The organism is Gammaproteobacteria bacterium (assembly GCA_034522055.1).
GTDB lineage: Bacteria > Pseudomonadota > Gammaproteobacteria > JAABTG01 > JAABTG01 > JAABTG01.
Genome location: JAXHLS010000002.1, coordinates 3,534,654 through 3,591,410, shown reverse-complemented (window position 1 = coordinate 3,591,410; position 56,757 = coordinate 3,534,654). Strand labels below are relative to the sequence as shown.

The following is a 56,757-nucleotide window of genomic DNA, read 5'->3' as shown; positions in this document are numbered from 1 at the left end:
GTGCAGGTTGATGGGCTCGGCGTAACGAGTGAGACCGTGGTGCTTGGCCCAGTTGAGGTAACCGGCGTTCCAGTTGCGCATGTACTGGAAGGACTTGGGCATCCCGTAGTGGAAGAAGCAGTTGTTGTTGGCGTACATCTCCCACTGGCGCGGATTCGGCTCGCCCTTCATGAACTTCTCGCCGCCCGTGCCCCGCCAGCCGGCGAGGAAACCGATACCGGAACCCGGTTCGGTCTCGTAGCGGGTGATGAAATCCGGGTAGTCCCGGTACTTGCGCTTGCCCTCGGCGTCCACGAAGGCCGGCAGGCCGAGGCGCGATCCCAGCTCGATGAGCACCTCCTGGAAGGGCTTGCACTCCCCCTTGGGCTCCTTTACCGGAATGCGCACGGAGTCCACCGGGCCGTCGAACTCGGAGATAGGCCGGTCCAGCATGGACATGACGTCGTGGCGTTCAAGATAGGTGGTGTCCGGCAGCACCAGATCGGCGAAGGCCACGGTCTCCGACTGGAAGGCGTCGCTCACCACCAGGAAGGGGATGCGGTACTCGCCGTTCTCGTCCTTGTCCCGCAGCATGTCCTGGACCTCCATGGTATTCATGGTGGAATTCCAGGCCATGTTGGACATGAACAGCAACAGGGTGTCCAGGGAATAGGGGTCGCCCCGCCAGGCGTTGGTGATGACATTGTGCATGAGGCCGTGCACCGACAGGGGGTACTCCCAGGAGAAGCCCTTGTCGATGCGCACCGGCCTGCCGTCGTCGTCCACGAACAGGTCGTCCGGATCGGCCGGCCAGCCCAGGGGCATGCCGTTCAGGATCTCGCCGGGACGCACGTCCTGCGGCCCCTTCGGGGGCTTGGCGCAGGGCGGGATGGGGCGCGGGAAGGGGGCCTTGTGGCGAAAGCCGCCGGGACGGTCGATGGTACCCAGCAGGGTCATGAGGATGGACAGGGCACGAATGGTATGAAAGCCGTTGGAATGGGCCGCCAGGCCGCGCATGGCGTGGAAGGCCACGGGACGGCCGGTGACGGACTCGTGCTCGCGCCCCCACACGTCGGTCCACTGGATGGGCAGCTCGATCTGCTGGTCGCGGGCGGTGACGCCCATCTCGTGGGCCAGACGGTGGATGTCGCCGGCTTTGATCCCGGTGATGCCGGCGGCCCATTCCGGAGTGTACTTGGCCACCCGTTCCTTGAGCAGCTGGAAAGCGGGCTTCACGGGCGTGCCATCGTCCAGCTGGAAGCTTCCCAGGAGGAAGGGATCGGCGCCCTCGGCCCGGTTCAGCACCGGACGGTTGGTATGGCGGTCCCACCACAGCTTGTTCTGGGGGTCGAAGCAGCCCTCCTCCTCCGGCACCTCGGTGCGTAGGAACATGCCGTGCTCGGTGGAGGCCTGGTCCAGATTCACCAGCTCCGGCGCGTTGGTGTAATCGATGAGGAAATCCCGATCGTAGAGCCCCAGACGAATGATCTCGTGCACCAGGGCCAACAGCAGGGCACCGTCGGTGCCGGGACGGATGGGCATCCATTCATCGGCGATGGCGGAATAGCCCGTGCGCACCGGGTTGATGGTGATGAAGCGCCCGCCGTCGCGCTTGAACTTCGAGATGGCCATCTTGAGGGGGTTGGAGTGATGGTCCTCGGCGGTACCCATCATCACGAACAGCTTGGCCCGTTCCAGATCGGGGCCGCCGAACTCCCAGAAGGAACCGCCGATGGTGTAGATCATGCCGGCGGCCATGTTCACCGAACAGAAGCCACCGTGGGCCGCATAGTTTGGCGTGCCGAACTGCTTGGCGAACATGCCCGTCAGGGCCTGCATCTGGTCGCGGCCGGTGAAAATGGCGAATTTCTTCGGATCGTCCCCGCGGATGCCGGCGAGGCGCCGTTCCAGGATCTCGAAGGCACGGTCCCAGGAGATGGCCTCGAAATTGCTCTCCCCGCGCTCCGCCCCGCGCTTGCGCAGGAGCGGCCGGGTGAGGCGGGCCGGGGACTCCTGCTTCATGATCCCCGAGGCCCCCTTGGCACAGATCACCCCCTGGTTCAGGGGATGGTCGGGATTGCCCTCGATGTAGCGTATCTGCCCGTCCCGCAGGGTCACCCGGATGCCGCAACGGCAGGCACACATGTAGCAGGTGGTGTTCTTGACCTCCTCCCGATGGGCGGGCGTTTGCTTGGCCGTGTAGTCCACGGGGTCTCTCTCCGCTGTATGGGGCCGATAGCCGTCCCCGGTGTTGGCCCCACAGTGTGGGGGTTCACCGCGTGTCGCGCCAACGAAGATTACTGCTCCGTATATTAGAAAATTCTATTGAACCAATATACAGGGCCGTGGGTTGGGTGTCCGGCCTGCGCACTCTCCCATGTGCCTTGGGGTGGGTGTCCGGCCTACGCTTGGGGTGTCCGGCCTACGCACCTCACCTTGGGGTGGGTGTCCAGCCTACGTACGCTCCCATGTGCCTTGGGGTGGGTGTCCGGCCTACGCTTGGGGTGTCCGGCCTACGCACCTCACCTTGGGGTGGGTGTCCAGCCTACGTACGGCCTACGCTCCGGTCCAGCCTACGCACTTGGAGTGGGTGTCCGGCCTACGCTCCGGCCTACGCTCTCGCACTCTTGGAGTGGGTGTCCGGCCTACGCTCTCGCACTCTTGGAGTGGGTGTCCGGCCTACGCAGGGATGGGTGTCCGGGTTAGAGGTTGGCCCGCTGCCGGCTCAGTTGCTCGTAGATGAAACCGCTCAGCATCATGCGCTCCATGCGTTCCATGTCCTTGAAGGCGAGGCCATAGTGCATCAGCAATTGGTTGCCCTCCTCGTGCAGGTTGGTGTTCCTCACCACGCAATCGAGCCTGATGTCCTCGCGGGTACCCGCAAACTCCACCGCCAGGTGCAACTCCACTTCGGCATCCACCGCCAGATCGTCCCGGGTGCTCTGGACGCGCGCACCACTGTCGCTGAGGTCGAGGATGGTCACGGCCTCGTCCTGGCCGTCCACCACCAGGCTCCCCTCCAGCTCCGTAACCACCCGCTGGGCCGCGCGCACCCGGTGGTCGGCGATGGCCTTGGGATACTCCAGGTGTATGTGGGGATAGGGATTGCGGCTGTACACCAGCACCTGGCTCTTGAAACCGTGGATGTGGTTGTCGCGGATATAGCGAATGGCGATGGGGTCGTTGACGTATACCGGCACCAGGGTGCCGGCGGCCCGTGGCGCGGTGACCATGACGCTGTGCTCGAACAGGAACCCCAGCCACGTCACCTCGTAGCGGTGCTCGGCGCCTTCGATGCCGAGGGAGATGGTATCCCCCACCTGGGGCAGGTTGAGACCCGCGTTTTTCGTGCTCTTGTCACTCATGGCTTCGTCAACAGGCTACGCAGTTCACCCACATGGGGACCACAATACTCCAGCAGATCGTCCACGTCCGCGGTGCTGATGCCGAGGGCCGACACCGCCCCCACGGCGCCCCAGTCCATCTGGGCCCATGGATGTGCCGTGCCCTGATAGCTCACCAGGATGGCGGCCTGGACGATATCGACGTAATCCACCATGCCGTGGTTTACCCGCGCCAGGTCCTCGTGCTCGCGCACCACGGTGATCATCTCCTCGGGGAAATCCCAGCCCTTCAGCAATTCCACTCCCACCTGGACATGGAGCCCGCCGATGATGTGCTCGCGGATCGCCGCGTCCGCCACCATGCGGGGCTGGCGCTCCGCCAGGGTGAGCAGCGGCAGCACGCCGATGCGGTGGATCAGCCCCGCCAGCATGGCCCCATCCACCGTGAGATGTCCCCACTCCCGTGCCAGCAGCTCACTGATGCTGGCCACCAGGGTGCCGTGCATCCACTCGTGATGAAGCAACGGCTTGACCGCAGGACTCGTCCCCACCTGGTAGAGGCGGGCCACGCCGAGCATCGCCACCGTGTGCCTGACGATGGTGTCGCCCAGCACCACCACCGCCTGATGAACGTCCGTCACCGCCCGGGCACGGCGGTAGAAGGCGCTGTTGGCGATGGCTATGAGGCGGGCGCTCATCACCGGGTCCCGCCGCATGGCCCGCGCCAGCTCGTCACCGCTAGTCTTGGGATTACGCAACAGCTCCCACACGTCCATCACCACGTCGGGCAGGGAGGGCAAACGCAACTCCCCCGTCGCCAACTCGTGACGGACGATACGCAGGATCTGAGTATTGAGCTTATCCACTGGTCGGGCGAAACATGTCCATGCTGGAACATAGATAGCGGCCGCCCCGGGACCGGGTTGAGGCCCCGAACGCGGACGCTTCCGCAATGACCGGGTGCGACCGCAGCGGACGTCGCCAGGGCGACCTCGAATACAGGCCTCTCTATCGCACTATCCAGCCTGTTGACCACATCAGGCCCGCTCGTGCCGCCGCCGTGGAAACTCGACGCGCATCGAAACGTCTCATAAGACCTGGATAAAAGGATCACCACCATGGAACCCACCCGTCATCGTGACCTCAAGGCCCTGGCCGTCTTCCTGGGCATCTGTCTTGTCGTCTACGCCGCCAACGGCCTGGTTACCGCCGCCAGCGTGGGCGGCTGGTATCAGGCCCTGGAGAAGCCCCCCTTCAATCCACCGGACTGGCTTTTCGGCCCGATATGGACCCTGTTGTTTGTTTTCATGGCAGTGGCCGGGTGGCGGGTCTGGCGTAGCGCTCCGTGGCCGACGACCCGCCCGGCCCTGGTGGCCTGGGCCCTGCAACTCGGCCTCAACTTCACCTGGTCCTGCCTGTTCTTCGGCCTCCAGGCAATCGCTGCGGCGCTGGTGGAGATCATCATCCTCCTCGTGGCCATCATCACCACCATGGGGCTGTTATGGCGTCATGACAGGGTGGCGGGTCTGCTGTTCCTGCCCTACATCGCGTGGGTGGGATTCGCCACGGTGCTGAACGCCGCGCTCTACACCTTGAACTGACGGGAGCCGACCATGAACCACCGAACCATTGCGCCCTTCACACCGGGCCGCCGGCGCTTCCTGGGCGGACTGGCGGCCCTGGGGGCCGCCGGCGCCTTCGGCATGGCCCCGGCGGCCGCCGGAAAGCCCCGCCATATGCGCCCCATTCCGCGCACCGGAGAGAAGATCCCGGTCATCGGCATGGGCAGCTACGTCACCTTCAACGTGGGCGGCGATGCCGGATTGCTGGCCGACCGGGTGGAGGTGCTGAGGGCCTTCTTCGCGGCGGGTGGGGGCATGATCGATTCATCCCCCATGTACGGCTCCTCGGAAGCCGCCATCGGCCACTGCCTGGAGCGACTGGGCCACCCCGGGAGCCTGTTCTCGGCCACCAAGGTATGGACCTGGCTGGCCAGCGCGGCGGACGGGCAGATGGCCGAGTCCCGCGAACTGTGGGGGGTGCCGCGATTCGATCTCATGCAGGTGCATAATCTCCTGAACCGGGAGGACCACCTCGAGACCATCCGCCGGGAGCGCGAGGCCGGCCGGGTGCGCTACGTGGGCGTCACCACCTCCCACGGCAGCCGCCACCGGGAACTGGAGACGGTGATGAGAAACGAGCCGCTGGACTTTGTTCAGCTCACCTACAACATCCTCGACCGCGAGGCGGAGGAGCGGCTGCTGCCCCTGGCGGCGGAACGGGGGATCGCCGTCATCGCCAATCGGCCCTTCCGGCGCAAGGCCCTCATCCATCGCTTCGAACCCCATCCCCTGCCCGGATTCGCCGCCGATCTGGAGGCCCGCAGCTGGGCCCAGTTCCTGCTGAAGTTCATCGTCTCCCACCCCGCCATCACCTGCGCCATCCCCGCCACCTCCAGGGTGGACCACATGAAGGAGAACATGGCGGTGGTCACGGGCCCCCTGCCCGACGCCGCCCAGCGGCGGCGCATGGTGGACTACGTGGCGGGCCTGTAGTGCCCTACACCGCCGAGGTGCTATACGCCCTCCATGCCCGCCACCTGCGCGAGCTGTGGCCCCTGGCGGTGCCCCTGTTTCTGCTGACCCTGGCGGTCCTCGTGCCGGTCATGCGCGGCGCCACCCGGTATGGTCGCCCGGTGGCCACCGTCGTGGCCGTCGTTCTGGCCGCCGGCTGGTTGTGGACGGGGATGGTGTTCCATTTCCACTACTTCGCCACCATCAACTTCGCCGCCCCCGCCTATGCCGGGCTGTTCGTGCTGCAGGCTGCCTTGCTGCTGTGGCAGGGCGTGGCGCGCAGACGCCCGACCATGGCCTTCCGGGGCGACGGCGCCGGCTGGACCGGCGTGGCTCTGCTGATTTACGGCGTGGTGGGCTACCCCCTGGTGGACTACCTGGCCGCAGCCGAAGGCCTGCGGCTGGTGGGCCTGGCGCCGGGCCCCACCACCGCCTTCACCCTCGGCCTGCTGCTCCAGGCCACCGGGCGCATCCCCCTGCACCTGCTGCTAGTGCCCGTGGCCTGGTGCGTGGTGGCGGGCGCGAGCGGCCTCCCGCTGGGGATCCCCGCAGACGTGTTATTGCTACCCGCAGCTCTGGCGACGGTGGTGGCCGCACCGTGGCACAACCGCCGCATAGCGTTCCCCGCGGGGCGGCGCTGATGCTGGCGCGGCTGGCCGCGGACGGCGTCCTGGTCCTTCACCTCGTCTTCGTGGCCTTCGTGGTGCTGGGAGGCCTGCTGGTGGCGTATCGGAGCTGGATCGCCCTGGTCCATCTGCCGGCGGTAGTGTGGGTGGTGCTGCTGGAGTTTCGCGGCTGGCCCTGCCCCCTTACGCCCCTGGAGCAATGGCTGCGGGGGATGGCCGGTCAGGCCGGCTACGAGGGTGACTTCGTGGAGCACTATCTCATGCCCCTGCTCTATCCCCCGGGCCTCACGCCCTCCATGCAGTGGTTGCTGGGGGGCGGGGTATTGGCGGTGAACCTGGTCATCTATGGGGTGCTGCTGGGGCGGCGGGTCGCCGCCGCGAGAAGAGAACGGGGAACGGTGTAGTAAGCCCCTGGACGCAGAAAGGCCGCCCCGGCGACCGCATCATTGCGGTTCCGGTGGCGGCCCATGGGCTTTCCTGAGAGCATCGAGCGACTCAGATTATAGTTCGACTACCTGCCGCGTGGCCGGGAACCCAGGCCCTCAGCACACGCAGTCCTCGTAGCCCGAATCGATACCGAGGCCGAAGTCGAGCCGGTTGCCACCGGAATCCCGCTCATCGGTGACCAGTACCTCCTCAGCCGGATAGTCCCGCTGGCTGGCATAGCCCTCATCGATGCCGAGACCGAAGTCCAGTACATGGCCGTCCCTGACATCGGGCCCGCTGGACCGGAGCACAGTCGAGGTCGTGGCGAAGCTACTGTCGCCGCCCTTATACCCCTCATCGATACCGATGCCGAAGTCGACGACATCGCCGGCGAAGGCGGGTGTGGAGAAGGCAGCGGCGAGCAACAGGGTGGTGAGTTTTTTCATGGCATAACTCCTTACGTCTCTGTGTTTGGGTCGATGTAAAGGGCGTCTTTACCGCCCTTGCCCAAGTTGTATCAAGACGCGTGCCAACCTGCTCGAAAAAACTTTTTCCCTTTTAAACCATTAAGTTGAGATCGCCCCGCCGACCGGGGACGACGAGGCGCGAGGGTGGACCTTAACGAAACGTTGTGAACGAAAATGGAGCCACGAAACGATACGTGGAATATTCACATACCAATTGACAGGGTATCCCCCCTGACCATCCCTCAAAGCAAAATCTTAAAGCATCTCGAGGTCCATGATCACGGCGTCCAGCCCCGCCTGGGCACACTCTTCGTCCACCATGCCGTCCGGCGCACCGCTCACCCCCACGGCACCGTAGATCTTGCCACCCGCCGCGATGGTCACGGATCCCGCCATGAAGGCCAGGCCTTCACCCAGGTTGGTGAGCTGACTGCCGGCCCGGCTTTCCAGATCCGAGCCCTTGGCGTTGAACATGATGGCGGTGTAGGCCTTCTTGCGGCTGATATTCAGGGTGATAGGGGGCGCGGTGGTATCCCGCATCTGGACCTGGATGATGCCGTTGCGATCCACCACCGAAACCCCGATGGGGATCCCCTTGTCGCGGCACGCGGACACCGCCGCCGTGGCGATGGTGCTGGCCACGTCCATGGAGATGCGGGACTGGGCGATGGTCATGGGATCCGCCGCCAGGGCCGTAGGCGACACCGTTGCCGCCATGACGGCAGGAATGAACACTCTTTTCAATATGTGCATGGGTATCCTCTGCATGTGGTTGGTGATGGTCCACCTCCTGTCGCGTGGGCAAGGGAGCTGGCCAAACCTATAATAGGCGGTCACGCAAGGGCCATGGTAGCCATCGGCGCCAACCCCCGCCCCACCCGCAGAAACTGACGAGGACGACACCCTATGATGGACGACCGCTGGCTCAGCCTCCTCTCCTATCCCCTCGCCGGCAACACCCTGCGGGAATGGCTGAGTGCCGTGGCTGTGGCAATCTTGGTGTATCTGCTCATGCGGATCTTCATCCGCGTCGGCATGGCGCGCCTCGCTCTCCTCGCCCGTGACACCACCACCCAGTGGGACAACGCCGCCACCGAGGCCCTGTCTCGCACCCGCGGTCTGTTTCTCATCATCATTGCCCTGTTCGCGGGTTCCCTGGTGCTGGTGCTGCCGGACCGCGTGCGCCATATCATGTACAGCGCCGCCTCCATCGCCCTCATCATCCAGAGCGGCCTGTGGCTGAACTCGGTAGTGCTCCACTGGCTCGAACACGAAGGCCAGCGCCGCCGCCGCAGCGATCCGGCCACGGTGACCACCGTGAGCGCGGTGGCCTTCGTGGGCCGCCTGGTGCTGTGGTCCCTGGTGGTGATCCTGCTGCTCGACAATCTGGGGCTGGACGTGACGGCCCTGGTGGCCGGCCTCGGCGTGGGCGGCATCGCCGTGGCCCTGGCGATGCAGAACATCCTCGGCGACCTCTTCGCCTCCCTGTCCATCGTCCTCGACAAGCCCTTCGCGGTGGGGGACTTCCTCATCATCGACGAGCACATGGGCGCGGTGGAGAACGTCGGCCTCAAGACCACCCGGGTGCGCAGCCTGTCCGGCGAACAACTGGTGTTCTCCAATGCCGACCTGCTGAAAAGCCGTATCCGCAACTTCGGGCGCATGTTCGAGCGCCGCGTGGTGTTCAAGATAGGCGTCACCTACCAGACCCCCCGCGACAAGCTGAAGCGCATCCCCGCCATGATCCGCGAGGCTATCGAACGCCAGGACAAGGTGCGCTTCGACCGCTCCCACTTCCAGGCCTACGGCGACTATGCCCTGACCTTCGAGACGGTCTACTACGTCCTCTCCGCGGACTACAACCAGTACATGGACATCCAGCAGGCCATCAACCTGGAGATCCACGAGGCCTTCGAGGCCGAAAGCATCGAGTTCGCCTATCCCACCCAGACCCTGTTCCTGCAGCGCTGAGCCATGGCCGGGGACCGCTGGGTGCGTACGGAGGAAGCCGAAACAAGGGGCATCAATTCTGCCCATAGATGGGCAGGGACGTGGCAGGGGGAGCCATGGTAGACGAGCTCATGGAGCTCTACCCGGAGCCAGGCGCCCGGCGCCGCCTCGAGGGTACCTACCTGGCGGAGGACATCCACACCCTGGGCTCCCCGGAGCGCCCCTTCGTCTACGCCAACTTCGTCACCAGCCTGGACGGGCGCATCGCCCTGGCGGATGAGCCCGGGGACAGATCCCACGTGCCCAAGTATCTCACCAGCGCCCGCGACTTTCGCCTGTTCCAGGAACTCCAGGCCCACGCCGACTGCCTCGTGACCCACAGCGGCTACCTGCGGGCCCTGGCCGAGGGCAGGCTGGGGGACATCCTCCAGGTGGGGATCTCCTCCCGGGCCCGGGACATCGGCGAATGGCGCCAGGCCCGCGGCCTCACCCACCAGCCCGCCGTGGCCATCGTCAGCCGCAGCCTCGACTTTCCCCTGCCGCCGTCCCTGGCCCACCACGGCCAGGCCGTAATCATCATCACCGGTGGCGACGCCCCGCCCCGGCGGGTGGACTACTGGCGCGGGCAGGGCTACCCCGTCATCGCCAGCGCCCCGGGGGCCCTGGTGGACGGCGCCTTCATGGCCCGCACCCTGGGAGAAATGGGCTATCGCCGCCTCTACCTCCTCACCGGCCCCCGCATGCTGGCCTCCACCCTGGCCGACGGCGTGCTGGCCCGCCTCTACCTCACCCTCAACCACCGCATCCTCGGCGGCGAGGCCTTCCACACCCCCGCCTTCGGCCCCGAACTCGGCGACACCGGCCGCCTCCGCATGCGCTCCCTCCACTACGACCCCGGCCCACCCCAGGCCACCGGCCAGTGGTTCGCCGCCTTCGAGACCAATGCCCGGAACGATTGGTGAATGGGGAATGGTGAATGGTGAATGGTGAATGGTGAATGGTGAATGGTGAATCAATTGTAGGGTGGAACAAGCGCAGCGATTCCACCATTGGGCGCCGGGTCATTGCCCCCCTCCTGACCGGTGGGTCCGCTACGCTTGACCCACCCTACGTCATTGCGAACACCTATGACTGAAGATCCAAACCTCGAAAACTTGAAGCCGGCCGAGTGGCGCTTCGCGTTTTGTAGCCCCTCGTTCAGGGCGATGCAAAGCGCCGGCCCCTGGGCCGTTGGGCCATGTTGACTTGGTGGCGCCGCCGGCGCCGGCAACGGCGCCTGGAGCGACTCGACACCTCTCCACTGGCCTGGGCCGAGGCCTGGTCGGACCTGCCGGTGCTCGAGGGCCTCGATGAGGACGCCGGCGCCAGGCTGCGCCGCATCGCGGCCCTGCTGCTCGACGAGAAGACCTGGTCCCCTGCCGCGGGATCCGCGATGCCCCCGGGCGCCGCCCGGACCATCGCCCTGCTCGCCGCGCTACCGGTGCTCGAGTTGGGGGTGGAATGGCTGGACGACTTCGCGACCATCATCGTCTACCCGGACAGCTTCATCGCCGAATTCGACGACCACGACGAGGCGACCGGCGTCGTCCACCGCATCCGCGAGGCCCGTAGCGGCGAGTCCTGGCACCGGGGCCCGCTGGTCCTGTCGTGGGCCGACGTGCAGGCGAGCCGTGAACTCGACGGCTTCAATGTCGTGCTCCACGAGGTGGCCCACAAGCTCGACGGCGCCGACGGCGACATCAACGGCAAGCCGCCGCTGCACCGCGACATGGGAGTACGGGCCTGGAGCGAGGCCTTCCTCGCGGCCTATGAGCTACTGCTCGACGACGTCGAAGCGGATCGGCCGACGGCCATCGACCCCTATGCCGCCCAGGCCCCGGAGGAGTTCTTCGCGGTGGCGACCGAGGCCTTCTTCGAGACGCCCCATGACCTGCTGGATGCCTATCCCGAAGTCTACAGCCAGCTCGCCGCCTTCTACCGCCAGGACCCGGTGCGCCGGCTGCGCGCCCCTTACCCGACCGGCCAGCCCGCTCCCTGACCCGCGGCAGGCCTACGACCGCGAGGCGCGCGCCGAAACGCTATAGCCGCAGCGCTCGGCCAGAAAAACGTCCCAATCTTACCGCTCCATGATGTCGCCGCTGTCATAGTCAGCCAGCACCTCTACAGTGTCGGGATCAATCGCCGCCCGAGATATTCAGCGAGCCTTTCGTCATACAGCCTCTGGGCTGCTTCCCTGTTACGGAGGGACACCGGAGTGACCGCGGCCACCGCAGCCAAGCCCCGTGAGGGCCTGAACTACGATCTGGCGTATCCGCCAGTTCCAGCAGTACGGTAGGCCGCCTGTAGGCCTCTGGAGGGAATTGCGACGCGTCGCGGGCACCGTAACCCGATGACACCCTTCGCCGCCGCAGACGCAGCGGACAAGGGCGACTGGGCGGGATTCATCCTGACATTTAAAGCCCGCACGGATACCACAGGCCGGGCCGAAATCATCCGCAGGCTGTCGGGCTGAAGCCCGACCTTGTATGTTGGAGTTATCTGGCATGTTAGGTTTTTTGCCAGACACCGGGGAAGCCGTCCCGACCTGGAGGCAGGAAGTTTCTGACCTCGCGCGTAGATGGGCTCCCCGCCTCATTGCCGATTTCGAGGAGTATCGGGAAGCCAGCCTGGCTGGACTTCGTATCACAAGGTCGAACCGGCAAGAAATGCGAGGTCGGGGAACCGGTGATCAGTGTGACGCAACCGACCCCAGAAGGGAAAGGAGGAACAACGATGAGCGTTTATATCGGCATTGATGTCGCCGCACGCTCCTTCGACTTGCTCTGCCGTCGTGACGGCAAGAACAGTAAGGTCTACACCTTCCCACAGACTGCCCAAGGTCACGCCCAGGCGATCCGCAAGCTGCAGGCGCTGCAACCGGCGGGCATCGTGCTGGAGGCCACTGGCATCTACTACCTGGACCTCGCGCTGGCCCTGCACGAGGCCGGGCTGCCGGTGTCCGTGATCAACCCGCGCAGCTTCCGGCATTTCGCCGAAATTACGCTGCGCGGCAGTAAGACCGACCCGCTCGACACCGCCCTGTTGGCCGAATACGCCGAACGCATGACGCCTAGGCGCTGGACCCCGCCGCCATCGACCTATCGGGCCCTACGCGACTTCGGCCGGCATCTCAACCGCCTAATGGACGCGCGGACCCAGGCCAAGAACCACCTGCACGCCCTGAAGGCGCAACGGGGCACGCCAGCCCTGCTGATCGAGGATGCCGAGGAAAGCATCGCTCAACTGGACCAACGCATCGAACGGGTGCAACAAGCGGCCCAGGACTTGATCCAGCAGACCCCCGAGCTGGCGCAACATCAGGCCCATCTCTGTGCCGCCACCGGCCTCGCGGCAGCCAGCAGCCTGGCTCTGCTGGCCGAGCTATCCACACTGCCCAGGGACCTGAAGGCCAAACAAGTCGCTCGTCATGCTGGGCTGGACGTGCGCCTGCATGAGTCGGGCTCTAGCGTCCATCGACCCGGGCGCCTAGCCAAGACCGGCAATGCCTACCTGCGTAGCGCCCTGTACATGCCAGCGATGGTGGCGATCGTGCATGACCCGTATGCCAAGGCGTTCTATAACGCTCTGGTGGCCCGGGGCAAAAAGCGGATCCAAGCCTTGTGCGCCGTCATGCGCAAGTACCTCACCGGAATCTGGGCCTGCATGCAGCATGATCAGCCTTTCGACTCCTCCAAGCTGTTTAGCGATCAGCATCTCCAAACCGCTTGACAGGAAACGGAGTATCTACAGCCCGACCTACACATCACCCCCACCGCCCTTTCTTTGGCACGGATGTAGGTCGGGATTCATCCCGACATTCAAACCCGCCGCGCGTACCTCGCGACGGGTCGGTACCATCCGCCAGCGTTTGGTGTCGGGCTGAAGCCCGACAGCCCGACCTTGGTCTTAGCGAGAGGATATTCTCCTTTCTACACCCACAAATTCTGCGAAGGAGCCGGGAATAAGACTCGTAACTTATTGAAAATAATGGTGCCGGTGAGACGAATCGAACGCCCGACCTACTGATTACAAATAATTAGCCGAGGCCTTTCTTTGGGTAACACCCCCTAACACGATTCCAGAAGTACGCCTTTATTTCTCAACCTGTTACGCCATTTTTGCCTAACTAACTACATCGGCGTATAACAACAAAAAACAGCCCGTTTTGTTACCCACTTGTTACCCACTTGGGGCGACTGATTATGAAAAAACGGCTCACCGACAAGACTGTTACCCACTTGGCGCCGCCCTCCGCAGGGCGCGTTGACGTGTTCGACACTCTGCTTCCAGGGTTCGGCGTGCGGGTGAATACCAAGGGGCGAAAGACCTTCTTCGTGTTCTACCGGGTGAACGGCAGACAGTCCCGGCTCCTCCTGGGGGATTATTCCGAGACGGAAGGCCGGGGCGTGAAGCTTGCCGAGGCGCGCGCGGCGGCCCGCGCGGCCATGACCAAGGTTGCCGAGGGCGACGATCCGCGGCAGAGCCCTTCGGAGACCATCCCCGACGGCGCGCGGGAGAGCTTCGATGACGTGGTGGCCGACTATGTGACCTACCACTGCAAAGTGAAGTTGAAGCCCCGCACTGCCGCCAGCTACGAGCGCGAGTTGAATCGCATCAAGGCGAAGCTGGGCAGCAAGCCGATTACAAAACTGACTCGGCGCCACGTGTTGGATATCACCGAGGACCACCTAAGGAGCGGGCACCCCGCGCAGGCCGTATTGACTCACCGCATCCTGGCCGCGTTCTTTAACTGGACGGTTCAGCGCGGCATCCTGCCCGCCTCTCCTATTGCGGGGCTCAAGCTGCCGGCCAAGATCCCTTCCCGAGACCGGGTACTGACAGACGGCGAGCTGGCCGCCGTCTGGGAGGCTGCCGGAGAACTGGGCTATCCCTTCGGCCCGTTCGTGCGCCTGCTGGCCGCCACAGGGCAGCGGGAGAATGAGACCGCGCACATGCGCCACGAGGACCTGGACGGCGCCCTGTGGAGTATCCCGGACCCGAAGAACAGCACCCCCCACATGGTGACGCTGCCGGCCATGGCCCGCGCGGAACTGGATGCCCTCCCCCGCTTCAAGGGACCGTTTGTATTCAGCGGGCGCGCCGGCAAGACGCCGGTTAGCGGGTTCAGCAGGGCGAAGCGTGTCCTGGACGAGCGCCTGAAGGAGATGCACCAGAGCGATGCCGCCAGGTGGCCCGAGGTAGCGCCGTGGCGCTTCCATGACTTGCGCCGCACGGTTGCAAGCCGCTTGGCCGAGATGGGCACCCCACCCCACATCATCGAGGCCCTGTTGAACCACCGTAGCGGCCAGGTGTCTGGCGTCGCCCGCGTCTACAACCGTTACCGCTATGTGAAGGAGATCGCCGAGGCCCTGCGCCAGTGGAACGCGCAACTGGAGCGCATCACCGGCGCGGCTGAGCCGGCCGAGGTTGTGGAGCTTCGCCATGGTCGAACCGCTCTCCATCCCCGACTCGACCGACCCTAGCCAGTACCCCGGCTCCGATCTGCCGCGCTGGCGGCAAGAATATAGGAAGCAGCGAATCGGGATAGGGGCGGCCAGATCACTTGGCCAATACCTACCACACCACCCGGCATGGGGGTGAGTACATCGTAAGCGCCCTCAAACCGGCACCTATTTTCCCGAGCCACGCTGGCCAACACTGTGCGAAGTCATCACGCACAGGAGGCACACATGTTGGACCAGCAGACATCTTTGAGGCAGGAGGATTGGCGGCAGCACTTCGAAGCCTGGCGCAGCTCGGGGCAGTCGCAGCGCGCGTACTGCGAAAGTGCGGGGCTGAAGTACTCGCGGTTCTGCTACTGGCGGCGCAAGCTCGAGGGTGAGCCGGGACAGGGTGGGGCCGGTGCGGCGTCGCGCTTCGTGCCCGTGGCCTTGGGTGGCACGGGTGGGACTGCTGGTCTGAGGGTGGTGCTGCCCAATGGCGCCGAGCTGCAGGGGATAGACGCTGACAACCTGGCGCTGGTCGGGCAACTGCTGGCGCGCCTGTCATGAACCGCTATCTGCGCCCAGCCTACGACATGCCGGCCATCTATCTTTACCGGGATCCGGTGGATTTCCGCAAAGGCCCCCGCGGGCTGGCCGCCATCGTCGAGCAGGAACTCGAGCACAATCCCTTCGATGGCGGCCTGTATGCCTTCACCAACCGGCGGCGCAATGCGATCAAGTGCCTGTACTGGGAAGACAACGGTTTCGTGCTCTATTACAAGCGACTGGCCGAAGAGCGCTTCCGCTGGCCACGCCCCGAGGAGGCGGTGCTGCCATTGACTGGACAGCAGATCAACTGGCTCCTCGACGGCTACGATCTCGGGCTGATGAAAGGGCATAAAAAGCTGCATTACGAGTCACTTTTCTGACCCATAGGCCGCTGTTTCTGTTATACTTTCGCGCATGTTGGACGCGCAGAAAACGCAGCTGAAACCCGCTCCCGATACGCCCGTATCGATACCGGCTCTGCTCGACGTCATTGAGCAGAAAGACCACCTGATCGCCAAGCACGAGCGGCTCATTGCCGAGCAGCAGAAGCTGCTCAGGCTGCTGGAGGAGCAACTGCGCCTGGCCAAGCAAAAACGCTTCGGTGCCAGCAGCGAGAAGCTCGCCTTCCAGGGTGACTTCTTTGACGAGGCCGAATTGGAAGTCGCCCTCGGCGAGGTCGAGGCCGAGTTGGAAAAGGCCGACGCGCCGGTGCCGCGGCCGCCACGCAAGAAAGCCGAAGGGTTCTCCGACAGGCTGCCGCGCGTGCGGGTCGAGCTGGCGCTGCGCGATGAGGAGAAGGTTGGGGCCAGCAAGACCTTCTTCACCAAGGTTAAGGAAGAACTGGACATCGTGCCGGCGCAGGCGCGGGTCATCGAGTACTGGCAGGAGAAGGCCGTGTTCGATGACCACGACGATGAGGGCAAATCGCTCGTCAAGGCGGCGACCCGTCCCGTCCACCCGCTCGGCAAGTGCCTCGCCAGCGTCTCGCTGCTGGCCTACATCCTGGTGGCCAAGTATGCCGATGCCCTGCCGCTGTATCGCCTTGAGAAGATCCTGCAGCGCTATGGTGGCCCCATCAGCCGCACGGCGATGGCGAATTGGATCATCCGCCTGGATGATGTCTTCAAACCCCTGATCAACCTGCTACGCGAACAGCAGTTGTCCGGTGATTACCTGCAGGCCGACGAGACCCGCATCCAAGTCCTCAAGGAAGATGGCAAGGTCGCCACATCGGATAAATGGATGTGGCTGGTCCGCGGAGGACCACCCGAGCGACCGGTGGTGCTGTTTCACTACGACACCTCGCGCGGCGAGGAGGTCCCCTTGCGCCTGCTCGACGGCTTCGAAGGCGTGCTGCAGACCGACGGCTATGCCGGTTACAACCAGGTCTGTCGTGACAACCCGATCACCCGCATCGGCTGCTGGGACCATTATCCCGCGTCCCGTTTTATCCGGAGTCAGGTACTGGCTGCTGTGGCATGACAAGGCGGGGCGGGACATTTCCCTCCAGATAAAACGAAGGCATCACAGGGAGTCCAGGAAAGCGAGCAGGTCCGGTTTCGGTTGCCACGGCGTGACCCGTGCCGGAGCGATGCCGGCACGCTTCCAGAACGCCTCGAGTGCTTCGCGTTTCATCTTGAGGTTTGTCGTGACGTAGCGACTGGTGGTGGTAATGCTCGCGTGCCCCAGGTAATCGCGGATGACGGTGATGTCGTTGCCGGCCTGCAGCAAGGCGACGGCGCAACTATGGCGAAGGGCATGGGGGGTGATGCGCCGCCGGCGGAGGCTCGGGACATCGTTCGCCGCCAACGCCACGTACTTGCCCAGGATGTAGGCCACACCATCGCGCGAGAGCGGTTTCTTGCGGCTGCTGAGGAAAATCGTGTCACCTGGCCCGCCTTGTCGCACGGTTGGCAGATGCTGCAGAGCGGTGGCGGTTTCCGCCCAGAGCGGACAGATCCGATCTCTTCCCCCCTTGCCATGGAGGCGTACTTGGAAAGGCTTGGTCAGGTCGAGATCCCGGCCCTGCACGGCAAGCGCCTCGCTGACTCGCGCGCCGGTATTGTAGAGAAACAGCAAGAGGGCATGGTCACGAAGCCCGAAGGCCGTTCTGCGATCCGGCTTTTCCAGGATGACATGCACGTCCTCCGGCTCCAGGTAAGTGGCGAGCGGCACCCTGGCCTTCTTGGTCGGCAACGACAAGACACGCTGGTATTGCTCTGCGTTGGCCACGTCCTGGCGGAGCAGGTGTCGGAAAAAGCTGCGGATGGCGGCAAAGCGGCAATTACGCGTCACCGCCTTGTTTCCCCGCGCCGACTCCAGATGGGCGAGGAAATCGGCAATTGCCTCAACCTGCAGATCATCCAGTTGCAGATCGGCCACCGCGCAGTGCTTGGTATCGGCCAGGTGGAGGAGGAGCAGACGTAACGTGTCGCGGTAGGCGCGCACCGTGTGGGGGCTGGCACCCTGGGCACGTTGTAGATGGTCACGGAAGAACAGCTCAACCAGGTGCGGGAGCGGATTGTTCGCAGGCCGTGTCATGTTCGGCGAGCAGCGTCCCGGAAGCGCGCGGCGAAGCGCTCACTGGCCAAGTCCATCAGCTCCGCCGTGGCGGTGAGGTAGGCCTCGGTGCCGAGGACATTATCATGACCCATGTAGGCCGAGAGCCAAGGCAGGCGCGCGTGAATGTCCACACCCTGGTGGTACCAATCGGTCAGGCGATGGACGGCGAAGGCATGCCTCAAGTCATACGGACGGGGACCGATGCGACCGCGCGGCGGTTTCAGCCCCAGTTTGCGCAGGAGTTGGCGGATGGCCTCGGAGGCAACACCGACGGGCAGGCCATCACCGCTGTTGCGCACCAGCAGCGGTCCCTCATCGCCGTTGGGCACGATCGCCGCCCGCTCGGACAAGTACTCGTCAAGGACCTGAGCAAGATCGCCGTGGAATGGGACGAGCCGGGTCTTGCCCTTGCTCTCGCGCACGATGAACAGGTCCCGCTCCAGGTCCGCATCCTGCAGCATGAGGCGCACGGCCTCGCCAAGCCGCAGTCCGGTACAGTACAGGATCAGGAGCAAGGTGCGCAGCGTCCCGGGGGTGAGATTGCGGTGACGATGCCTGCCTGCAGCGTCGACGAGTGCCCGGACCTCCGCATGGGAGAAGACATAGGGCAGGAAGTGCGCCTCGGTGGATTGCGGTGCCCATTCGCGACCGGGCACGAAGCCTTGGGGATCGGACCGGCGCCGATACAGACAAAGCTGTCGGATCACCCCCAACTCCAGAGTGACAGTCACGGGCTTGCGCCCGCCGATACGCGAGAGCCAGCCGCCGATCATGGCCTCCAGCTCTATCTTCGCGTCTGCGCCGGCCTGCGCTTGCGCGAAGCGTTGGAAATTCCGCAGCATGGCTTCGCCGCGCCGATAGGGATAACCGAGGGCGCGCTTGAATGCCAGGAACTGGACGATGTCCTGGGCCAGCTGCGCTTGCATGACCCGGGTCATGTCGGCAGCGCCAGGGCCACTTCGCGTAAACGCTCAGTGGCAACGCGCAGGTACGCCGAGGTCGATTCCGGACGGCGGTGGCCAAGGATGTCGCCGATCACCTTGGGCGGCACCCCCTGCTCGAGCTCCCGGCAGGCATGGGTGTGGCGCAGCACATGGCTGCCGAGATAAACGGCCGAGACGCCAGCAGTCTGGGCGTGTTTGTGCAGGATGTGCCGCACGGCCGAGGAAGCGCCCAGCGGCCCATGGGGCGCCCGCAGGCTGATGAAGAGGCGGCGCGTGTGCGCATGTTGCGGGCGCCCGTGGCGCAGGTAGGCCACCAGCACCCGCGCCACGGCCGGCAACAGCGGCAGCTCCACCGCCACACCGGTCTTCGGTCGGATGACATGCAGAATGTCGGCGCGCCAGTCGATGTCTTCCAGGCGTAGGCCCAATACCTCGCCGGCCCCCAGCCCATAGACGCTCATGAGCAGCAACAAGGCATAATCGCGCCGCCCCGCGGCCGTGGAGCGGTCAATGGCGCCCAGTATCCGCTGTACCTTCTCCCACGGCAGTGCCCGCAATGGCCGCTCACCGCGGCGCACGATGGGGGCCATTACCGAGGGAGCCAGATCCGATGCCAGGCGGCCGATGGTGTGGAGAAAGCGCAGGAAACTCCGCACGCTGGAGGCCATGTCCGCCACGGTGGTGCGCGCATAATGCTCCCGGCATGAAACGATGAATGCATCGATGTCAGCAAGAGCCAATTCCGCGATGTCGCTCTGCCGGCCGCGCAGGAAGGCGAGGAAGGCCGTGATGTGAGCCAGCTTCTTTTTTCGCCTCGTCAGAAAAATTCGTGGGCGGTTTCCGGGACAGGTAATGCTCCAAGCGCATGATATAAAGCGATTTCTGCCGCATGATAAGTCCTGAAGCCATATGCTTTTCTGGTGGTCAGTTTCGCTTTGTTATTGAAACCTTCGACAATGCCGCTCGAAAACTGCTTTTTTGCCCGGAACCAGTTCAGCAGCAGGGGCCGATGGTTTCTCAGCATGCGGGCCACCTTCTTCATCGGCTCAATCTTGGAACGCATCGTTTTCGTACACCACTTATCCAGGAACTCACCGGCCCAATAGGGCGACTGATACGACCAGAAGAGATGTGGAACCGGTCCAGGATGTGGAGTGCACCTCCCGCCTTCTTGGCGATCACCCTCAGGTAGGGCTTCCACATATCGCTGCAGATATAGCGCAAATCGGCGGTTCGTTCCTTGCCAAGCCACCGGAAGAATCCCAACAAAGTTTTGACCTTCCGTTTCTTGCCGATCCACAGCAACCGTTTACAGCCAACGTCGATCTGGTAAACCAGCGTGAGGTACTTGTGGCCCCTCTGCCATTGGATCTCATCGATACCAATAGCTTTAATGCCCGACAGGTCTCTATGTTCCCGGCCCCAGGTGACAGCCATCTCGACCGAGCAGAACACATGGTCCCAACTGGTGCGAAAGGCTTCAGCGACTTCCTTCCAGCTCAGGCGTTTGGCCCAGCTCGCCAGAAACCAGGCATAGGCCTCGGTCAGGCGATGTTTGCCTTCGGCCCAAGGCATCCGCTCCACCACGATGCCACAGCTTGGACAGTCGACGCGGCGTGGCGCATAGAGAAAAAACACCTTAATACCCCACACCGGAATAAACTCAAATCTTCGAACCGGCAGTGTGTCGTAACCCGGCCTGCGCCGGCCGCACCTCGAGCACTCCGGCCGCCCATTACCGCGAGGGTGGAGTTCGGCCTCGATTGTCGGCACCTCCGTGCCATCTACCCAACGGATGGCGCCGTACACAAAATATTTGAATTTCTGGACTCGATTAAGGATAGTCTTGACTTGCATCCTCGCTCCTTTTTTCTGATTGACGGTTGGTCGTACTTCCATCATCTCAGAGTTAGTACCTTACCACTGAAATCTTGGACAAGAATGCCAAGAAATTCTCATGCCCTGTCAGCACAGAGTGCAGGGAGAACACAATATTCACGCATCTTGAGTGATGCAGCCAGGACGCGACGCCCAAACTTTGTAAGGTAATACTTGTAGCGACGTCCCACTTTCTTGATCAGTCCGTGGGTTCGTAACCGTTTGAGTAGATAGGATGATTGACTGGGTGATAGATCGGGCATAGAGGCCCGCAGATCGGCGGCACGGAAGCCACTGATTGACCATTCGCCCCGCCCGATGGCGAGGAAGAGATGATAGTCCTTTTTCTGGAACAGATTGAAGCCACGGAATGAACGGCCCTGGTCCCTGGCGGGGCTGGACATTTTATCGATGTCCTTGAGTCCGGCGTCAGGATTGTCGATTGCCGCCATATAGGCGAGATAGCGCTCATTGGCGGCGTTCATCAGCTTGCGCAGATCGCGCAGGCTGTAGATATTTTTGCGTAGCGGTGCCAGTTTCCACTGTTGCCAGCCGTCACGTTGTTCCACCCAGCGGTGGATTTTGAAGAATGAGGCATCGTTGGTGGTGCATTCCACACGCGCCATGATGCCGGCTTTATCGTAGAGTTTGATGCTGGCCGGCCCCATCTGGTGGCGGATGCGTGTACCCTGGATACGGGTGCTGAAATCGTTACCGACCTCCCCTTGATAGGTGCTGGCGAGTTTACGGCCAAGGAAGGTGGCCACATTGTCGGCTTTAATGGCCTGTACCGCCGTGCGGGTGATGGACTCGTAGAGCGGCTGGAATTCGGCCTGCTGGTGGAAGATGACATCGGTGGCGAACTCCACCTGCATCAAGCTCCAGTGGTAACCGGAGCGAAAGCGCTGAGCTACCGGGCAGAACTGTTTGGCCCATCGATTCAGTCGTCGGTGAAGCTGTTTGGCATCCAGCCGGTCGGCAAGCGTCTGAGCCTGCTCGGGATCGGCAATGGACAGAAAGGCATTGTCCGCCATCGCGAAGGGAATGCCGGCTTTTTCCAGTCTGCGCGCCAGCCAGTGATGGCCGTTGAAGTAGACTTGCAGGCGGAACGGCGCCCAGGTGGGCACCCGCACGTAACAGAGTCCAAAGGCCTCATCGATGAAGTAGAAGTAGTAATGCAGGCATTTCCCTGACGTGGGTTTGAGCAGGGTATGGCCTGTGTTCTTGTCATGCCAGGGGCGATAAGCGGTGCAGGATTCCATGGCGGAGAAGATGTGGACCAGCCCGGGATGACCGCCGCGTTCCGCAATGATGGCCTTGATACGGTCTTCTTTGCGAAAGGCCTTGTGGCGCCGGATGAACTCGATCTCAATGCCGGCCTCGATGGCGAGTTGCTCGGCATGGTGGCGCAACTCATCGCGCAGGGGTTCTGCCCACCGGGGGTAGTCGAACAGTCGGATCTTATGGTAACTGAGGTAGCTCGCCATAGCGCCGGCATAACCGATATCAGGAAGGGTTCCGGTGATGACAACCCGGTCAAAACAGGAGAGCACACCGGCGATCTTGTTCTGGTGACGTTCAACGAACGGATTCATGGCCTGTCCCTCTTGTCCTGGATGGTGCTGTGGATAAGGATAGGCGATCCGAGATATTTTGGTTCCGGCTATGCCGGGTTAGGGAGCAGGATGCGCTTCCCCTAATAAAATCTAAATTTGCATCCCTGGAGTGCTAGTTATCTACGTTTTTACCCACAAATTTTCCTGAAGAGCCCTTTTTTCGTGTTGCCGGCGGATTTCCCCGATGCCGGGCGAGATGCTCCTCGAATTCCTCCAGCAACGGGCAGAACGGTGATGCTGTTTTCGGCGCGGGCTCCCATGGCGGGGTCGGACAGTCCATTGCCTCCAAGGCGAGGGCCCAGGCCCGCAAGGCGCTGCGTGCGCCCTCGAAGGCCAGGCGGCGATCGATCCCGCGTTTGCTGGCATACCAGGTCGCAAAGGTGTCGACACCAGCCAAGGTGAGCTGCGAAACCTCCACGAGCTTCTGTGTGCGGCAGTAGGCTCTGAACCGTTGCGCCCAAAGCAGATACACACCGATCGTGCTCGATCGCAGACAGCGGTTCTGCCGCCAGATCCGCACCACCTGTGTACGTCGCGGCTGGGTGCTTGTCGGAATGGTCATGTGATCCGCTTCTCGCGCAACGCGTCAACAGACGCGATGATCGAAAAACTAACGGAGTCCGGGCGGCGGATCTGGCCCCTTATCGTGTTGGATTTGTCCGCCGTGATTGGCGCTTGCCTGAGGAGAGGCAAAACCAACCGGAGACGGCAGCACGCCGAGGTACATAGCGGCTATTTCCCGCACCTCGGGAAGGACCCATTCCACACCGAGCCACTGTCGAAGCGCGCTGACAGTGGGCTGACAACCGCAGAGGCATTCCGGGATGAGATCGAACAAGATCCGGAGCGCGGTATGTACCCGCTGGACGCGGCGCCGCGTCCAGCGAATTGCCGCTGGGAGCGAGATGTCGTCTGTGCGCAGGCTGTCGGCAGCCGCTTCCAGGCTCCTGGCTTGCTCGACTTCTATGACCACCCGCTCCAGGTCGCTGACCGATCCGGGCAGCCGCGAGGCCAAGCAATCCGCCAGCAGACTGAATGTGCGGTGACCTTCGGGGCAATACCAGCGAGGAATGCGGGTGCCAGGCGGTTCAACGCGCCCATAGGTGCCGTGCCGGGCAAAGGAGCACCCGCCATCTGGATGCAGCGGACAGCGTTCCAGAGCGGCATCCCGCCATGCTTGATGCGTGACGTATTCACGACTGCTGAGGGTGGTCTTGAATCGTAATTGCATCGCACAACGCAGGTCCCTTCAAACGTCACTTATTCTGACCACTCCCGGCAGCGGATATTCATCGGCGAGCAGCTGCTGGGGCTTTCCACAGCACCTTTTTTATCTGGAGCAAAAACCTCCCGCCGCGCTTTCACGCCACGGCTGCCAAGCACTGACTCCGGATAAAACGGGACGCGGGATAATGGTCCTTATCTCGAGATCCAGATAAGGACCATGCGCGGCGAAAGTTTGTCGAAGCCGCCAAGGCTGCGCCGGCGACCCGAAAAAGCGACAAGGTCAGCAAGGCGGACGTGGCCATTGGCAAGATCCGCAAGCTGTATCGTATCGAGGTCCGTATCAAGGATCTGCCCCCAGAGCAGAGGACCGCGCAACGGCAACAGCTCAGCCAGCCCGTGCTCGATGATCTGGAGACGTGGTTAAAGGCCAACATCAGTCGCGTGCCGAAAGACAGCCTGACGGCCAAGGCCATGGCGTACACCCTCAACCAGTGGGACCTGCTGGTCGGTTACTGCGCCGATGGCCGGCTGCATATCAGCAATGCCCTGGCGGAAAACGCCATCCGGCCGTTTGCGGTTGGCCGGCGTTATGTAAGCCTCTCGATTATGCAAGGTTCGCCGCGCGTTGCCACCTTAACGGCTTGATTTTACTAACCGGTCACCTTCCTTCGGTGCTGAGTTGTCGTGCATAAGCAGCGGTGCTTTCCTTCGAGGTTCATCCGTCATGAAGGAGTGCCGCCATGTCCCTCTCGTTCTCATCTCGGTTATCGCGCGCCACCCGAGGGTGGTTCGCCGGTACGGTTCTGGATTCTCATGCGGAGCCCTACGTGGCCTGGCTGGAGGCACGCGGCTACGCCCCAGGCACTATCGACCGCTATCTGCGGGCCGTTGCCCATTTCGCCCATTGGTCCGCACCGCGACTGAATGCCATCGGGGAGATCGACGAGGAGCTGGTCCGTCGCTTCGTTGACGACCATCTGCCCCAATGCCGATGCGCGCCGTGCTGCGTTCGGTCGAGAGCGGATGTCCGCGCAGCATTGGTCCAGCTGCTCGCCCAGCTCCGGACCGAAGGACTGAGCGCCGAGAGCGCCCTGGCCATCCCCGCAGCGATCGAGGCTGAGCTCCAAGCCTTCGACACCTATCTCGCCGATGTCCGAGGCCTGCAGGCGGTGACCCGATACCAGGGTCAGCTGAAGCACGTTTATCACTTCCTCCTCGCGCACTTCGTCCAGGGTGCCCTTCAGATGGCAACGCTCGCCCCGGACGACATTGCGCGGTTCGTGACGGAGCACACCGCGGGCTGGAAGCCCACCTCGGTCAAGCAGGTCTGCATCGCGCTGCGGAGCTACCTGCGCTTCAAGGCTGTCCAGGGTATGGACACTGCGTCCCTCGCCGGCGCAGTGCCCCACGTGGCGCAGTGGCGGCTGAGCCAGCTGCCACGGGGGCTCTCGCGGCAGGAGGTGGAGCAGCTCCTCGGGGCCTTCGATCGCCGCACCGCGAACGGGCGCCGGGACTATGCCATTGCCCGCTGCTACGTGGATCTCGGGCTGCGAACTGCCGAGATCGGGCGGCTGCAGCTCGACGACCTAGACTGGCAGCAGGGCCAGATCCGGATCCGCTCGAAGGGCAGACGCACCGACGTGTTGCCATTGCCGCCGACGACCGCTCGAGCCATCGTGGCCTACCTGCGTTCCGGGCGTCGCGCGACGCCACGCCGCGACCTGTTCCTGCGCCATCGCCCACCCCTCGAGAGACCGGTGACGCCCACCACCATCCGGGGGGCGATCCGCAACGCGGCCCGGCGATGTGGACTAGCCACGCGACTCCCCGGGCCCCATGTGCTGCGCCACACCATCGCCTGTCGGCTCGTCCAGAGCGGTGCCTCGTTCAAGGCCATCGCCGATCTGCTGCGCCATCGTAGCCTCGACACGACCATGATTTACGCCAAAGTCGACCTCGAAGGGTTGAAGAAGGTGGCGCTGCCCTGGCCGGGGAGACGGCCATGAACGCGCCCGTCACCATGCGGGCCAGAGTGGAGCGCTACCTGGCCGAGCGCCGCCACGCGGGCTACGCGCTCCGCATCGAAGGCCAGCAGCTGCTGCGCTTCGCCGAGTTCGCCGAGCAGTGCGGCCATCAGGGGCCGTTGACCCTGGACCTCGCCGTGCGCTGGGCCACGGCCTCACCCCGGCCAAGCCCCCTGACCGCACCCCGGCGTCTCGAGGTCCTGCGCGGGCTCGCGCGCTTCTGGCAGCATCTCGAGCCCGGCACTCAGGTGCCGCCACGGCGGCTTCTCGGCCGCGGCCACCGCCGCCTGACGCCACATATCTACACCGAGGGCGAGATCCGCGCGCTGCTCAATGCCACCAAGAAGTTGCACCCTCCGGGTAGCCTGCGGGCCCTGTGTTGCCGGGCAATCTTTGGGCTCATCGCCGCCACCGGCCTGCGGCTCTCGGAGGCCACAGGACTCACCCGTGAGGATGTGGATCTCGCGCAAGGGGTGCTGCTGATCCGGCACACCAAGTTCGGCAAGTCCCGCTGGGTACCCCTGCATCCCACCACGACCCGGGTTCTGCGGCGCTATGCGCAGATCCGGGACCGCGACCCGCGAGCCGCCCCCAGCGAGGCCTTCTTCGTCGGTGATGCCGGGCGTCCAGCCCGGCCCCGAAATATCGAGTACGCCTTCGCCCAGCTGCGCCGACGGCTCCAGTGGACCGCCCGCGGCGGTCATCCGGCACCGCGCATTCAGGACCTGCGGCATCATGCCGACAACCGGATTATGCCGAATCGCGCTGCTGGAAAGCGGCTGGCGGCGCTCGGGCGGTGCCTCGAGTCGGCATAATCACAGGCTCTCGAGGAATGCCAGCAGCTGGTCGTCGGGGCGGTAGCGAGCCGGTTCGATCCCTCGGGGCGTGGTGCGAGACAGCGCCTGCTCCTTCAGGCGGAGGTCTGCATGGAGATACATCTGTGTCGTTTCCACGGACTCATGTCCCAGCCAGAGGGCAATCACCGATCGATCGATACCGTGCTGCAAAAGGTCCATCGCGGCGCTGTGCCTCAGGACATGGGCGGTCACTTTTTTGCGGCGCAGGGAGGGACAGCTTTGCTCGGCTATCTTGGCATGTTTTGCGACCAGGCGTTCGATCGCATCCCGGCTGAGTGGCCCGCCGCGGCTGCTGGGAAAGACTGGCTCTTGAGGCAAGCCGTTACGCTCTTGCAGCCAACTGCCCAACATGGCCGCAACTTCCTCACTCAGTGGTGTTGCGCGTTGTTTTCTGCCTTTTCCTAGGCATGTCACATGGGCCCCGGTTTCCAGAACGACGTCCTGACAGCGAAGTCCGATCAGTTCAGAAACCCGCAGTCCTGTCTGAACGGCCACGGTCAGGAAGGTTCGATCCCGGCGGCCGATCCACGTGGAGGGGTCTGGAGCGGCGATCAATGCATCGATCTCATCGCGGTGGAGAAACTCGATCAGCCGGCGCTCATGGCGTTTGTTCGGCATGGCCAGGACGCGCTGGCAAAGCAGCGCATGGGCGGGCTCCTCCAAAGCGACATATTGAAAGAACGAATGGATTGCAGCCAGGCGGGCGTTGCGGGTGCGCGCGCTGTTTCCCCGCTCCTGTTCGAGATGATCGAGGAACTGCCCGATGAAGGACGCATCGAGATCCTCGAGCCGCAGTTTCGAGGGCGCTGTGCCGAGGCGTTCTGCTGCGTAACGCAGAAGAAGACGGAAGGCATCACGGTATCCAGCGATGGTGTGTCCGCTGGCGCAGCGTTGCCGAAATAGGCGCTCCGTGAAAAAGGATTGAAGCATGGCGGGAAAGCTGTTGGCGATCATGAGCGGACCTCCTCGGCCTTCTCCATCAGGCGCTTGGTGGCCAACTGGAGGAGTTCCGGGACGGCCTCGAGATACCAGTAGGTCTCATTCACGTGAACGTGGCCAAGATAGGTGGCAAGCTTGGGTAACTCGTGCTCGACATCGACCCCCGCGCGGTACCATTGCAGTAACGTGCGGGCCGCAAATCGGTGGCGCATGTCATGAATCCGCGGTCCGCGCCCGTGACCCTTCGCGGCGCCGCGCAGGCCGATCCGTTGGGAGAGTTTCGCGAAGGTGTAACGCGCGCTCCACTCCGTGATGCGTCGACCACGCTCGGAGAGAAAGAATGCCGGTGTTTCCGGGCGGGGAAACACACGCGTTCTTTGCGTGTCGTAGCTTTCCAGCGCATCGCGGGTTGAGCGATGGACTGGCACCAACCGTGACTTGCCGAACTTCGTGCGTCGTATGGTAAGGATTCCTTGCTCCAAATCGACATCCACACGATCGAGCATGAGTGCTTCGCTTACGCGCATGCCCGTGACGGAAAGCAGGCCGAACAGCGTCAAGTAGCTGCGGGCTTTCAGGCCATTGGCGGAAGGCAGCCCTGCGGCGGCGCCAAGGAGCCGCTCGATCTCCTCATCGGTGTAAATGTAAGGAGGGTTACGGTGGTAGCGGTAAGGCAAGAGGCCATCCGGTGGGATCTCGGTGCGCGGATCGGTCACGCTGCGCCAGCGGGCGAAGCGACGCACCACTCCCAGGCGCCCCGCCCATGTGGCTAGCTGCGCGTCGCGGGGTTGTTCGGCCCAGCGAATCGCCAACGCTCGGGTAATATAGGTCGCCTCGTTGGCTTCCAGAAAGGAGACAAAGTTATGTAGCAAGCTCGCCGGTATCCGCAGGCCAAATCCCAGGCTCCGGCGCACGGCAAGATACTCCTCCAAAGCGTCACGTAGCTGGTTCATTGCCCACCCCCTATGTCCGGCCACGGTGGGGCAAGGGAGCGGAGACCGGAGAGGTCGACTTTGGCGTAAATCTCCGTGGTGTTCGGGGAGCGATGTCGGAGCACTTGGCCGATCTCGCTCATGGATGCACCCCCTCGGAGCATCTCCGTCGCCAGGGTGTGGCGGAGTAGGTGGGCGCCCTTGGCAGGCGGTTGGAGACTGGCGCGTTCCAGAGCGCGCCGAACAATGGTCGAGACGGTTGATGGCCCGGCGAAGCCCGAATGGGGTGCCTTCATGCGAACGAAGACCCGGCGCGAGCGGGTCTCGGGACGATCCCGACGCAAGTAGGCAGCCATCGCCTCTCCCGGTTCGGTGAGCAACGGTAAGCGCTCATGCACGAAGCCTTTCCCGCGAATCATCACTTCGCCGGCTCGCCAATTGATGTCATCGATTTCGAGGGCGACGACCTCGCCGGCACGTAGTCCAAGGCGGGCGAGGAGGACCAGGACCGCATAGTCGCGTCTCCCTGTCGCTGTCGTGCGATCGCAGCCATCCAACAGGCGTTGGATCTCCTCCGCGGTCAGGAATTTGGGAACGGACGACAAGCGCCAATCCGCGACGGCCGGCACACAAGCGGCCAGATCGATCTGGGTCTTCGCCTCGCGCAACAAGAATCGAAAGAACGAGCGCAGTGCCGTGACTAGAAGCTGCGCTCTTTTTGCGCCTTGGCAGCGAGCGTGGGTAAGGACGTAGGTGGAGATGTCCGATCCCGTCAGCTCCTCGATACGCAAGGGGCCGTCGCCGAAATGATGGACCAGAAAACCATGGGCAGCGGGCCGGTAGTTCAACACCGTCGCCGTGGTCAGGCCGCGTTCGGTTCGCAGATAGCGCTCGTACCGGCGCTCGAGCTCGGCCAGCGGCGAGGTGTCACAAACCGGCTCAGGAAACGGAATGACCCCCTGACTCTGCAGATACGCAACAAACCTTAGGGTGGTCGGCCTTTGACCTCGCTGCAGCTGTCCCAGGCGCTGCAACTCCTTCAGGAACCGATCGACAATGTGCTCGCTGAGCTGCTCAGCTGTGAGCTGCTCCTCTTGCAGCCACCAACCAAATTCGACGACCCAGAGAAGCTTCAATCGGACTGTCGACGAAGCGTAGGCTTCCTCGACCAGTGAGGTCGAGAACGAATCGAGGTGTTCCCGCAGCGGGTTACTGTGTAAGCGCTCGAGGAAATCGCCCTGTTTTAAGAACTCTTTGAGCATGTCTCTTCTCCTTCCTGACCCTATTGTCAGTCCGGAGAGATGACCGGATTATGCCGCGTCTGAAAACCGTGCTATGGCCGTAACTAGGCAAAACTAGGAGAGAAAAAAGCAAAGGATTGCCGATCACTCGGCATAATCCGGTTGTCGGCATGATGACGCTTATGCCGCGCGCGGCATAAGCGTCATCATTTTGCCATCTCGACGGTGGTGCGATGGTATCGGGAAAAGCAAGACGTGGAGCGGCGGCTACCCGTACTGTCGGCCTTCCTTGGTCATGTCGAAGTCCGGGATACCTATTGGTATCTGTCGGCCTGTCCCGAGCTAATGGAGGCGGCCAAGGACCGGCTGGAAAATCGCTGGGAGGACGTATCGTGAAGCCGCAAACATCTTTCGCCAGCATGTTGACCCGCTTTTTCACCCAGCGGCTGATGCAACAACGACAAGTCAGTCCCCACACCATCCACTCTTACCGCGATACCTTTCGCTTGCTGCTGCGGTTCGCCAAGACGCGTCTTGGCAAAGAGCCGTCCCAACTGGCCTGGGAGGAGATCGACGCGCCGCTTGTTGGCATTTTTCTCGACGATCTTCAGGCGCAGCGTGGGATTGGGGCGCGCACCCGCAATTTGCGCCTGACAGCTATCCGTTCTCTGTTCGGTTACGCTGCCTTCGAACTGCCGGAGCATGCCGAGCAGATCCAGCGGGTCTTGGCGATTCCGGCCCAACGCTGTACGCACGAGCAGGTCCATTACCTGCCCCGGCCGGAAATCGACGCTCTACTCGCCGCCCCGGACCCATCCACTTGGTCTGGCCGGCGTGATCACGCTTGGATCTTGCTGGCGGTACAAACCGGGTTGCGGTTGTCCGAACTGACCGCACTGGCGCGCGAGGATACCCATCTCGGCAGCGGTGCCTATGTGCATGTGCTGGGCAAGGGCCGAAAGGAACGCGCCGTTCCACTCGCCCGTCAGACGGTGGCGGTACTCCAGGCCTGGTTGGCAGAACCGGCAGTGGGCGAAGGGCGGATCCTCTTTCCCAACCGCCGCGGTACTCGCCTGAGTAACGACGGACTCCAGTATCTGCTGGCCAAGCATGTTGCAACCGCCCGTGAAACCTGTCCGTCACTTCGTGGCAAACGAGTGTCTCCACACCTTCTGCGACATACCGCCGCCATGGAATTGTTGCAGGCGGGCGTCGACACAACTGTGATCGCCCTGTGGCTGGGCCATGAGTCGGTGCAGACCACGCACATTTATCTGGAGGCCGACTTGGCGATGAAGGAAAGAGTCCTTGCCAAGACCACACCGCACGAGGGCTCCCACGGGATCTACAAACCCGATGATGCCTTGGTCGCCTTCCTCAAGGCGCTTTGACGCAATAGCGACTATGCCGAGTTATCGACTCGCATGGCTTACCCGAGACCTTAAGTTGAGGGTCACCACGAGGGACAAGAGGAAAAACTCGGCATAGTCTGAAACTCGGCATAGTGGGGCCTATGCCGAACTCGGCATAGGCCCCAGTCGATCTGTCCCTGGTCGCCGGGCAGGGTCTTCAGGCGCAGAAAGGCCTCGGGCCGGGGGCGTGGCCGGTAACAGGCGAGCTGATGGCGGAAGTGGTCGGGGCCGCCGGGGTAGCCCCGTTCACGCACCATGCCGTAGAGGCGGCTGGCGGTGAGCGTGGGGAACTGGGCCAGGGTGTCGGTGATGAACGGCAGATAAGGATCGATCATCGACGGCTGCGCAGCCCGCTCGACCTTCGGCATGCCGGCCTGGGAGAGCACCCGATTGACGACGTTGTGGTGTACGCCCAACTGGCTGGCAATGGTGCCCACCCGCCACTTCTCGACGTAGTGATAGCGCAGGATCTGCGCCTCTTGTTCTTTGCTGATGGCCAATGCGTTTCTCCTCATCTCGTGGCCGGCCGGCTCAAGGGGGCTGAGCCCGGGCGCCTGGTGGCCCCTGTCGGGTGACTGTTCCAAGCGCAGCAGCGGCGGTGGCGCGATGAAGCGGGCCGGTACGCAGGAAAGGTCCGCACTCACGGCCGCAGAAGTGGCAGCGAATGGGCGCCATCATCGGCGCGCCATCCGCACCGCGGCGGCCAGCCGGCCTCGCCGGAACGGGGGGTAGTGGATCATGAGGGGCGGGGCCGGGGAACCCTGATGCGTCACTTTCTGCCTTCTCGCCCGGTAGCGGCGTTGCCGCTCGGCATGCTTGTGCCGGCCCTGGCGGCTCTGCTGGTAGCGCCAGCCGGCGGCCCGCAGAGACGCGCTTCGTGCCGCCTGCGCACACCCTTCAGGGCAATAGATGTTGCCGCGGTCACAGCCACTGCAAATCATCACCTGACGATGACAACGGGCGCAGTTGTACAGGCGTGCAGAGTTCTCCATCGGCGATCCAGGCCGATGAGGACTTGATTGTCAGGGGAAAACGAGAAGGGTGCGGCTCTTTTAGAACGACTCATTCCGCCCAAACCATGGCTTGTGTTTCCGGCCCGTGGAAGCGCTGAAGGTGGTTTCTTTTCCACTCCTGCTTCTTGTGGAATGCCTGATACCTATCCCAGTCGCCACTGGCGCGGATCGCACGAAGCCGAAGGATGCCCTCCGCGGTTTTTAGCGACCAACGCGCCCCCGTTATTTCGAACCGATCAGCAATCAGATGGCGGCACGCGCCTTCGATCACGCCGGTTGCTATCGGGTAACCCTGTTGCATGAACTGGTCGTAACGCAACATCGCAGTATGGTTGGTCAAGTAATTCGCCACTGTCGCGATGACCTCTTGCTTCTTCGCTGACAGCGCGCAGCGCTTGGCCTTGATCCTTATCCCGGCCGCCACTGGGCCGGAACGTCCTTCAAGGATGGCTTGCGCCTTCTCCAACACCCAGTGCTCGGCCGCCTGCGCCTGCTCCTTATCTTTGCTGTCAAAGAAGCACCAGGTCGCGCGCCACAGGTATTCCAGGACATGGATGAAGTCCAGGATCAGCGGGACCTTAATGGCGTGTCGCTTGAACACCCGCTTGATTACCTTGATTTGGTCCTTGTGCCCGTCAACCAGCATCACCCAAGGCCGCTCGCGTTTCGGATCCCGGCGCAGGGATTCCTCCACAATTTGCTCCGTGACCCGCTCCATGTCTGCTTCGATCGAGGCCCATACTCGCTTGTTCTGCGCCTTCGGCGCGTCCTTGCGTGAAGGCTTACCGTCCTCCCCCTGTCTCCCTATCACGTCCACCGCTGAGCGAACGTGGGGCGCCACATCATAGACCGTGGCTACCGTCGCCATGCGCTTGCGGTTGCGTTTCTCCCCCGTGCTCAGACGCGTACACAGCGTATGGTGCTCCTGCTGTGCCGCTTTGCGTGTGGCCTCGCGCAGATCCTCATGACGTAGCGCGATCCCCTTGCCATCCTGGCTCATCACCAGCACGGTGCCCGGCACCTGTACCGGCGTGATGGCGCGCTGGGCGTAGAATGCCTCGAAATCCGTGCTCACCTCCGACACCAGCTCTTGTGCCTGGCGCTTCGGTATCTTGCCCTCTATCAAAGTGGACAGTCCTTCAAGCGAGGCATCGAATGCGTTCTGACACACGGCCAGACTGATACATGCCCTCAGACCGTAGGTGTACTTCCTCTTCGGCATATTGAGGGCTTCATCCAGCGGAAAAAGACACTTACCCTGGGGGTGGCTGTAACCCTTTCTGCGATAGATGACTTCGCCAAACATACTCTCTATCTGGCGCTCGCAGCCTTCCCGGTAATAGGTGCGCACGACGTTGTCATGGCCCGTCACGGCTTCCCGCTTCACCTCTTCATTCGAGCGCACATCAAGCCCCGCCTGATACAGCAGCCGGCACAGCTCCTGCCCTTCCTGGTGGATCATGCTTTCCAGTTCGTCATGGCGCTGATTGGACGCTTCAGGCGACCGCAAACGGCTGATCACTCGCTCTAGCTGATCCCTCGTTGCGGTGAATTCATCGAATGTGGTCGGCTCGACTTTCGTATATGCTTTTTGCACAGGGTGTCTCCAATGGGGGGGGAGTTGGCCTCAAACTGCTTGTCTCCCCGTTGGTTACACCCTGTATTTTCTCCATGAAATATGCAACTACTTGTTTCTATTGGCCGATCAACTCGTTCTATAAGATCTGCACCCAAACGAGAAATAGTGTGCGGGCACGTGCTCTGCACGGCCCGGGGTGCGATACCGGGATCGACCGCCAAGTCAATTAGACCCGGTATCGCACCTGTCTCAACGGCCCCTCTTCATCTACCCGATTCCGGCACTCCTGTCACCGGTTGCTCGCGGCCGCCCGCCAGACGGCTCAGCGACTGGTTGGCCTGGCAATCAATCCTTCGCCAGATATGCGCGGGTTTTTACAGCCATCTACAGTTGGGCCCGTCACCTGCTGAAGCAAGTCGCCGGGGCTCGCCGGGCGGCCTGATTACTCGCCCTGCGGAAAACCGCGCGCCCGGCTGACGGGGTTTTCTGCCGACGCCCTGCGGCCGCAGACTTAGCATTGTACCCGTCCATATCAAGTTCTGACGGGAGACACACCATGCACCGACTACTCACCGACCGACAGCTACGCGAGAAACTCGGCGGATGCTCCAGCATGACCCTCTGGCGCATGCGCCGAGACGGCAAACTGCCCAAGCCGAGGAAGCTCGGCAAGAAGAACGTCACGCCTGAGGACGAAGCGGACGCCGCAATCGCCGCGTTGATTGGACTGTGAGGGCGGACTCGTACCGAGGGTCGAGCTTTCGATACTTTTTTCTTTTCAGAGTGTTGCAAAGGCCTCGTGTCCAGATCATGTCTATCCAGCAGCGGTTTGCGGCCCAGGATCGATATCATGTTCCAGAGAGAGCCAGAATTGTTCGGCGCGATGACATGACAAGCCGTCCTTGCGAAACCTCCTTTCGGACACATTAGAGTGGGCCTGGTGCGGCAGTCTGAGTTCTCCCGATGTTTGCAACGGAGAACCAAGGCCATGCCCCATGAGGATAGTTTCACGGCCGAGAAACTGGAGGCGCAGCTCGCAGAGCACTACGGTCCGCTGCTCACCCAGCCTCGGCTCGCCGAGCTCCTTGGCCGTAGCGCCGGCGGGCTGCGCTGCAGTCTGTGCACGCCAAGGAATGCGCGCACCCGAGCACTGAAGGCCTGTGGCCGCAAGATCGGCCGGCGGGTCTATTATCCAGCCCTCGAGGTAGCGCTAATCATCAGCGGCGCCGAAGACCCATGGGCCAGACCATCCGCCGCGCCGCGCGCCGCCATCGCTTCGTCATCGTCGACCAGGCCGCGGTGGAGGACACCCGTCTCTCCTGGGCCGCACGCGGCCTGCTCGCCTACCTGCTGTCGCGGCCGGACGACTGGAAGGTATTAGTCAACGATCTCAAAAAGCGCGGCAATCTTGGTCGGGACGGTATCTATGCGCTGCTGCGTGAGCTGCGGGAAGCAGGTTACGTGGCCTTCGAACGCAATCGCGACGCGCAGGGCCGCATGCGCGGCGGCACCTACATCGTCTCCGAAATACCGCATCCGGCTTTGCCGGATATGGACACGCCGGTTCCGGCTGCACCGCGTCCGGTGAGCGCGGGCGCATTACCCAAGACTGATGGAAAGAAAAGAACCACTACTACAACAAGACCGACAGACACCTACCCCCTGGCAGACGCCAAACGGGAAGCCCACCAACTGCAATTCCCGGAGTGGCTACCGGCCGAGATGCGCGCGCCAGCCACGCGACTCGTCGCCAGCCTCGACCGTCCCGACGCCCAGCTCGTCATAGACGAGTGGGCTGGCGCGCTGGTCGCCGGCGCGATCCAGCGCTCGCCACTCGGTTACCTCAAGACGCTGGCAGTACGCTGCCAAGCCGGCGACATGAGCCTGCAATATGCAGGCGTCACGTTGCCGTTGTCGTAGTCGTCGCGAACGCGATGTCGCACTATTACAGTGTAATAATTGGCCGACCTCCGAGCCGGATCGCCGAAAACGAACGAAGCCGCGCATGTCACTAGCGAGCGAAGCGGGGTAGTGACATGGGCGGCAACCCCAACAACCGCGCGGCGTGCCGGCCGATTTTCCGCGTGACGCGCGAATGACGCGTTCACAGAATGACCCCAACGCAACCGATTTACCCGCGGCCACTGCGGCAAAGTGGCAAACCCGTGTGCAACAACCTCAAGGAGGTGAATCGACAAGCAACCCACTGGCTCGCAGGAGCCAGCAAGCGCCGACCGCCGTTCCCACCGGAACGCCCGGCGCGGCCTGAAACCAGGCCAGACTGAAGTGGGACTAGTGCCCTGCGACACATACCGTCGCCTCGCGAAGCGAGGTCCGGCCCGACAACGCTGCAGCGTTACCGGGGTGTCAGAAACACTTACCAGACAGCGAAGCACTGACGAACGACGAGCGAAACGCAGCGAGGCTGGACGGAACCCGGCGGCGGCCAGGAGTATTTGATCCAGGCGAGGGATCTGGCGCGGCAAGACTTGCACGTCTGTGCCTTGCTCCTGAGTATCCCCGAAGAGCTCGCCGCGCGCCTCGCGGATGTCACACCGGCTGGCCTTTCTCGCGTCGCGGCGTTCAAACCACCGCTGGTGTCCCCCAGGCTGGGCGACTGGTGGTGGGAGCGACTGCTTACAGCGTTGACCGACGGCGATGGCGACGAACTCCAAGCAGTCCTCGAGCACGCCGGCCTGCTCACAGCCGACTAGCCCATACGCATTCCCGGCAGCCAGCGACCATCATGGGCACAGGAATGGATTCCATCGTTGCCCACGGTCCGGAACGGCTCATCAACGCCCGACTCGCCGCCGATCCGGCCTGGAAGAAGACGGTGGCGGTCCTCGATGCGACCCGCCTCATCGAATTGGGGGTCCGGACTGGATTGGTCTGTCAGTTGACGAAGCTGGACAGGAAGACCGCGAATCGACTGTACCGGCAGATCTACGATCGACCCTCTCCGCCCGGGCAGTTCCCGTTCACCGACTCCTGGTTTCCGAAAAGCGAGCGACGCATGCTCCACGCCGCCATCGTCTGGCGTATTCACAAGCACCTGCGCGAAACCAGCGACCGGCCCGCCCGCATTCTGATCGACCTCTACGCGATCTACCGGCAGCTTATTCAGGAGGATCTGCTCGAGATCTGCCACGTCGCCTTCGTCCCTGCGGGCCGAGCTGCCGGAACAGCGGGCGCGGGACATCGAATCGGCCATCGTCGACATCGATGAGATCCTGGCGACGTTCACCGACCTGTTGTCCATCGCCGAGGCAGAGGTGGGCGTGCACGGCGCCACGTTCGAAGGCGTGGACGTGTCGGGGTTGACCGAGAACGTTGCCGAGCTGTACGCTGCGGCGGCGGAAGAGCGGGAGCTGCAGTTTCGATGAAGGGTGGAGCCGGGCATCCGCGCCCGGGGCAAATCCAGTCTGTTGTCCCAGGCCCTCCGCAACCTGCTGGAGAATGCCATCAAGTTCACGCCCTCCGGGGGACGCGTGAGCGTCGATCTGGCCTCATGTGAGGCAGGCTTTGTGGTCAGCGTCGCCGACACCGGCCCGGGCATTGCGGAGGCTGACCGGGAGCGTGTGCTGCAGCGGTTCGAGCGACTCGATGCCGCGCGCTCGACCCCGGGCAGGGGCCTGGGCCTGAGTGTGGTGAGCGCCATTGCGGCGCCACATGGCGCCGAACTGGTTCTGTCCGACAACGCGCCGGAGCTGCGGGTGAGTCTGCGCTTCGCGTGATGCCACCGACCCACCAGCGGCCGGTGCGTTGTAGACTTTAAGTGTGCGTCGTGGAAGGCCACGCCCAGGGTGGTGCGGCTGCCCTCCAGGACCCGGCTCACGCCATGGCGCGGCGGAGCTGTCAGTGCACCACCGGGTTTCCTTCGGCGTCGATGCGCCGTACCTCGCCCAGTTCCAGCGCCTCTACCGCGCTGGCGATCTCCGTCCAGTCGCCGATCACCACCCAGGTGATGCGGTTCGGGTGGAACTGCTCGGTGGCGATGCCGGCGTGTACATCGAGCGTCCCGACGGCTCGCTGCGCTTCCGCTGGGTGAGGGCCCCGATCAGCACCGAGTTGGCCGGGCTTACCCAGACCCTGGCGCGGCGCATCGGCCGCTACTTCGAGCGCCAAGGCTTGTTGGAACGCGATGCGGAGAACAGCTACTTTGCTGGCGACGTGCTCGAATCCCGTCCGATGGAACAGTTCCTGGGTTCGTCGATCACCTACCGCATCGCCGGTGGGCCACAGCAGGGTCGCAAGGTGTTCACGATACAGACGCTGCCGGCGTGTGACGAGCCCTTCGATGCCGGGATCGGCAAGGTGGGGGGGGGTTCCCCCTGCACGCCGGTGTGGCGGCGCGGGCGGATCAACGGCAGAAGCTCGAGCGGCTGTGTCGCTACATCAGCCGGCCGGCCATCTCGGAAAAGCGCCTGTCGCTGACGCCGAACGGCAACGTCCGGTACAAGTTGAAGACGCCGTACCGAGACGGCACCACGCACGTCATCTTCGAGCCACTAGACTTCATTGCCCGGCTGGCAGCCTTGGTGCCGAAACCGCGGGTCAACCTGACGTGCCCCCTAGTGTCAGCATGTCAGAACTCCCTTTCCGGAGTCATCGACGCCAGCCGAATGGCGCGCCACGAGGGCCTTAGCGCGGGTTGAGCTTTCGCTAATAGAAGAAGCGTTGGCATTTAGGAGCCCACTTCCTAAGCTTCTTCCCCCGAGCGAATTAGGTCTCCAGTAGGCTCCATCTGGGCGGGCACGTTCCCCAGGTTGCGCGGGACCGGGTAGGCCTGTAGCCAGTCGTCGGGACAGGGCCTGACAAGCTCACGGGCCTCGTCGACCTCGCCGAACATCCAGGTGTCCCCCAGCTGCGGGTTGAGAATGACTGGCATGCGGTAGGGGTTCTTGCCGGTGTTGTGGAGCGGCCTCATGAACTGGTTGGCGTCGGTTGTGATGATCCCCACCGTGGCCCCTTCATTCGTCCCGTCCTTCGACGTCCAGGGGTTCCAGAGGCCGGCGAAAAGAAACGGGTGCAGATCTTATAGAACGAGTTGATCGGCCAATAGAAACAAGTAGTTGCATATTTCATGGAGAAAATACAGGGTGTAACCAACGGGGAGACAAGCAGTTTGAGGCCAACTCCCCCCCCATTGGAGACACCCTGTGCAAAAAGCATATACGAAAGTCGAGCCGACCACATTCGATGAATTCACCGCAACGAGGGATCAGCTAGAGCGAGTGATCAGCCGTTTGCGGTCGCCTGAAGCGTCCAATCAGCGCCATGACGAACTGGAAAGCATGATCCACCAGGAAGGGCAGGAGCTGTGCCGGCTGCTGTATCAGGCGGGGCTTGATGTGCGCTCGAATGAAGAGGTGAAGCGGGAAGCCGTGACGGGCCATGACAACGTCGTGCGCACCTATTACCGGGAAGGCTGCGAGCGCCAGATAGAGAGTATGTTTGGCGAAGTCATCTATCGCAGAAAGGGTTACAGCCACCCCCAGGGTGAGTGTCTTTTTCCGCTGGATGAAGCCCTCAATATGCCGAAGAGGAAGTACACCTACGGTCTGAGGGCATGTATCAGTCTGGCCGTGTGTCAGAACGCATTCGATGCCTCGCTTGAAGGACTGTCCACTTTGATAGAGGGCAAGATACCGAAGCGTCAGGCACAAGAGCTGGTGTCGGAGGTGAGCACGGATTTCGAGGCATTCTACGCCCAGCGCGCCATCACGCCGGTACAGTTGCCGGGCACCGTGCTGGTGATGAGCCAGGATGGCAAGGGGATCGCGCTACGTCATGAGGATCTGCGCGAGGCCACACGCAAAGCGGCACAGCAGGAGCACCATACGCTGTGTACGCGTCTGAGCACGGGGAGAAACGCAACCGCAAGCGCATGGCGACGGTAGCCACGGTCTATGATGTGGCGCCCCACGTTCGCTCAGCGGTGGACGTGATAGGGAGACAGGGGGAGGACGGTAAGCCTTCACGCAAGGACGCGCCGAAGGCGCAGAACAAGCGAGTATGGGCCTCGATCGAAGCAGACATGGAGCGGGTCACGGAGCAAATTGTGGAGGAATCCCTGCGCCGGGATCCGAAACGCGAGCGGCCTTGGGTGATGCTGGTTGACGGGCACAAGGACCAAATCAAGGTAATCAAGCGGGTGTTCAAGCGACACGCCATTAAGGTCCCGCTGATCCTGGACTTCATCCATGTCCTGGAATACCTGTGGCGCGCGACCTGGTGCTTCTTTGACAGCAAAGATAAGGAGCAGGCGCAGGCGGCCGAGCACTGGGTGTTGGAGAAGGCGCAAGCCATCCTTGAAGGACGTTCCGGCCCAGTGGCGGCCGGGATAAGGATCAAGGCCAAGCGCTGCGCGCTGTCAGCGAAGAAGCAAGAGGTCATCGCGACAGTGGCGAATTACTTGACCAACCATACTGCGATGTTGCGTTACGACCAGTTCATGCAACAGGGTTACCCGATAGCAACCGGCGTGATCGAAGGCGCGTGCCGCCATCTGATTGCTGATCGGTTCGAAATAACGGGGGCGCGTTGGTCGCTAAAAACCGCGGAGGGCATCCTTCGGCTTCGTGCGATCCGCGCCAGTGGCGACTGGGATAGGTATCAGGCATTCCACAAGAAGCAGGAGTGGAAAAGAAACCACCTTCAGCGCTTCCACGGGCCGGAAACACAAGCCATGGTTTGGGCGGAATGAGTCGTTCTAAAAGAGCCGCACCCAAAAGAAACATGCCCCCGTCCGCCGGGCGGATGCAGTGCCGCTGCTTCTCGCCGCTGACCTCAGGCCACTCGTAAAAGCCGGCGGCCGGCAGCACACAGCGCCTCGACTTGAAGGGCGCGGCGTACATCCGGCTCTCCTCGAGGCGCTCGCCGCGGAGATTCCAAGTGGGCATGCGCCAGGCTTTCTTGTCGGACTTGGGCGGGAGCAGGGTCCAGTACATCTGCTCCAGTGCTCGCTCACCGTCCGCGGTGCCTCGCGCCACCGGCACCAGGCTCGTGATGCGGACATCATAGCTCTGTTGCCACCATGGGGGCACGTGGCCCACGTAGCCCTCGATAGCACGCTGGTCCGGGGTGATGTAGCGAGTGCACATTCATATAGCGTAGCATCCGGCCTTGAGTATTCGCACAGCCAACCGGGGCGCACGCCTTCTATGCGGCGACAGGCAAGGAGCCGCTGCCCCGGAAAGCTGCGGCCGCCTCAGATGCGGTAATGCCTTGCAACCGCCAGTGACTCGGTCCCGCCGATATCGAGATAGTGAGACGTTGACGAGACTGAGTTCTGGCCTAGCAAGTTGCGAACGACCTCGATGTTCTTGGTCTCCTGGTACACCCGGGCGGCAAGTGTTCGCCGGAGGCTATGAGTACTGTACGCATCGGGGTTCAGGCCGATGGATGCGACCCAGGCCTTGACGCGCTTCCGATACTGCGCGGTGCCAATGGGCGGACCGTGGTTGTCGTTCCTACCCGTGAAGAGGAAGTCCGAGGCGGATTTTGCGCTGAAGGCCACCCAGGCCTCCAGGGCCGCCCTCGTATAGGGGCCAACTTCTACCTGGGCGATGTGCCCCGTCTTACGCTGCCGAATGACGAGGGCCGTCCTCACGTGCCATGCTTCATCCATCACGTCCCCCACCCTGAGGGCGAGCAAGTCGGAGGATCGCAGCATAGAGTCCAGCGCCAAGGAGAACAGCGCGAGATCACGTCTCGCGAAGTTGCGTTCGAGACACCGGCGAATACGCCAAATCTGGTAGTGCTTGAGGGGGGCCTTCGGGCCGACGAGGCGGCCCTTGTTCCAAGGGGTCGATGTGGTCTGCATGAGTGCGTCCTCCTGTAGAGATGCACTCATAAAGATAATCCTTGAATAAGTAAATGCTGAAGCTCCGCTGTCGGGAACACCGTTCCTGAACGCGCTCGCTTCTTCTTATTTGCGGAACCGGAAGCCTCACCGAGGTCATCGCGGCGCGACATTCAGCTGGCGTGGGCTCCTCATTAATCCTACATTGCGCTCTGACCGCCCCGGCCTCGCTTGGCTAGGGTCACTCGCGCACGGTCTGTGCTGTTGGGTGCAAACACCTCGTGACAAACTCACCGGGAGTTGATTTGGTGTGGCGGGACAGGATACTAATGTCCCGTCCCACAACAAACTTTCAATTCTCACGGCCCCGCACCAGGGCATGTAGCGTTCTCTCCAAATTCTTGAACATTGTTACGGGGCAGGACACTAGCAGTCCTCGTCATTGACCACCTGGTTGCCCAATTCGTCCATGAGCGGGGTTCCTAATTTATCGGTCTTGATAGTACGGATAAACATCATGCGCTCGATGCGGTCGAACTGACCTTCCATAGCCGCATCAACGTCTGTTTCCCGAAGACCCGAGTAGATCATTACACGCCCCCGCTCTTCCATCCTGCGGACTTCTTCGGATGGCTCAAAAAGCATCTTTCGCTGCCAGGCCTCATCATCTGGCCGGACGGACTCAACCAATTCTACTCGCGACTCGGGTGTTCCGCCCGGCCCATGGGTTCCGGGCTCATCTGCCAACGCCACCCCGTGGAACCATGTGAACCCGGCCACCATCACGCCTACTGCCAAAGCATCAAGATTCTTCATAGTCAATTTCCCTTTTTTCCTTTGCGTCTACCCAGGGCCCCTTCCTTCAGCAGAAGTCGCGTCCGCGTGAGGGCATCGCGGACCTTCGTGTAGCTGTGCGGTACTTACCTGCGCTTCCGTGCCCACCCGCTGGCCCCCTAAATGCTTACCCGTTTCCAAGATAATGCCCTGCCTTACAAGTACTCACTCTACCTCCCGCTGTCAAGGAAATGGCTTAACCTGGAGCAAAGAGTTCGCTTTTTCTAAAAGCGAAACTGTCGGATTTCTTTACAGTGGTTCGAGCCCTCCAGGACCCGAATTCCTGGATTGGCGCGCTTTTTCTATTTCCGAGCCCCTCGTCTCAGGATGAGTATGTCCGCTTTCGACCCCGAGCAGTCCTTTAGAATGTGTTGATGGAGACCGCCGAACTTTTGGAACCGGCACCAGCAGCAGCGGCGTTTCCCAACACTGAAAAGACCACCAGTAACAAGCGTCACCTATGCTCAAGCATGTACTGCCGGACTGGCGCGTCCAGTCGGTCAATCTCAGCTTTCAGATCGATCTCAAGTTGATCTACGTCCAGGATCTCGGACTTTTCGGTGGACCACTCTTCCGGAGGTAAACGGCCAACTTGTTGCAGCAATGCTCTTTCACTGTCAGCAATACGGAGAGGTGGTGTTACGCGCTTTTCTTTTTCGGGCTTAAGCGCCTCTCGTGCATCCCATACGTTGTCTTGCATCTCAGCGAAACGAAGGCGGAACATGCCACTCACCTTGTTCAAAAAGACGTCTAATTCTACGCAAAATCGATCTTCTCTGATCCCGTGAACTCGTGCCTCCAGCAATTGGTCCTGGAATACGCGGTACTTAGTCATCATCTCCGCCCACCGCAAATTGATAAGCCAGCGCTTTCTCTTCAGCTCATTCTCAAGATCGTTCACACACTGCCTGTCGCCGTAGGCATCCCACTCGTCTTGCGACGATCCTGGCTCCGGAGTTGGCTCATGCTTTTCGTCGCAATCCTTATTGACCTCGTTAGGCCTCACTACCGGATATCGCAGGTCAACGATTGCATCGTGCAGTTGAAATAGCGAGCGACGATAGTTAAGTGCGACCTGATAATTCGTCTTCCCGGCCGTTTCCTCCCTCCAAACTCTTAGTTGTCTGAACGCGGCAATGGATGTGACAACCGCGACCAGCACGGCGAGGAACCCCGAGACGTCATCAAGTGACTTGAAAACTGCCTGAAGGCCACCAAGGACTTCATCCGCTGGATGCATGATCGTGAAAATCCCCGTTTCTATCGGTCGAGCGATGCTCTATGAATAGTCGCAAATCATTGCAGATACGCCTACCGAGCGCACATTTTTTCGTTTCACAACGCGCTGGAGAACGCGCATTGGCTGAGGTTGGCTCGTAAAGCACCGTCATAGTTGATGCTGACGCGCCGCGAATGTCTCTTCCTGGGCATTACGGTGACACCTTACAATTTACACGATTTTTTGTTGCCTCGGGTCCTTCTTCTCGGAAGGGGGCCGGCCCCGCTTGCCTGGGCGCAAAGGTCGACCAAGTCGCTTCTCGAGTTCGCCCAGTTCTCGGTCACCCATTAATGGTCGCCCTATGCTCTGACCCCGAGTAAGAGCGGCAACCCGTTCAGGATCCTCTGGTGTAAGGACTCCGGGTGACACTCTGGCGGATGCGGATCCTCCCCCGCTGCCGGAGGGCCTCCCGGGACACAGGGAGGCTCCTCTTCCACGCCGCCGCCGGGGCCGGTACGCGGGGCCATGGTTCAGACGAGTCGGCCACCATCCCAGCCGCATTTTCTGGACGGCGGCGCGGCTTACGCCCGCCATCGCCCCACCTGTCCGGCGGCCCTCGCCGGGTATAGGCGGTATAGACCACCTTTTCAGTGGCTCGTAGCGGGTACTCTTGCCTGATCGCCTCGGTACCTGCCGTCGGCAGGCCGCTCCGGCTCGCACCATCAACGTGCAGATCGGCGTCTCGCGCCCCGAAACCTTCCAACGGCGGCCTCGCCGGCGCGCTTCTCCCCCTTCCGATGGTCCTCTGGATAAGCGAGACCGTTGCCGCGCCGCTGACGGCACAGCCCAAACGAAATCCTCGTGGGGTTACCCCGTCTTGTCGAAGAACCCCGTTGCGGTGGCGTTCGGTACGGCGGCCGCCTGGCGCCTTCGGGTGACGGCGCTTTCGCCTCCAGGTGGGTGAGGATCTTCTCAATGACGTTGGGACCCTCGATGCAGGCAATGATCCGCACCGCCCCGCCACAGGCCGGGCATGTCGCAATATCTATCCCGAAGACTCGCTTCAGGCGCTACGTCCAAGTCATCGAGGCGCGGCGTTCGGCTGGCGTAGGCTCCCCCTCCGCCGGCGTGACGTGTTCGCCTCCTCTGCCCCGCCTAGCTGGTGTCACCCGCGCGCAGTATTGACTGTTCGGGGCAAACACCCCTTGACGGGTCAGCTTGACCCGCGGTTTCGGTACCAAGGCCGCCAACCGGTCAATAAAGTCGTGACTATGCTAATCTTAAGTGAAAGGCGCAGACGCGGAACAGGGAGCCATCCATGCCTCGATCCCCCATCACCGATTTCGGCATCAGCGCAAGAGACCTTCCCAACAAGGTGGTAATCCCCGAGCTAGACGCCCTCAATTTTATCCCTAATGGGCACGGCATGCCGCTGCACGACCTGACGCTCCGACCTGGCCAGCACCGCCGAGTATCTTTTAGAGCAACACCACCGTCATCGGTTGAAATTGCGGTCCGAGCACACGAGTGGTTCGACCTCGACCTCTTGAACGCGTCCCGCTCCGCTGTCCCCCCATTGAATCCGTTCGGGGCGATTACTCCTGCGGAGGTTTCGGCGACGACTTTGGCTGCGACCGAAACTCCTCCCAGTCCAACGAACGCTCCGAGGCGCCTAGCCTTTCGGACTACCCCTGATCTTGTGGCGCACAGACGTTCAATAACCGATGATGCCGGCATCTCTTCCATGCGCGCAGCAGCAATACGACCTGTTGGTGGACGAGACATTCTGAACCCCAGAGGAATATTCGACCCATTCGACCCATTCGACCCACTCGACCCACTTCCGCCAACCGATCTTCCTCCGAAACTGACATTCCCAGTCGAGGTTGTTGTATCGGTGAGAGATGGTCAGGAATTAGATCGCGACACGCTGCACGCGATAGCCGGCAGTCCTTCGCCAGCCAAATTCGAGGTCGAAAGCATCGACGGCAATGAGGTCATTGACGTGACCTTCATTAACCCAAACGATCAGGCAATTATTTGCACGTACTGCAGGGTCAGCGTCAAGCGCAAAGTTCGTTCGTCAGTGACTCGAATGGATACTGAGATGTTTCTTCGCGCCTTCAACGGTGCCGTGGAATCGCTGAACCCCAAGATCTACGTCATCGATGGTCAAGTTCGGGTCTCACTCGAAGGAGAAATCGCCGAACATCTCGGAATCGAAAACATCAGATGGGACCTGCCGGCATCTTTCTCCGGCGGTGCGACGTTTGACGCAGACGAACTAGAAATCATGAGCCTGCACGAAATGATCCGGATGGTCATTGAGCTTAGGCATCCCCTCATTTTTAACTCAAATAATACCGAAGGCATCGCGGAACACGCGTTGCTCGTGGAGGAGTTCGGTGAACTTCTCGAATAACGGGCGCAATCGCTCCTCAGGCCAATTCGGAATATGTTCGTAGAGCATCAGTCCCTGGCGAAACAGCGAGTGGGTACGCCGCTTAACGGTATTTGCCTTCAGCCAGCGATCGTAGCCCAACGCCTCTCCCGCGGCACCGAGCAGCGACAGCAAGGCGATGGCCAGTGCACTGATCAGCAACAACCGGTCGCGGCGCTCCGGGCGACCGATCCGCAGCGAGGACATCCCCATGCCGAAGCGCAGATCCTTGATGTCGCGGAAGCTCGTCTCAATCCCCCAGCGCTTGGCGTAGTAACCGATGAGCGTCTTCGCCTTCGCCTCGCGGTCACTGGCAGCCAGGCACCACGGCTCCTTCATGTCCTTGGCCTGCACACACACGACCGTGGCCACGGGCAGGGCTTGGGAGTCGGTCAGCGTCGCATCGCGCAACGTGCGCGCCCGGCCATGGGTACCCACCCACTTCGCTGCCTTGCGCCGCTCGCCCTTGGCGTTGGTGATGTAATACTGGCTGCGCAACCGCACCACATAGCCGAAACCCAACTCCTCGCTCAGCAGCTTCAACAGCTTGCAGTCCGCAAAGCCCCGATCGGCCACGATCGTCACCGCCACCCCCGCCGGCAGCACCTCATAGAGCCGACACAGCAACGCATCCTCGTAATCCGTCTGCCGGCCCTTGAGGGTGGCAGCCTCCACCGTCTGCCACAGCAACGGTGTGGCACGACCATGACGGGTCAGCATCGACAGCACCAGCGTCTCGTGCCCGTCATTGGCAAAGCTCGTCCAGTCCAGCGCCACCACCACCTTGGTACGTGCGCCGATAACATAGGGCACCCAGCACGCAAAGAACCTAGCGAGTTTGATGCCGCGGTTGCTCAGCAGCCGGTCCACCTGCTTCACACCATGCTTGCTCAGCGTCCCCTGGGCATGCGCCAAACCCTGACCGATGGCATGCACTGCCAGCGAAGCGCTGGTCAGCACCCCCCAGGCCGCGTTCGCCAGCGACAACACGCGCTTGGCGTGCAAGTCGCCGTCGAAAAGCGTATCAATGAACTCGATGATGTCATCCTGCCGAAGCGCCTGTGCTGCTTTCATCGCCGGTCCTCATGGTGATTGTGAGGACTCCAAGAATGATCTTCAGATCAACAAGTTGCAAGTCATTGTTGAGATTAAAAATGAGGGGATCCCTGAGGTCATTGAGTTATTTCAGTCCAGGATCGCAAAACGCATGCTCCAAGCCGTCGTACCAGACGTTACCTCGGCGTTGAAGTTAGATATTCGACGTCAAACACACGTTGAGGTTCCAGCATTTGTTGATGCCGTCGCCGACGCATACTTCGACCCGAACGTATTTTTCTTCGATGTGATTCTCCAGCGCGTCACCCCTGATAACGTCAATGGATCGTTGCGCGATAGCCTTCGTAAGATAGTCACATCGGTTCTCGATGAATATCCCATGATTGCCGACCGGGGATCCCATCTCCCGGCCGATCCTGCGTTCGTCACGCGTTATTGCCTTTCCGGTATCCATGGCAACTGGGGACCCATTGGCGTGGAGGTGCCTCAAATTAGCGCCACCGTGTTTTTGGCGTGCAACCATTCTCGAAAGAAAATTCCTGCTCCTTTTGGAGATCTCCCGCACGATAGGCTCACCGTTGGCACGGTACGGCCTTCTATCCACTTGGCGTTCGACGTCGCCGACTTCAACATTGACATCGACGTGCCTCCTTGGCTTACCTTTATTAGCGCCGGCACGGTCAATCTTGGAGCTTTTCTCGCAGAACAGGGACTCGAGGAGTTGGCAGATTACCTCGGTGGTAAAGCCGAACACGAAGTTCCACACGCTGTTCACTCGGCCGTTGATTCCAGATCTGAGCAATACGGTGAACTCATATCGGATACTTTTAGAACAATCGCGAACAGGGATCTCAAGAGTCCCGAGTTCTCGGCGGTTATTGCTCCCCGTACTGACCCTCGAGCTCGTCGAGCCAGTCTTCGGTGAGCGCATCGAGTTCGTCTAGTTGTTCCCGGGAGTAATCTTCCGGGGCGTAGTGCTCGAGCCAGGAGATCAGGAAGCTCGTAATACGCTCACGAGGGAAGTCCGGATACGCCTTCTGTATGCATTCGATGGACTGATCGAAGCTGAGGCGTTGGGCCTCGGGCCAGATGATCTCGCGTCGTCCGGGATCGAGCTGCACGTCGTCCATGAGCGCCCAGAGAGCGTCTGAAACTTCGATGGAGCGTTGGCCCTGGGACGAGCCCATGTAGTCGAGTAGCCCGCCGGCGAAGGGATGCTTCTCACTCATGTCGATAGCATAACACTGGCGGACGTTCGATCATCAGGTACGCAAGGCGCTGCCGCCGAGTCATCGATGTCGTTTGACACCCTAGCTGAATGAAGCTAGTCTGCTGGTCGTCACGGACACGGATCGGCAGCGATGGGCAGCTACTTCGGATCGAAGGCGACGTCGGGTTTGTGCCAGGCGATCATCGCCCTGATGCCGCCCCACGACACCTACATCGAGAGCCACCTCGGCGGCGGGGCGATCATGCAACGCAAGCCGCCGGCGCTCGTCAACATCGGCATCGACCGCAATCGGCGAGCACTCGCGAAGTTCGAATGCCCCTATCCGGTCGAGCTGGTGCATGGTTGCGCGCACCGATTCCTGGCCGAGTATGCGTATCGGGGGCGAGAGCTCATCTACTGCGACCCGCCCTATCTGCAGCCGACCCGCCGCGGCGAGCGCCGATACCGTTTCGACTACGAAGAGCACGACCACGTGGCGTTGCTCGAGCTGCTCAAGTGCCTGCCCTGTCACGTGATCCTCTCCGGCTACCCCTCGGCGCTCTACGACGAGCGGCTGGCCGGGTGGCGCAGCCTCGAGCTTCAGGTGATGAACCAGGCGGGCGTCGTCACCGAGAAGCTGTGGTTCAACTTCAGCGTCGAGCGCCTGCACTGGGCGCGCTATGCGGGCAAGAACTTCACGGACCGCCAACGCATCAAGCGCAAGGCGGTGAGCTGGGCCCGCCGCTACGAGGCCATGCCGCCCGCCGAGCGCCTGGCGGTGCTCTCGGCCGTGATGGCCGTGGAAGTCCAGGAGCCCGAGCCCGGCACGCCTTCTCCATAACCGGCCCCGCGCGGTGGGCCAAATCACCGTTTCATTCACTTCATGGGAGGTGGACGATGTCGCTATGGGAGTCCTGGTGGAAAGCAATCTGGCTGCTGCGTCCGGCGTTCTCGCGCCTGCGCACCTTCCTGTGGTTCGCCACCGCCGTGGCCGGTCTCACCGTGCGAGGCGATCTTTTAGGCGTGACCAGCCTCGTGCGGGCGCTCGCCCTCAAGCCCCGCTTCTACGACAACCTGCTGGATTCGTTCCACAGCCGCGCCATCAAGCTCGAGCGGCTCGCGGCGCTGTGGACCCAGGCCGTGCTGCGGCTCTTTCCCGCGCCGCTGCTCGTCAACGGCCGCCGCGTCATGGTCGGGGACGGGATCAAAGTCCCCAAGCGCGGCAAGAAGATGCCCGCCGTGAAGCTATTGCATCAGCAGTCCGACGCCAACACCAAGCCCGAATACATCATGGGACACTCCCTTCAGGCGGTGAGCCTGCTGGTTGAGGCCGACCAAAGCGTCTTCGCTGTCCCCCTCGCCGTGCGCATCCACGAGGGCCTCGTCTTCTCCAATCGCGACCGGCGCACCCTGCTCGACAAGATGCTCGCCCTGATTCAGACCGTGGCGATCACGGAACCCTTCTACTACGTTGCCGATGCCTACTACGCCGCCGGCAAGATGGTTCGCGGCCTCATCGCCGAGGGCAACCATCTCGTCACCCGCGTCCGATCCAATGCCGTCGCTTACACCCCCTATCACCAGCGCGGCCCGAGGAAAAGAGGCCGGCCGAGACGCTACGGGAAGAAGCTCAAGCTCAGGTCACTGCTGAACGACACGAACGACTTCCAATCCGCGCCAAGCCCCGTCTACGGCGAGGACAACGTCACGATTCGGTACCAGGTCCGAGACCTGCTCTGGCGGCCCGCCGGACAGCTCGTGCGCTTCGTCGCCGTCATCCACCCGACCAGATGTAGATGGCTGTAAAAACCCGCGCATATCTGGCGAAGGATTGATTGCCAGGCCAACCAGTCGCTGAGCCGTCTGGCGGGCGGCCGCGAGCAACCGGTGACAGGAGTGCCGGAATCGGGTAGATGAAGAGGGGCCGTTGAGACAGGTGCGATACCGGGTCTAATTGACTTGGCGGTCGATCCCGGTATCGCACCCCGGGCCGTGCAGAGCACGTGCCCGCACACTATTTCTCGTTTTCCCCTGACAATCAAGTCCTCATCGGCCTGGATCGCCGATGGAGAACTCTGCACGCCTGTACAACTGCGCCCGTTGTCATCGTCAGGTGATGATTTGCAGTGGCTGTGACCGCGGCAACATCTATTGCCCTGAAGGGTGTGCGCAGGCGGCACGAAGCGCGTCTCTGCGGGCCGCCGGCTGGCGCTACCAGCAGAGCCGCCAGGGCCGGCACAAGCATGCCGAGCGGCAACGCCGCTACCGGGCGAGAAGGCAGAAAGTGACGCATCAGGGTTCCCCGGCCCCGCCCCTCATGATCCACTACCCCCCGTTCCGGCGAGGCCGGCTGGCCGCCGCGGTGCGGATGGCGCGCCGATGATGGCGCCCATTCGCTGCCACTTCTGCGGCCGTGAGTGCGGACCTTTCCTGCGTACCGGCCCGCTTCATCGCGCCACCGCCGCTGCTGCGCTTGGAACAGTCACCCGACAGGGGCCACCAGGCGCCCGGGCTCAGCCCCCTTGAGCCGGCCGGCCACGAGATGAGGAGAAACGCATTGGCCATCAGCAAAGAACAAGAGGCGCAGATCCTGCGCTATCACTACGTCGAGAAGTGGCGGGTGGGCACCATTGCCAGCCAGTTGGGCGTACACCACAACGTCGTCAATCGGGTGCTCTCCCAGGCCGGCATGCCGAAGGTCGAGCGGGCTGCGCAGCCGTCGATGATCGATCCTTATCTGCCGTTCATCACCGACACCCTGGCCCAGTTCCCCACGCTCACCGCCAGCCGCCTCTACGGCATGGTGCGTGAACGGGGCTACCCCGGCGGCCCCGACCACTTCCGCCATCAGCTCGCCTGTTACCGGCCACGCCCCCGGCCCGAGGCCTTTCTGCGCCTGAAGACCCTGCCCGGCGACCAGGGACAGATCGACTGGGGCCATTTCGGCAAGCTCACCATCGGCCGCGCAACCCATGCCCTGATGGCCTTTGTCATGGTGCTCAGCTACTCCCGGCGCATTTTTTTGCGCTTCTTCCTCGATGCCAAGATGGCCAACTTCCTGCGGGGCCATGAGGCGGCCTTCACCGCCTCGAACGGCCTGCCCAAGGTCCTGCTCTACGACAACCTGAAAAGCGCCGTGCTGGAGCGCCAGGGTGAGGCCATCCGCTTCCATCCCACCTTGCTCGAGTTCGCCGCCCACTACCGCTTTGAGCCCCGTCCGGTGGCGGTGGCCCGGGGCAACGAGAAGGGGCGGGTGGAGCGCGCCATCCGCACGATACGCGATAATTTCTGGCCGGCCCGCCAATGGACCGACATCGATGATCTCAACGCCCAGGCCGAGGCCTGGTGCAACGGCTGGGCCATGGACCGGCCCTGCCCGGAGGACCGTGCCCTCTCGGTGCGCCAGGCCTTCGAGCAGGAGCCCCTGCTGGCGCTGCCCGATAACCCCTATCCCACCGACGAGCGGGTCGAGGTCCACATCGGCAAGACCCCTTACGCGCGCTTCGAGGGCAACGACTACAGCGTGCCCCACACCCATGTGCGCCGCACCCTCACCGTCTCGGCCTCACCCACCGAGGTGCGGATCCTCGACGGCGGAGACGTCATCGCCCGCCACCCGCGCAGCTACGACAAGGGCCGGCAGATCGAACAGCCGGAACACATCGAGGCACTGGTCCAGATCAAACGCCAGGCCCGGCATCATCGCGGCCAGGACCACCTGGCCCAGGCCGCACCGGCCAGCCGGCAGTTACTCATACAGGCCGCTGAGCGTGGCGACAACCTCGGCGCCATCACCGCCGCCCTGCTGCGCCTCCTCGATGCCTACGGCGCCCCCGAGCTGGAAGCGGCCATCCAGGAGAGCCTGGCCCACGGGGTCGCTCACCCCAACGGCGTGCGCATCGCCCTGCAGCGGAGGCGCGAGGCGAGAAACCAGCCGCCCCGGGTGGGAGTGCGCATCGACCACGCGCGCGCCAGGGGGCTGGTGGTACGCACCCATGATCTGGGCGGCTACGACGCCTTGCAGTCCACCCCGCCCGAAGCCGAAGACGACGCCCAGGAGGAGCCCCAATGATCCCTAACCCATCCCTGAAAGAACGGGCCACGGCCCTCAAGCTCCATGGCCTGCTGAGCCATTGGGAGGAGCACGCCGACGCTGGCTGGGTCGAGTCCCTGATCCAGTGGGAAGAGGAAGAACGTGCCGACCGCAGCCTCGAGCGGCGCATGAAAGGGGCGCGGCTGGGCCGCTTCAAACCCCTGGCCGACTTCGACTGGGGCTGGCCCAGCCGTTGCGACCGGGAACTGGTCAGTGAGCTGATGCGCCTCGACTTCCTTACCGAGGCGGTCAATATCATCCTGGTGGGACCCAACGGGGTCGGCAAATCCACCCTGGCCCGCAACATCGCCCATCAAGCGGTGCTGGCCGGCCACAGCGTCCTCTTTACCAGCGCCGGCCAGATGCTCAATGACTTGGCCGCCCAGGATGGCGACAGCGCCCTCAAGCGGCGCCTCGCCCGCTACGCCCGCCCTCAACTGCTAGCGGTCGACGAGGTGGGGTATCTCGCCTACTCCAATCGCCATGCCGATCTGCTGTTCGAGATCGTCTCCCGCCGCTACGAGGAGAAATCCACCCTGGTCACCACCAACCGACCCTTCGCCGAATGGGGTGAAGTCTTTCCCAACGCCTCCTGCGTGGTCTCCCTCGTGGACCGGCTGGTACACCGCTCCGAGATCCTCACTATCGAAGGTGAATCCTACCGGCTCAAGGAGGCCAAGGAGCGACAGCAGCAACAGGCGCAGCGGCGCCAATCCGCAGCCAAATCCAACAAAGGAGCCCAACCATGACCCATCCCCCGATACCGGACGACTGGACACCAGAGCAGGCATTGGCGATCTATGACTTTATCGACGAACTCCGCGATGCCATCTGGAGCCGATACGATCGGCAGCTGGTCGAACTCATGCAACAAGACCGCATAACGACCTTTGAAGTCGACGACGATGACTTGATCTTCTGAGCCGACTCTTAAGCCCACCCCGGCGGCGTGACCTGGCTTGAGTCGAGGCGACCTATCCGCGCTGAGGCCGAGTCACGCCGCCTGAACCTGCGACTGCGACCTTCGCCATTTATGCGCGGGTTTGCTCAGCCGTTAACACCAGAGGCTCTTCCCTGCTGATGTGCACCGACGTCGCCCTGGACGCCGTCGAGATCATTCGCCTCTACGGCCTGCGCTTCAAGATCGAGCACAGCTTCAAGCAGGCCGTCCGACAGATCGGCACCTTCGCCTATCACTTCTGGATGCAGGACATGAAGCCGCTCAAACGCCGCAAGGGCAATCAATACCTGCACCGGGAAACGCGCAGGTATCGCGAGAACGTCAAACGCAAGATCCACGCCTACCACGTCTTCATGCAGGCCGGCGTCGTCGCTCAAGGCTTGCTTCAGTATCTGTCGGTGGTTTTCCCGCAGCTCATCTGGAAATCCTTCGGCTCGTGGCTGCGGACGATCCGACCCGGTATTCCCCCGTCGGAACTCGTCGTCACTCATGCGCTACGCAACACGCTGCCGGAATTTCTCTTGAGTTCCGCCAAAACCCATTCCCTGGCAAAATTCATCACCGAACGGCAGGACACTGAAAGAATCAGCATGTTCCGACTCGCGTCCTGACGAGAAGTCGGGACTCACGAGCAGGGATCACTACTTTCACCGTTCCGCAGCAACTCGAGATCAAATTGCAATTTCGATGATCGACCCGAAACAACTCCAGGTGCCGCACAATCCCGCCTTTGCGGCGCGGCGCTCGGCGACGACCGGCATTGAGGATCAAGAACCTCCGATCCTCCCTATCGACCACGGTGCAGTGCCAGCCATGGCTGTCGGAAGGAGCGCTGAGCAGCTTCTCAATACTATCGATCACTTTGTCTTTGTGATGATGGAGAACCGTTCCTTTGATCACATGCTCGGCTACTTGTCGCATCCTGACTACGGTAGGCGCAACGATGTCGACGGCCTCGACGGTTCGACGCGTCAACTCGGCGGCGATCTCACTGGCACAGAAACAACGCCACTAGCGGGGCCGTTTCCGTCCTTCTACCCCAATCTGGACCATGACAATGATTCAATAGTGCGACAGATCAACAACGGGAAGATGGACGCTTTCGTCTCTGAGTATGGACGTCGACTTGATCGCACTAGGGGCCTCAATCCAAGAGGAATCCACAATGATCCCGAGCGGGCACTCCGATTTCAAACTCCCGATACGATGACCACATACGACCGGCTGGCACGCGACTACACGATCTGCGATCGTTGGTTTTGCTCAGTTCCAGCTGGCACCTATCCGAACAGAGCCTGCTATTATACTGGGGTTACTCCTGCTCTGAACAACGTCGAAATGAAAGACGATTTCGGCTACATGTCGGATCTCACTCTTTTTGACATGCTTGATCATGTAGGAGTCGATTGGAAACTATTCGAGAGTGACGTTTCGTTTCTGCGCGTATTTGACAAATTCCGCATCGATCAGGATCGAATCCGACCAATTAGTGAGATGATCCATCCACTACCTGCCGTCACATTTATCGACCCGTCTTTCACCGGATTCCCCAGCGATATGCCAAATAACGACGATCAGCCAGATACATCCGTTCGTGAAGGGCAAAAGTTCATCGAAAGCATTGTCGAGTTCGTCGAGAATAGTTCCCAGTGGGAGTCGACTATGTTGGTGATCACATACGACGAGCACGGCGGCTTCGCTGATCACGTGCCACCCCCCGGTTCACCGGGCTCCAGCCACCCGCCTGAAGCATCGAACCAGATATCGCTGTCGCACCCCGATGCCTCGACATTTGGCGTGAGAGTTCCAACATTTGTGGTTTCTCCGCTTGTTGCCCGCTCTGGCGTCTCTCACAAGATTTTTGACCACGCGACGGTATTCCGGACCCTGCTCCAGCGTTTCGCCCCGCAGCACCTCAATTCAAAGATCATTCCGGAACGTGTGCGTCGTGCTCGACATTTAGGAGACGTGCTGGTTGATCAGACGCCGTTGGCGGTGAACACCGCGCGTAATGCTCGGCCACTTATGGGAGCGAAGCCGGCTGCTCGAGCCAAAGTTACATTCGCAGAAGAGCTAGACCAAGAGGATCTCGAATTCGTTCTGAAGGAGATTGGCAGACCGTCCCGACATCGGTAATTGCCTTTTATTCTTTCGTCGGATCCAGGTGCCATCGGTCGATAGCATTCGAATTATTATTGCGTATAATCCGCCTTTTTTGTGGCTCTCAGCGGGTGGCCTCGCCTGATCGGCGTCGGCATCTGCCGTCGGCAGGCCGCTCCGGCTCGCCCATCAACGTGCAGATCGGCATCACGGCCCCGAATTCGCCCCAACGACGGCCTTACCGGCGCGCTTTCCCCCTCCGCGCCTGTTTCCCGGCCAGCCGCCGCCATGGCCGTGCCGCTGACGGCACAGCCCAAACGAAGTCATCGTGGGTCACCCTGTCTCGTCTAACAGCCCCCGCTGAGGTAGCGCTCGGCAAGGCGGGGGGTGAGCCTCTGGCTATGAGAAGCAAGCTTCGCCGTCACGAAGGGGCCCTCCGATTCATGGGCATTCTTGCGTTTCGCTTCTCCCAATAGCGAAACAAGGACCCCCCGACATTAGCCGCTTGACTGCCCGCTCTTCGAACTCTTCAGTGTATCGTGCCATGTCGGTCTCACTGACCGCCCCCTTGTTGGGATTTAAGGTGAATAATGGACACAACATCTATCCTGACCGAGGGGGGGCTGGAGCGGCCGGCCCGCGGGCTCAAGACAGATATTGGCCGAAGCGTTTGGAGTCGTCGCTGGCGTAGGCGGCGACGGCCTTGTCCGCGTTGCACGCGCTGCGCAGCTTCTCCACCACCTCCGTCAGGCGTCCTGCCGGAATGGCGCAGGTCATCTCGGATGCTGTCATGCCCGTGCGGACGCGGCTCAACATGCAGCCGACGCTGATCGCCACCTCATTCTGCTCTTTGGCGATAGCGATGATGTGGCACTGGGGCTTCCCTTGGAAATTGATGTCGGGAAGGGCGTCCGCCATGACCATGGCCTGTTTCGCGTTCAGGCGCAGGAAGACCACATCGGGCTCCACGGGCGTCTCGTAGAGGGGCCCGTAGGTCACATGGCTGGGGTCGCCCTTGACCGTGGGGATCTGCGGAATCATCCCGGGCGTCACCCAGCCCGCGCCTACGAGACTCGCCACGTCGGAGTTTTCACTCACCTCATTCAGCGTCTTCAAGCCGTGGGTGACGCTGCCAACGCTGCAATTGCCATGGTCCTCTGCGGCGGTGGAGAAGGTACGGTCCTGGGCCTTGATCCAGAAGACGCAGCCGGCCGGCACACGCCCCGTCCGGCCGTCGTCGGCAGGTTCCGGCATGATGCCCTCGAAGGCGGGAACGTTCTCGGCCGCCACCTCGGAGAAGGTGATGGCGAGGGGGGGGACCTGGAGGCTGAGGATGTAGCTGAGTTCGGAGGCAAGCGCCTTGTAGTCTTCGTTTGTCATCGCGTGTTCCTGCGTTGTCCGCCAGATCGAGGGTAG

General features: G+C 62.3%; 53 protein-coding genes and 8 pseudogenes (1 of these 61 cut by a window edge). 34 read left to right on the top strand and 27 right to left on the bottom strand.

What is annotated here, in order from left to right:
- The 3 genes from U5S82_17385 to U5S82_17375 form a co-directional block, all read right to left on the bottom strand.
- Positions 1-2,187: the 5' portion of a molybdopterin oxidoreductase family protein gene (locus tag U5S82_17385; protein ID MDZ7753361.1), read on the bottom strand. It extends 705 nt beyond the left edge of the window; the window shows 2,187 of its 2,892 coding nt (coding positions 1-2,187); its start codon is at positions 2,185-2,187; its stop codon lies off the left edge, out of view.
- 494 nt (positions 2,188-2,681) lie between these two features.
- Complete coding sequence (locus tag U5S82_17380; protein MDZ7753360.1) at positions 2,682-3,344, bottom strand: flagellar brake protein; 663 nt, start codon at positions 3,342-3,344, stop codon at positions 2,682-2,684.
- Positions 3,341-4,189, bottom strand: coding sequence for an HDOD domain-containing protein (locus U5S82_17375; protein ID MDZ7753359.1), 849 nt, complete (start codon positions 4,187-4,189; stop codon positions 3,341-3,343). The genes U5S82_17380 and U5S82_17375 overlap by 4 nt, the downstream gene beginning before the upstream one ends.
- A gap of 252 nt (positions 4,190-4,441) precedes the next feature.
- On the opposite strand from U5S82_17375, the gene U5S82_17370 reads away from it, so the two are divergent.
- The 4 genes from U5S82_17370 to U5S82_17355 all read left to right on the top strand — a co-directional run bounded on the left by U5S82_17370 (position 4,442) and on the right by U5S82_17355 (position 6,926).
- Positions 4,442-4,924, top strand: coding sequence for a TspO/MBR family protein (locus U5S82_17370; protein MDZ7753358.1), 483 nt, complete (start codon positions 4,442-4,444; stop codon positions 4,922-4,924).
- A gap of 102 nt (positions 4,925-5,026) precedes the next feature.
- Complete coding sequence (locus U5S82_17365) at positions 5,027-5,878, top strand: aldo/keto reductase (protein ID MDZ7753357.1); 852 nt, start codon at positions 5,027-5,029, stop codon at positions 5,876-5,878.
- A complete protein-coding gene (locus U5S82_17360; protein ID MDZ7753356.1) occupies positions 5,878-6,537 on the top strand; it encodes a DUF6064 family protein in 660 nt (219 codons plus the stop codon). The genes U5S82_17365 and U5S82_17360 overlap by 1 nt, the downstream gene beginning before the upstream one ends.
- Positions 6,537-6,926, top strand: coding sequence for a DUF2784 domain-containing protein (locus U5S82_17355; GenBank protein ID MDZ7753355.1), 390 nt, complete (start codon positions 6,537-6,539; stop codon positions 6,924-6,926). Before U5S82_17360 ends, U5S82_17355 begins: the two co-directional genes overlap by 1 nt.
- A 138-nt stretch (positions 6,927-7,064) precedes the next feature.
- Here U5S82_17355 and U5S82_17350 read toward each other — a convergent pair whose 3' ends face one another.
- Complete coding sequence (locus U5S82_17350; protein ID MDZ7753354.1) at positions 7,065-7,394, bottom strand: hypothetical protein; 330 nt, start codon at positions 7,392-7,394, stop codon at positions 7,065-7,067.
- Positions 7,395-7,670: 276 nt separating this feature from the next.
- The gene (locus U5S82_17345) at positions 7,671-8,168 is read right to left on the bottom strand and encodes a heme-binding protein (protein MDZ7753353.1); all 498 of its coding nucleotides are present in this window, start codon (positions 8,166-8,168) and stop codon (positions 7,671-7,673) included.
- 153 nt (positions 8,169-8,321) lie between these two features.
- On the opposite strand from U5S82_17345, the gene U5S82_17340 reads away from it, so the two are divergent.
- From U5S82_17340 to U5S82_17305, 8 genes are all read left to right on the top strand, one after another.
- Complete coding sequence (locus tag U5S82_17340) at positions 8,322-9,386, top strand: mechanosensitive ion channel family protein (GenBank protein ID MDZ7753352.1); 1,065 nt, start codon at positions 8,322-8,324, stop codon at positions 9,384-9,386.
- Between the two features lie 95 nt (positions 9,387-9,481).
- Positions 9,482-10,327: a dihydrofolate reductase family protein gene (locus tag U5S82_17335; GenBank protein MDZ7753351.1), complete on the top strand. Its 846-nt coding sequence runs from the start codon at positions 9,482-9,484 to the stop codon at positions 10,325-10,327.
- 275 nt (positions 10,328-10,602) lie between these two features.
- Positions 10,603-11,403, top strand: coding sequence for a M90 family metallopeptidase (locus U5S82_17330; GenBank protein ID MDZ7753350.1), 801 nt, complete (start codon positions 10,603-10,605; stop codon positions 11,401-11,403).
- A 734-nt stretch (positions 11,404-12,137) separates the two neighbouring features.
- Positions 12,138-13,133, top strand: coding sequence for an IS110 family transposase (locus U5S82_17325; protein ID MDZ7753349.1), 996 nt, complete (start codon positions 12,138-12,140; stop codon positions 13,131-13,133).
- Positions 13,134-13,606: 473 nt separating this feature from the next.
- Positions 13,607-14,887, top strand: a complete 1,281-nt coding sequence (locus U5S82_17320; GenBank protein ID MDZ7753348.1) for an integrase arm-type DNA-binding domain-containing protein — start codon at positions 13,607-13,609, stop codon at positions 14,885-14,887.
- Positions 14,888-15,094: 207 nt separating this feature from the next.
- Positions 15,095-15,415 carry an IS66 family insertion sequence element accessory protein TnpB gene (locus U5S82_17315; protein ID MDZ7753347.1) on the top strand — a complete coding sequence of 107 codons (321 nt, stop codon included), beginning with the start codon at positions 15,095-15,097 and terminating at the stop codon, positions 15,413-15,415.
- Complete coding sequence (gene tnpB, locus U5S82_17310; protein MDZ7753346.1) at positions 15,412-15,777, top strand: IS66 family insertion sequence element accessory protein TnpB; 366 nt, start codon at positions 15,412-15,414, stop codon at positions 15,775-15,777. Before U5S82_17315 ends, tnpB begins: the two co-directional genes overlap by 4 nt.
- Before the next feature lie 34 nt (positions 15,778-15,811).
- Complete coding sequence (locus U5S82_17305) at positions 15,812-16,879, top strand: IS66 family transposase (protein MDZ7753345.1); 1,068 nt, start codon at positions 15,812-15,814, stop codon at positions 16,877-16,879.
- A 42-nt stretch (positions 16,880-16,921) separates the two neighbouring features.
- On the opposite strand, the gene U5S82_17300 is transcribed toward U5S82_17305, so the two are convergent.
- The 7 genes and pseudogenes from U5S82_17300 to U5S82_17270 form a co-directional block, all read right to left on the bottom strand.
- Positions 16,922-17,938, bottom strand: coding sequence for a tyrosine-type recombinase/integrase (locus tag U5S82_17300; GenBank protein MDZ7753344.1), 1,017 nt, complete (start codon positions 17,936-17,938; stop codon positions 16,922-16,924).
- Positions 17,935-18,885, bottom strand: coding sequence for a tyrosine-type recombinase/integrase (locus tag U5S82_17295; GenBank protein MDZ7753343.1), 951 nt, complete (start codon positions 18,883-18,885; stop codon positions 17,935-17,937). Before U5S82_17295 ends, U5S82_17300 begins: the two co-directional genes overlap by 4 nt.
- 8 nt (positions 18,886-18,893) lie before the next feature.
- On the bottom strand, positions 18,894-19,694 hold the full coding sequence (locus U5S82_17290) for a site-specific integrase (protein MDZ7753342.1): 801 nt from the start codon (positions 19,692-19,694) through the stop codon (positions 18,894-18,896).
- Between the two features lie 26 nt (positions 19,695-19,720).
- A pseudogene (locus U5S82_17285) lies at positions 19,721-20,760 on the bottom strand (transposase).
- A 98-nt stretch (positions 20,761-20,858) separates the two neighbouring features.
- Positions 20,859-22,376 carry a MarR family transcriptional regulator gene (locus U5S82_17280; GenBank protein ID MDZ7753341.1) on the bottom strand — a complete coding sequence of 506 codons (1,518 nt, stop codon included), beginning with the start codon at positions 22,374-22,376 and terminating at the stop codon, positions 20,859-20,861.
- Positions 22,377-22,509: 133 nt separating this feature from the next.
- Entirely contained in the window at positions 22,510-22,959 is a 450-nt protein-coding gene (locus U5S82_17275) for a hypothetical protein (GenBank protein ID MDZ7753340.1), read from the bottom strand.
- 48 nt (positions 22,960-23,007) lie between these two features.
- Complete coding sequence (locus U5S82_17270) at positions 23,008-23,628, bottom strand: hypothetical protein (protein ID MDZ7753339.1); 621 nt, start codon at positions 23,626-23,628, stop codon at positions 23,008-23,010.
- 224 nt (positions 23,629-23,852) lie between these two features.
- Between U5S82_17270 and U5S82_17265 the strand changes: the two are divergent.
- The 3 genes and pseudogenes from U5S82_17265 to U5S82_17255 all read left to right on the top strand — a co-directional run bounded on the left by U5S82_17265 (position 23,853) and on the right by U5S82_17255 (position 26,463).
- A pseudogene (locus tag U5S82_17265) lies at positions 23,853-24,269 on the top strand (transposase).
- 95 nt (positions 24,270-24,364) lie between these two features.
- Positions 24,365-25,630, top strand: coding sequence for a site-specific integrase (locus U5S82_17260; protein MDZ7753338.1), 1,266 nt, complete (start codon positions 24,365-24,367; stop codon positions 25,628-25,630).
- Complete coding sequence (locus U5S82_17255) at positions 25,627-26,463, top strand: tyrosine-type recombinase/integrase (GenBank protein ID MDZ7753337.1); 837 nt, start codon at positions 25,627-25,629, stop codon at positions 26,461-26,463. Before U5S82_17260 ends, U5S82_17255 begins: the two co-directional genes overlap by 4 nt.
- On the opposite strand, the gene U5S82_17250 is transcribed toward U5S82_17255, so the two are convergent.
- The 3 genes from U5S82_17250 to U5S82_17240 are packed head-to-tail and all read right to left on the bottom strand — an operon-like array spanning position 26,464 to position 29,638.
- Complete coding sequence (locus tag U5S82_17250; GenBank protein MDZ7753336.1) at positions 26,464-27,459, bottom strand: site-specific integrase; 996 nt, start codon at positions 27,457-27,459, stop codon at positions 26,464-26,466. It lies immediately after the preceding gene.
- Positions 27,456-28,397, bottom strand: a complete 942-nt coding sequence (locus U5S82_17245; protein ID MDZ7753335.1) for a tyrosine-type recombinase/integrase — start codon at positions 28,395-28,397, stop codon at positions 27,456-27,458. The genes U5S82_17250 and U5S82_17245 overlap by 4 nt, the downstream gene beginning before the upstream one ends.
- Complete coding sequence (locus U5S82_17240; GenBank protein ID MDZ7753334.1) at positions 28,394-29,638, bottom strand: site-specific integrase; 1,245 nt, start codon at positions 29,636-29,638, stop codon at positions 28,394-28,396. Before U5S82_17240 ends, U5S82_17245 begins: the two co-directional genes overlap by 4 nt.
- Before the next feature lie 180 nt (positions 29,639-29,818).
- Here U5S82_17240 and U5S82_17235 point away from each other — a divergent pair.
- Both U5S82_17235 and U5S82_17230 read left to right on the top strand, forming a co-directional pair.
- Positions 29,819-30,013 (top strand): annotated as a pseudogene (locus tag U5S82_17235) (integrase).
- Positions 30,010-31,008, top strand: coding sequence for a site-specific integrase (locus U5S82_17230; protein ID MDZ7753333.1), 999 nt, complete (start codon positions 30,010-30,012; stop codon positions 31,006-31,008). Before U5S82_17235 ends, U5S82_17230 begins: the two are co-directional and overlap by 4 nt.
- A gap of 140 nt (positions 31,009-31,148) precedes the next feature.
- Here the strand turns inward: U5S82_17230 and U5S82_17225 are convergent.
- From U5S82_17225 to U5S82_17215, 3 genes and pseudogenes are all read right to left on the bottom strand, one after another.
- Positions 31,149-31,529: pseudogene (locus U5S82_17225) on the bottom strand (IS21 family transposase).
- 174 nt (positions 31,530-31,703) lie between these two features.
- Positions 31,704-32,021, bottom strand: coding sequence for a hypothetical protein (locus U5S82_17220; protein ID MDZ7753332.1), 318 nt, complete (start codon positions 32,019-32,021; stop codon positions 31,704-31,706).
- Between the two features lie 70 nt (positions 32,022-32,091).
- Positions 32,092-33,639, bottom strand: a complete 1,548-nt coding sequence (locus tag U5S82_17215; GenBank protein MDZ7753331.1) for an ISKra4 family transposase — start codon at positions 33,637-33,639, stop codon at positions 32,092-32,094.
- A 1,218-nt stretch (positions 33,640-34,857) separates the two neighbouring features.
- Here U5S82_17215 and U5S82_17210 point away from each other — a divergent pair.
- From U5S82_17210 to U5S82_17190, 5 genes and pseudogenes are all read left to right on the top strand, one after another.
- Entirely contained in the window at positions 34,858-35,541 is a 684-nt protein-coding gene (locus tag U5S82_17210; protein MDZ7753330.1) for a hypothetical protein, read from the top strand.
- A gap of 838 nt (positions 35,542-36,379) precedes the next feature.
- Positions 36,380-36,850, top strand: a complete 471-nt coding sequence (locus U5S82_17205; GenBank protein MDZ7753329.1) for a FlhC family transcriptional regulator — start codon at positions 36,380-36,382, stop codon at positions 36,848-36,850.
- Positions 36,851-36,875: 25 nt separating this feature from the next.
- On the top strand, positions 36,876-37,007 hold the full coding sequence (locus U5S82_17200) for a hypothetical protein (protein MDZ7753328.1): 132 nt from the start codon (positions 36,876-36,878) through the stop codon (positions 37,005-37,007).
- A gap of 3 nt (positions 37,008-37,010) precedes the next feature.
- Positions 37,011-37,358, top strand: a complete 348-nt coding sequence (locus U5S82_17195) for an ATP-binding protein (protein ID MDZ7753327.1) — start codon at positions 37,011-37,013, stop codon at positions 37,356-37,358.
- 247 nt (positions 37,359-37,605) lie between these two features.
- Positions 37,606-38,189, top strand: a pseudogene (locus U5S82_17190) (transposase).
- Positions 38,190-38,323: 134 nt separating this feature from the next.
- Here the strand turns inward: U5S82_17190 and U5S82_17185 are convergent.
- Positions 38,324-38,656, bottom strand: a complete 333-nt coding sequence (locus tag U5S82_17185) for an SOS response-associated peptidase family protein (protein ID MDZ7753326.1) — start codon at positions 38,654-38,656, stop codon at positions 38,324-38,326.
- A 127-nt stretch (positions 38,657-38,783) separates the two neighbouring features.
- Here U5S82_17185 and U5S82_17180 point away from each other — a divergent pair, with 127 nt between their 5' ends.
- Positions 38,784-39,524 (top strand): hypothetical protein, encoded by a 741-nt coding sequence (locus tag U5S82_17180; GenBank protein ID MDZ7753325.1) that lies wholly within the window; start codon positions 38,784-38,786, stop codon positions 39,522-39,524.
- Positions 39,470-40,330, top strand: coding sequence for an ISKra4 family transposase (locus U5S82_17175; GenBank protein ID MDZ7753324.1), 861 nt, complete (start codon positions 39,470-39,472; stop codon positions 40,328-40,330). Before U5S82_17180 ends, U5S82_17175 begins: the two co-directional genes overlap by 55 nt.
- Before the next feature lie 10 nt (positions 40,331-40,340).
- Here the strand turns inward: U5S82_17175 and U5S82_17170 are convergent.
- From U5S82_17170 to U5S82_17150, 5 genes and pseudogenes are all read right to left on the bottom strand, one after another.
- A pseudogene (locus tag U5S82_17170) lies at positions 40,341-40,727 on the bottom strand (SOS response-associated peptidase family protein).
- Between the two features lie 107 nt (positions 40,728-40,834).
- On the bottom strand, positions 40,835-41,449 hold the full coding sequence (locus U5S82_17165; GenBank protein ID MDZ7753323.1) for a tyrosine-type recombinase/integrase: 615 nt from the start codon (positions 41,447-41,449) through the stop codon (positions 40,835-40,837).
- A gap of 405 nt (positions 41,450-41,854) precedes the next feature.
- A complete protein-coding gene (locus tag U5S82_17160) occupies positions 41,855-42,244 on the bottom strand; it encodes a hypothetical protein (protein ID MDZ7753322.1) in 390 nt (129 codons plus the stop codon).
- 472 nt (positions 42,245-42,716) lie between these two features.
- The gene (locus U5S82_17155) at positions 42,717-43,502 is read right to left on the bottom strand and encodes a hypothetical protein (GenBank protein MDZ7753321.1); all 786 of its coding nucleotides are present in this window, start codon (positions 43,500-43,502) and stop codon (positions 42,717-42,719) included.
- Positions 43,503-44,416: 914 nt separating this feature from the next.
- A pseudogene (locus tag U5S82_17150) lies at positions 44,417-44,746 on the bottom strand (IS91 family transposase).
- A gap of 53 nt (positions 44,747-44,799) precedes the next feature.
- Between U5S82_17150 and U5S82_17145 the strand changes: the two are divergent.
- Positions 44,800-45,903: a hypothetical protein gene (locus U5S82_17145; GenBank protein MDZ7753320.1), complete on the top strand. Its 1,104-nt coding sequence runs from the start codon at positions 44,800-44,802 to the stop codon at positions 45,901-45,903.
- Here U5S82_17145 and U5S82_17140 read toward each other — a convergent pair.
- Complete coding sequence (locus U5S82_17140; GenBank protein MDZ7753319.1) at positions 45,835-46,995, bottom strand: IS4 family transposase; 1,161 nt, start codon at positions 46,993-46,995, stop codon at positions 45,835-45,837. The two genes, U5S82_17145 and U5S82_17140, sit on opposite strands and share 69 nt — an antisense overlap.
- Here U5S82_17140 and U5S82_17135 point away from each other — a divergent pair.
- Positions 46,949-47,902, top strand: coding sequence for a hypothetical protein (locus U5S82_17135; GenBank protein MDZ7753318.1), 954 nt, complete (start codon positions 46,949-46,951; stop codon positions 47,900-47,902). The two genes, U5S82_17140 and U5S82_17135, sit on opposite strands and share 47 nt — an antisense overlap.
- Here U5S82_17135 and U5S82_17130 read toward each other — a convergent pair.
- Entirely contained in the window at positions 47,853-48,206 is a 354-nt protein-coding gene (locus U5S82_17130) for a hypothetical protein (protein MDZ7753317.1), read from the bottom strand. The genes U5S82_17135 and U5S82_17130 overlap by 50 nt on opposite strands.
- Positions 48,207-48,338: 132 nt before the next feature.
- Between U5S82_17130 and U5S82_17125 the strand changes: the two genes are divergently transcribed.
- The 8 genes and pseudogenes from U5S82_17125 (at position 48,339) to U5S82_17090 (ending at position 55,377) form a co-directional block, all read left to right on the top strand.
- A complete protein-coding gene (locus tag U5S82_17125; protein ID MDZ7753316.1) occupies positions 48,339-49,028 on the top strand; it encodes a DNA methylase in 690 nt (229 codons plus the stop codon).
- A 56-nt stretch (positions 49,029-49,084) separates the two neighbouring features.
- Positions 49,085-49,993 (top strand): transposase, encoded by a 909-nt coding sequence (locus U5S82_17120; protein MDZ7753315.1) that lies wholly within the window; start codon positions 49,085-49,087, stop codon positions 49,991-49,993.
- A 259-nt stretch (positions 49,994-50,252) separates the two neighbouring features.
- The gene (locus tag U5S82_17115; GenBank protein ID MDZ7753314.1) at positions 50,253-50,570 is read left to right on the top strand and encodes a hypothetical protein; all 318 of its coding nucleotides are present in this window, start codon (positions 50,253-50,255) and stop codon (positions 50,568-50,570) included.
- Between the two features lie 174 nt (positions 50,571-50,744).
- A complete protein-coding gene (istA, locus tag U5S82_17110; GenBank protein ID MDZ7753313.1) occupies positions 50,745-52,259 on the top strand; it encodes an IS21 family transposase in 1,515 nt (504 codons plus the stop codon).
- Positions 52,256-53,029 carry an IS21-like element helper ATPase IstB gene (gene istB, locus U5S82_17105; GenBank protein ID MDZ7753312.1) on the top strand — a complete coding sequence of 258 codons (774 nt, stop codon included), beginning with the start codon at positions 52,256-52,258 and terminating at the stop codon, positions 53,027-53,029. Before istA ends, istB begins: the two co-directional genes overlap by 4 nt.
- Entirely contained in the window at positions 53,026-53,202 is a 177-nt protein-coding gene (locus tag U5S82_17100) for a hypothetical protein (GenBank protein MDZ7753311.1), read from the top strand. Before istB ends, U5S82_17100 begins: the two co-directional genes overlap by 4 nt.
- 140 nt (positions 53,203-53,342) lie before the next feature.
- Positions 53,343-53,852 (top strand): annotated as a pseudogene (locus tag U5S82_17095) (IS4 family transposase).
- A 76-nt stretch (positions 53,853-53,928) separates the two neighbouring features.
- A complete protein-coding gene (locus U5S82_17090; protein MDZ7753310.1) occupies positions 53,929-55,377 on the top strand; it encodes an alkaline phosphatase family protein in 1,449 nt (482 codons plus the stop codon).
- Between the two features lie 609 nt (positions 55,378-55,986).
- Here the strand turns inward: U5S82_17090 and U5S82_17085 are convergent.
- Positions 55,987-56,721 carry a DUF169 domain-containing protein gene (locus U5S82_17085; protein MDZ7753309.1) on the bottom strand — a complete coding sequence of 245 codons (735 nt, stop codon included), beginning with the start codon at positions 56,719-56,721 and terminating at the stop codon, positions 55,987-55,989.
- Positions 56,722-56,757: the final 36 nt, after the last annotated feature.

Bases quoted from the DNA above. Each gene is read 5' to 3' on its own strand.
- U5S82_17210 (MDZ7753330.1), top strand. From the start codon at position 34,858: ATGGGCCAGACCATCCGCCGCGCCGCGCGCCGCCATCGCTTCGTCATC.
- U5S82_17350 (MDZ7753354.1), bottom strand. From the start codon at position 7,394: ATGAAAAAACTCACCACCCTGTTGCTCGCCGCTGCCTTCTCCACACCC.
- U5S82_17305 (MDZ7753345.1), top strand. From the start codon at position 15,812: ATGTTGGACGCGCAGAAAACGCAGCTGAAACCCGCTCCCGATACGCCC.
- U5S82_17245 (MDZ7753335.1), bottom strand. From the start codon at position 28,397: ATGAACCAGCTACGTGACGCTTTGGAGGAGTATCTTGCCGTGCGCCGG.
- U5S82_17250 (MDZ7753336.1), bottom strand. From the start codon at position 27,459: ATGATCGCCAACAGCTTTCCCGCCATGCTTCAATCCTTTTTCACGGAG.
- istB (MDZ7753312.1), top strand. From the start codon at position 52,256: ATGATCCCTAACCCATCCCTGAAAGAACGGGCCACGGCCCTCAAGCTC.
- U5S82_17100 (MDZ7753311.1), top strand. From the start codon at position 53,026: ATGACCCATCCCCCGATACCGGACGACTGGACACCAGAGCAGGCATTG.
- U5S82_17125 (MDZ7753316.1), top strand. From the start codon at position 48,339: ATGGGCAGCTACTTCGGATCGAAGGCGACGTCGGGTTTGTGCCAGGCG.
- U5S82_17280 (MDZ7753341.1), bottom strand. From the start codon at position 22,376: ATGAATCCGTTCGTTGAACGTCACCAGAACAAGATCGCCGGTGTGCTC.
- U5S82_17330 (MDZ7753350.1), top strand. From the start codon at position 10,603: ATGTTGACTTGGTGGCGCCGCCGGCGCCGGCAACGGCGCCTGGAGCGA.
- U5S82_17295 (MDZ7753343.1), bottom strand. From the start codon at position 18,885: ATGCAAGCGCAGCTGGCCCAGGACATCGTCCAGTTCCTGGCATTCAAG.
- U5S82_17220 (MDZ7753332.1), bottom strand. From the start codon at position 32,021: ATGGAGAACTCTGCACGCCTGTACAACTGCGCCCGTTGTCATCGTCAG.
- U5S82_17160 (MDZ7753322.1), bottom strand. From the start codon at position 42,244: ATGAAGAATCTTGATGCTTTGGCAGTAGGCGTGATGGTGGCCGGGTTC.
- U5S82_17130 (MDZ7753317.1), bottom strand. From the start codon at position 48,206: ATGAGTGAGAAGCATCCCTTCGCCGGCGGGCTACTCGACTACATGGGC.
- U5S82_17325 (MDZ7753349.1), top strand. From the start codon at position 12,138: ATGAGCGTTTATATCGGCATTGATGTCGCCGCACGCTCCTTCGACTTG.
- U5S82_17205 (MDZ7753329.1), top strand. From the start codon at position 36,380: ATGGATTCCATCGTTGCCCACGGTCCGGAACGGCTCATCAACGCCCGA.
- U5S82_17370 (MDZ7753358.1), top strand. From the start codon at position 4,442: ATGGAACCCACCCGTCATCGTGACCTCAAGGCCCTGGCCGTCTTCCTG.
- U5S82_17355 (MDZ7753355.1), top strand. From the start codon at position 6,537: ATGCTGGCGCGGCTGGCCGCGGACGGCGTCCTGGTCCTTCACCTCGTC.
- U5S82_17120 (MDZ7753315.1), top strand. From the start codon at position 49,085: ATGTCGCTATGGGAGTCCTGGTGGAAAGCAATCTGGCTGCTGCGTCCG.
- U5S82_17260 (MDZ7753338.1), top strand. From the start codon at position 24,365: ATGTCCCTCTCGTTCTCATCTCGGTTATCGCGCGCCACCCGAGGGTGG.
- U5S82_17270 (MDZ7753339.1), bottom strand. From the start codon at position 23,628: ATGCAATTACGATTCAAGACCACCCTCAGCAGTCGTGAATACGTCACG.
- U5S82_17165 (MDZ7753323.1), bottom strand. From the start codon at position 41,449: ATGCAGACCACATCGACCCCTTGGAACAAGGGCCGCCTCGTCGGCCCG.
- U5S82_17085 (MDZ7753309.1), bottom strand. From the start codon at position 56,721: ATGACAAACGAAGACTACAAGGCGCTTGCCTCCGAACTCAGCTACATC.
- tnpB (MDZ7753346.1), top strand. From the start codon at position 15,412: ATGAACCGCTATCTGCGCCCAGCCTACGACATGCCGGCCATCTATCTT.
- U5S82_17335 (MDZ7753351.1), top strand. From the start codon at position 9,482: ATGGTAGACGAGCTCATGGAGCTCTACCCGGAGCCAGGCGCCCGGCGC.
- U5S82_17300 (MDZ7753344.1), bottom strand. From the start codon at position 17,938: ATGACACGGCCTGCGAACAATCCGCTCCCGCACCTGGTTGAGCTGTTC.
- U5S82_17275 (MDZ7753340.1), bottom strand. From the start codon at position 22,959: ATGACCATTCCGACAAGCACCCAGCCGCGACGTACACAGGTGGTGCGG.
- U5S82_17145 (MDZ7753320.1), top strand. From the start codon at position 44,800: ATGCCTCGATCCCCCATCACCGATTTCGGCATCAGCGCAAGAGACCTT.
- U5S82_17345 (MDZ7753353.1), bottom strand. From the start codon at position 8,168: ATGCACATATTGAAAAGAGTGTTCATTCCTGCCGTCATGGCGGCAACG.
- U5S82_17155 (MDZ7753321.1), bottom strand. From the start codon at position 43,502: ATGCATCCAGCGGATGAAGTCCTTGGTGGCCTTCAGGCAGTTTTCAAG.
- U5S82_17240 (MDZ7753334.1), bottom strand. From the start codon at position 29,638: ATGCTCAAAGAGTTCTTAAAACAGGGCGATTTCCTCGAGCGCTTACAC.
- U5S82_17320 (MDZ7753348.1), top strand. From the start codon at position 13,607: ATGAAAAAACGGCTCACCGACAAGACTGTTACCCACTTGGCGCCGCCC.
- U5S82_17140 (MDZ7753319.1), bottom strand. From the start codon at position 46,995: ATGAAAGCAGCACAGGCGCTTCGGCAGGATGACATCATCGAGTTCATT.
- U5S82_17090 (MDZ7753310.1), top strand. From the start codon at position 53,929: ATGATCGACCCGAAACAACTCCAGGTGCCGCACAATCCCGCCTTTGCG.
- U5S82_17315 (MDZ7753347.1), top strand. From the start codon at position 15,095: ATGTTGGACCAGCAGACATCTTTGAGGCAGGAGGATTGGCGGCAGCAC.
- U5S82_17115 (MDZ7753314.1), top strand. From the start codon at position 50,253: ATGGAGAACTCTGCACGCCTGTACAACTGCGCCCGTTGTCATCGTCAG.
- U5S82_17380 (MDZ7753360.1), bottom strand. From the start codon at position 3,344: ATGAGTGACAAGAGCACGAAAAACGCGGGTCTCAACCTGCCCCAGGTG.
- U5S82_17365 (MDZ7753357.1), top strand. From the start codon at position 5,027: ATGGCCCCGGCGGCCGCCGGAAAGCCCCGCCATATGCGCCCCATTCCG.
- U5S82_17135 (MDZ7753318.1), top strand. From the start codon at position 46,949: ATGAACTCGATGATGTCATCCTGCCGAAGCGCCTGTGCTGCTTTCATC.
- U5S82_17340 (MDZ7753352.1), top strand. From the start codon at position 8,322: ATGATGGACGACCGCTGGCTCAGCCTCCTCTCCTATCCCCTCGCCGGC.
- U5S82_17255 (MDZ7753337.1), top strand. From the start codon at position 25,627: ATGAACGCGCCCGTCACCATGCGGGCCAGAGTGGAGCGCTACCTGGCC.